The sequence below is a fragment of the Pseudomonas serboccidentalis genome, from assembly GCF_028830055.1.
Lineage (GTDB): Bacteria > Pseudomonadota > Gammaproteobacteria > Pseudomonadales > Pseudomonadaceae > Aquipseudomonas > Aquipseudomonas serboccidentalis.
Map to the genome: position 1 here is coordinate 4328440 of NZ_CP101655.1, position 56159 is coordinate 4384598.

53 protein-coding genes and 1 pseudogene (2 of these 54 only partly in view) are annotated in these 56159 nt (G+C 61.5%); 22 read left to right on the plus strand and 32 right to left on the minus strand.

The window, feature by feature from the left end; genetic code table 11:
- From NN484_RS19755 to NN484_RS19765, 3 genes are all read left to right on the plus strand, one after another.
- Positions 1–1274, plus strand: partial view of a transglutaminase family protein gene (locus NN484_RS19755; RefSeq protein ID WP_215501327.1) — the end only. It extends 2002 nt beyond the left edge of the window; 1274 of the gene's 3276 nt are visible here — the last part of the coding sequence; its start codon lies off the left edge, out of view; it ends in the stop codon at positions 1272–1274.
- Positions 1275–1362: 88 nt separating this feature from the next.
- Positions 1363–3849 (plus strand): circularly permuted type 2 ATP-grasp protein, encoded by a 2487-nt coding sequence (locus tag NN484_RS19760; protein ID WP_215501328.1) that lies wholly within the window; start codon positions 1363–1365, stop codon positions 3847–3849.
- Complete coding sequence (locus NN484_RS19765) at positions 3849–4739, plus strand: transglutaminase family protein (protein WP_127649026.1); 891 nt, start codon at positions 3849–3851, stop codon at positions 4737–4739. Before NN484_RS19760 ends, NN484_RS19765 begins: the two co-directional genes overlap by 1 nt.
- 209 nt (positions 4740–4948) lie before the next feature.
- Here NN484_RS19765 and NN484_RS19770 read toward each other — a convergent pair whose 3' ends face one another.
- Positions 4949–5131 carry a hypothetical protein gene (locus NN484_RS19770; protein WP_215501329.1) on the minus strand — a complete coding sequence of 61 codons (183 nt, stop codon included), beginning with the start codon at positions 5129–5131 and terminating at the stop codon, positions 4949–4951.
- A 68-nt stretch (positions 5132–5199) separates the two neighbouring features.
- Complete coding sequence (locus NN484_RS19775) at positions 5200–5787, minus strand: cytokinin riboside 5'-monophosphate phosphoribohydrolase (RefSeq protein WP_025111838.1); 588 nt, start codon at positions 5785–5787, stop codon at positions 5200–5202.
- A gap of 346 nt (positions 5788–6133) precedes the next feature.
- Between NN484_RS19775 and azu the strand changes: the two genes are divergently transcribed.
- Positions 6134–6580 (plus strand): azurin, encoded by a 447-nt coding sequence (gene azu / locus NN484_RS19780; protein WP_127649028.1) that lies wholly within the window; start codon positions 6134–6136, stop codon positions 6578–6580.
- Positions 6581–6734: 154 nt separating this feature from the next.
- On the opposite strand, the gene nadE is transcribed toward azu, so the two are convergent.
- The 3 genes from nadE to NN484_RS19795 form a co-directional block, all read right to left on the minus strand.
- Complete coding sequence (nadE, locus tag NN484_RS19785; protein WP_127649029.1) at positions 6735–7562, minus strand: ammonia-dependent NAD(+) synthetase; 828 nt, start codon at positions 7560–7562, stop codon at positions 6735–6737.
- A gap of 4 nt (positions 7563–7566) precedes the next feature.
- Positions 7567–8790, minus strand: coding sequence for a nicotinate phosphoribosyltransferase (gene pncB, locus NN484_RS19790; RefSeq protein WP_127649030.1), 1224 nt, complete (start codon positions 8788–8790; stop codon positions 7567–7569).
- Between the two features lie 200 nt (positions 8791–8990).
- The gene (locus NN484_RS19795; protein ID WP_127649031.1) at positions 8991–9896 is read right to left on the minus strand and encodes a LysR family transcriptional regulator; all 906 of its coding nucleotides are present in this window, start codon (positions 9894–9896) and stop codon (positions 8991–8993) included.
- Positions 9897–10059: 163 nt separating this feature from the next.
- On the opposite strand from NN484_RS19795, the gene amaB reads away from it, so the two are divergent.
- The 9 genes from amaB (at position 10060) to NN484_RS19840 (ending at position 21254) form a co-directional block, all read left to right on the plus strand.
- Positions 10060–11550, plus strand: a complete 1491-nt coding sequence (gene amaB, locus NN484_RS19800) for an L-piperidine-6-carboxylate dehydrogenase (protein ID WP_274657699.1) — start codon at positions 10060–10062, stop codon at positions 11548–11550.
- Between the two features lie 147 nt (positions 11551–11697).
- On the plus strand, positions 11698–12981 hold the full coding sequence (amaA, locus tag NN484_RS19805; RefSeq protein WP_215501331.1) for an L-pipecolate oxidase: 1284 nt from the start codon (positions 11698–11700) through the stop codon (positions 12979–12981).
- Between the two features lie 368 nt (positions 12982–13349).
- Entirely contained in the window at positions 13350–14483 is a 1134-nt protein-coding gene (locus tag NN484_RS19810) for an ABC transporter substrate-binding protein (protein ID WP_127649034.1), read from the plus strand.
- A 241-nt stretch (positions 14484–14724) separates the two neighbouring features.
- Entirely contained in the window at positions 14725–15639 is a 915-nt protein-coding gene (locus NN484_RS19815; RefSeq protein ID WP_102354330.1) for an ABC transporter permease subunit, read from the plus strand.
- 3 nt (positions 15640–15642) lie between these two features.
- Complete coding sequence (gene livM, locus NN484_RS19820) at positions 15643–16944, plus strand: high-affinity branched-chain amino acid ABC transporter permease LivM (RefSeq protein WP_127649035.1); 1302 nt, start codon at positions 15643–15645, stop codon at positions 16942–16944.
- Complete coding sequence (locus NN484_RS19825; protein WP_103485078.1) at positions 16941–17813, plus strand: ABC transporter ATP-binding protein; 873 nt, start codon at positions 16941–16943, stop codon at positions 17811–17813. Before livM ends, NN484_RS19825 begins: the two co-directional genes overlap by 4 nt.
- Positions 17810–18526: an ABC transporter ATP-binding protein gene (locus tag NN484_RS19830; RefSeq protein WP_127649036.1), complete on the plus strand. Its 717-nt coding sequence runs from the start codon at positions 17810–17812 to the stop codon at positions 18524–18526. Before NN484_RS19825 ends, NN484_RS19830 begins: the two co-directional genes overlap by 4 nt.
- An 849-nt stretch (positions 18527–19375) precedes the next feature.
- The gene (locus tag NN484_RS19835) at positions 19376–20140 is read left to right on the plus strand and encodes an SDR family oxidoreductase (RefSeq protein ID WP_041065617.1); all 765 of its coding nucleotides are present in this window, start codon (positions 19376–19378) and stop codon (positions 20138–20140) included.
- Positions 20141–20348: 208 nt separating this feature from the next.
- The gene (locus NN484_RS19840) at positions 20349–21254 is read left to right on the plus strand and encodes a cation diffusion facilitator family transporter (protein WP_127649037.1); all 906 of its coding nucleotides are present in this window, start codon (positions 20349–20351) and stop codon (positions 21252–21254) included.
- A 94-nt stretch (positions 21255–21348) separates the two neighbouring features.
- Here NN484_RS19840 and NN484_RS19845 read toward each other — a convergent pair whose 3' ends face one another.
- From NN484_RS19845 to NN484_RS19875, 7 genes are all read right to left on the minus strand, one after another.
- The gene (locus tag NN484_RS19845) at positions 21349–22482 is read right to left on the minus strand and encodes an AGE family epimerase/isomerase (protein WP_274657700.1); all 1134 of its coding nucleotides are present in this window, start codon (positions 22480–22482) and stop codon (positions 21349–21351) included.
- Positions 22483–22740: 258 nt separating this feature from the next.
- Complete coding sequence (locus NN484_RS19850) at positions 22741–23313, minus strand: HupE/UreJ family protein (RefSeq protein ID WP_274657701.1); 573 nt, start codon at positions 23311–23313, stop codon at positions 22741–22743.
- A gap of 27 nt (positions 23314–23340) precedes the next feature.
- Positions 23341–23955 (minus strand): urease accessory protein UreG, encoded by a 615-nt coding sequence (ureG, locus tag NN484_RS19855; protein ID WP_127649040.1) that lies wholly within the window; start codon positions 23953–23955, stop codon positions 23341–23343.
- A 23-nt stretch (positions 23956–23978) separates the two neighbouring features.
- A complete protein-coding gene (locus tag NN484_RS19860; RefSeq protein WP_274657702.1) occupies positions 23979–24653 on the minus strand; it encodes an urease accessory protein UreF in 675 nt (224 codons plus the stop codon).
- Complete coding sequence (gene ureE, locus NN484_RS19865) at positions 24650–25150, minus strand: urease accessory protein UreE (RefSeq protein ID WP_003221180.1); 501 nt, start codon at positions 25148–25150, stop codon at positions 24650–24652. Before ureE ends, NN484_RS19860 begins: the two co-directional genes overlap by 4 nt.
- A gap of 244 nt (positions 25151–25394) precedes the next feature.
- Entirely contained in the window at positions 25395–26027 is a 633-nt protein-coding gene (locus tag NN484_RS19870) for a TetR family transcriptional regulator (protein ID WP_127649042.1), read from the minus strand.
- Between the two features lie 175 nt (positions 26028–26202).
- Complete coding sequence (locus tag NN484_RS19875) at positions 26203–26667, minus strand: hypothetical protein (RefSeq protein WP_127649043.1); 465 nt, start codon at positions 26665–26667, stop codon at positions 26203–26205.
- A 385-nt stretch (positions 26668–27052) separates the two neighbouring features.
- Between NN484_RS19875 and NN484_RS19880 the strand changes: the two genes are divergently transcribed.
- Entirely contained in the window at positions 27053–29128 is a 2076-nt protein-coding gene (locus NN484_RS19880; RefSeq protein ID WP_127649044.1) for an AsmA family protein, read from the plus strand.
- A 114-nt stretch (positions 29129–29242) separates the two neighbouring features.
- Here the strand turns inward: NN484_RS19880 and NN484_RS19885 are convergent, their stop codons facing one another.
- Positions 29243–29776 (minus strand): ferritin-like domain-containing protein, encoded by a 534-nt coding sequence (locus NN484_RS19885; RefSeq protein ID WP_025111814.1) that lies wholly within the window; start codon positions 29774–29776, stop codon positions 29243–29245.
- 100 nt (positions 29777–29876) lie between these two features.
- A pseudogene (locus tag NN484_RS19890) lies at positions 29877–30826 on the minus strand (LysR substrate-binding domain-containing protein).
- 108 nt (positions 30827–30934) lie between these two features.
- Here NN484_RS19890 and NN484_RS19895 point away from each other — a divergent pair.
- The 3 genes from NN484_RS19895 (at position 30935) to NN484_RS19905 (ending at position 32860) form a co-directional block, all read left to right on the plus strand.
- The gene (locus NN484_RS19895; RefSeq protein ID WP_215501337.1) at positions 30935–31573 is read left to right on the plus strand and encodes an FMN-dependent NADH-azoreductase; all 639 of its coding nucleotides are present in this window, start codon (positions 30935–30937) and stop codon (positions 31571–31573) included.
- Complete coding sequence (locus NN484_RS19900) at positions 31574–31879, plus strand: DMT family transporter (protein WP_127649047.1); 306 nt, start codon at positions 31574–31576, stop codon at positions 31877–31879.
- Between the two features lie 90 nt (positions 31880–31969).
- Entirely contained in the window at positions 31970–32860 is an 891-nt protein-coding gene (locus tag NN484_RS19905; RefSeq protein WP_215501338.1) for an esterase/lipase family protein, read from the plus strand.
- 108 nt (positions 32861–32968) lie between these two features.
- Here NN484_RS19905 and NN484_RS19910 read toward each other — a convergent pair whose 3' ends face one another.
- Positions 32969–33856, minus strand: a complete 888-nt coding sequence (locus tag NN484_RS19910; RefSeq protein WP_274657703.1) for a DMT family transporter — start codon at positions 33854–33856, stop codon at positions 32969–32971.
- Between the two features lie 96 nt (positions 33857–33952).
- Between NN484_RS19910 and NN484_RS19915 the strand changes: the two genes are divergently transcribed.
- The 3 genes from NN484_RS19915 (at position 33953) to NN484_RS19925 (ending at position 36300) form a co-directional block, all read left to right on the plus strand.
- The gene (locus tag NN484_RS19915) at positions 33953–34747 is read left to right on the plus strand and encodes an AraC family transcriptional regulator (RefSeq protein ID WP_274657704.1); all 795 of its coding nucleotides are present in this window, start codon (positions 33953–33955) and stop codon (positions 34745–34747) included.
- A gap of 63 nt (positions 34748–34810) precedes the next feature.
- Complete coding sequence (locus NN484_RS19920; RefSeq protein WP_025111807.1) at positions 34811–35116, plus strand: PsiF family protein; 306 nt, start codon at positions 34811–34813, stop codon at positions 35114–35116.
- A gap of 170 nt (positions 35117–35286) precedes the next feature.
- The gene (locus NN484_RS19925; protein WP_115985434.1) at positions 35287–36300 is read left to right on the plus strand and encodes an AI-2E family transporter; all 1014 of its coding nucleotides are present in this window, start codon (positions 35287–35289) and stop codon (positions 36298–36300) included.
- A gap of 99 nt (positions 36301–36399) precedes the next feature.
- On the opposite strand, the gene NN484_RS19930 is transcribed toward NN484_RS19925, so the two are convergent.
- A complete protein-coding gene (locus NN484_RS19930) occupies positions 36400–37668 on the minus strand; it encodes an Hsp70 family protein (protein WP_215501342.1) in 1269 nt (422 codons plus the stop codon).
- Positions 37669–37959: 291 nt separating this feature from the next.
- Here NN484_RS19930 and NN484_RS19935 point away from each other — a divergent pair, with 291 nt between their 5' ends.
- Both NN484_RS19935 and NN484_RS19940 read left to right on the plus strand, forming a co-directional pair.
- Positions 37960–38910 (plus strand): DnaJ C-terminal domain-containing protein, encoded by a 951-nt coding sequence (locus NN484_RS19935; RefSeq protein WP_127649052.1) that lies wholly within the window; start codon positions 37960–37962, stop codon positions 38908–38910.
- A gap of 23 nt (positions 38911–38933) precedes the next feature.
- Positions 38934–39239, plus strand: coding sequence for a chaperone modulator CbpM (locus NN484_RS19940; protein WP_127649053.1), 306 nt, complete (start codon positions 38934–38936; stop codon positions 39237–39239).
- A gap of 125 nt (positions 39240–39364) precedes the next feature.
- On the opposite strand, the gene NN484_RS19945 is transcribed toward NN484_RS19940, so the two are convergent.
- The 16 genes from NN484_RS19945 to NN484_RS20020 all read right to left on the minus strand — a co-directional run.
- Positions 39365–40492, minus strand: coding sequence for a sensor histidine kinase (locus tag NN484_RS19945; protein WP_274657705.1), 1128 nt, complete (start codon positions 40490–40492; stop codon positions 39365–39367).
- Positions 40493–40649: 157 nt separating this feature from the next.
- Entirely contained in the window at positions 40650–42350 is a 1701-nt protein-coding gene (ureC, locus tag NN484_RS19950) for an urease subunit alpha (protein ID WP_215501344.1), read from the minus strand.
- A 160-nt stretch (positions 42351–42510) separates the two neighbouring features.
- Complete coding sequence (locus NN484_RS19955; protein ID WP_127649058.1) at positions 42511–42819, minus strand: urease subunit beta; 309 nt, start codon at positions 42817–42819, stop codon at positions 42511–42513.
- Positions 42816–43352 carry a GNAT family N-acetyltransferase gene (locus tag NN484_RS19960; protein WP_127649060.1) on the minus strand — a complete coding sequence of 179 codons (537 nt, stop codon included), beginning with the start codon at positions 43350–43352 and terminating at the stop codon, positions 42816–42818. Before NN484_RS19960 ends, NN484_RS19955 begins: the two co-directional genes overlap by 4 nt.
- A gap of 6 nt (positions 43353–43358) precedes the next feature.
- Positions 43359–43892 (minus strand): GNAT family N-acetyltransferase, encoded by a 534-nt coding sequence (locus NN484_RS19965; RefSeq protein ID WP_215501345.1) that lies wholly within the window; start codon positions 43890–43892, stop codon positions 43359–43361.
- Between the two features lie 9 nt (positions 43893–43901).
- Entirely contained in the window at positions 43902–44204 is a 303-nt protein-coding gene (gene ureA, locus NN484_RS19970) for an urease subunit gamma (protein ID WP_007915951.1), read from the minus strand.
- A 151-nt stretch (positions 44205–44355) separates the two neighbouring features.
- Positions 44356–45195 carry an urease accessory protein UreD gene (locus NN484_RS19975; RefSeq protein ID WP_215501346.1) on the minus strand — a complete coding sequence of 280 codons (840 nt, stop codon included), beginning with the start codon at positions 45193–45195 and terminating at the stop codon, positions 44356–44358.
- 30 nt (positions 45196–45225) lie between these two features.
- Complete coding sequence (gene urtE / locus NN484_RS19980; RefSeq protein WP_127649064.1) at positions 45226–45924, minus strand: urea ABC transporter ATP-binding subunit UrtE; 699 nt, start codon at positions 45922–45924, stop codon at positions 45226–45228.
- A gap of 120 nt (positions 45925–46044) precedes the next feature.
- The gene (gene urtD / locus NN484_RS19985) at positions 46045–46914 is read right to left on the minus strand and encodes an urea ABC transporter ATP-binding protein UrtD (RefSeq protein WP_127649065.1); all 870 of its coding nucleotides are present in this window, start codon (positions 46912–46914) and stop codon (positions 46045–46047) included.
- Positions 46911–47990: an urea ABC transporter permease subunit UrtC gene (urtC, locus tag NN484_RS19990; RefSeq protein ID WP_127649067.1), complete on the minus strand. Its 1080-nt coding sequence runs from the start codon at positions 47988–47990 to the stop codon at positions 46911–46913. The genes urtD and urtC overlap by 4 nt, the downstream gene beginning before the upstream one ends.
- Positions 47990–49492 (minus strand): urea ABC transporter permease subunit UrtB, encoded by a 1503-nt coding sequence (urtB, locus tag NN484_RS19995; protein ID WP_127649069.1) that lies wholly within the window; start codon positions 49490–49492, stop codon positions 47990–47992. The genes urtC and urtB overlap by 1 nt, the downstream gene beginning before the upstream one ends.
- Before the next feature lie 237 nt (positions 49493–49729).
- Positions 49730–50995: an urea ABC transporter substrate-binding protein gene (gene urtA / locus NN484_RS20000; protein WP_274657706.1), complete on the minus strand. Its 1266-nt coding sequence runs from the start codon at positions 50993–50995 to the stop codon at positions 49730–49732.
- 316 nt (positions 50996–51311) lie between these two features.
- A complete protein-coding gene (locus tag NN484_RS20005) occupies positions 51312–52322 on the minus strand; it encodes a FecCD family ABC transporter permease (RefSeq protein WP_274657707.1) in 1011 nt (336 codons plus the stop codon).
- Positions 52319–53266 (minus strand): ABC transporter substrate-binding protein, encoded by a 948-nt coding sequence (locus NN484_RS20010; RefSeq protein WP_215501349.1) that lies wholly within the window; start codon positions 53264–53266, stop codon positions 52319–52321. The genes NN484_RS20005 and NN484_RS20010 overlap by 4 nt, the downstream gene beginning before the upstream one ends.
- The gene (locus NN484_RS20015) at positions 53263–54051 is read right to left on the minus strand and encodes an ABC transporter ATP-binding protein (protein ID WP_127649074.1); all 789 of its coding nucleotides are present in this window, start codon (positions 54049–54051) and stop codon (positions 53263–53265) included. Before NN484_RS20015 ends, NN484_RS20010 begins: the two co-directional genes overlap by 4 nt.
- 110 nt (positions 54052–54161) lie before the next feature.
- Positions 54162–56159 carry the 3' portion of a TonB-dependent receptor gene (locus NN484_RS20020; protein WP_274657708.1) on the minus strand. Its footprint extends 126 nt past the window's final position, so the window shows 1998 of its 2124 coding nt (coding positions 127–2124); the start codon falls outside the window, past its right edge — the gene reads right to left on this strand; the stop codon is at positions 54162–54164.

A 56159-nucleotide genomic window follows, 5' to 3' on the forward strand; every position in this document is an offset into this window, starting at 1 on the left:
CGACGTGGGACGAACTGGTCGAGCGCACCGAGTTTCTCTATGAAGAGGCACGGCAAACCCGCCTGACCACCGAAAAGTTCATGATCGACGGGCGCCACACCGGCACCGGTGGTGGCAACCATTTTGTCCTCGGTGGTGCGACCCCGGCGGATTCGCCATTCCTGCGCCGCCCGGATCTGCTGCGCAGCCTGATCAGCTATTGGCACAACCACCCGTCGTTGTCTTACTTGTTTTCCGGTTTGTTCATCGGCCCGACCTCGCAGGCGCCACGGGTCGACGAGGCGCGCAACGACGCCTTGTACGAGCTGGAAATCGCTTTCGCGCAAATGCCGGAAGTGGGCGAAGAATGCCCGCCGTGGTTGGTGGATCGACTGCTGCGCAATCTGCTGATCGACGTCACTGGCAACACGCATCGCGCCGAATTCTGCATCGACAAACTGTATTCGCCGGACGGTGCCACCGGGCGCCTCGGTCTGCTGGAGCTACGCGCCTTTGAAATGCCGCCGCATGCGCGCATGAGTCTGGCCCAGCAATTGTTGCTGCGGGCACTGGTTGCACGGTTCTGGCGCGAGCCGTATGCGCCGCCGAAACTGGCACGCTGGGGCACCGAGCTGCACGACCGCTTCATGCTGCCGCACTTCATCGAGCAGGATTTCGCCGACGTCATCGTCGAACTCAACAACGCCGGTTATCCGTTGCGTGCCGAGTGGTTCGCCGCGCACCTGGAGTTCCGTTTCCCCAAGGTCGGCGATTACGCGGTCAATGGCATCGAACTGGAATTGCGCCAGGCGCTGGAGCCTTGGCATGTGTTGGGTGAGGAGGGCACGGCGGGCGGCACGGTGCGTTATGTCGATTCGTCGCTGGAGCGTTTGCAGATCAAACTCAGTGGGCTGCCGCCGCAGCGTTACCTGCTGACCTGCAACGGCATCCCGGTGCCGCTGCAACCGACCGGACGCATCGGCGAGTTCGTTGCCGGCGTGCGCTTTCGGGCCTGGCAACCGGCCAACTGCCTGCAACCGACCATCCCGGTGCACGCGCCGCTGGTGTTCGACCTGCTCGACACCTGGATGCAGCGCTCGCTGGGTGGTTGTCAGTACCACGTGGCGCACCCGGGCGGGCGCAACTACGAGACATTACCGGTCAATGCCAACGAAGCGGAGAGTCGGCGCATGGCGCGGTTTTTCCGCATCGGACATACGCCGGGGAAACTTCCGATACCGAACCTGACAATCTCCGACGAGCTGCCGATGACTCTCGATTTGCGACGTTTCTAGTTCGTACGCGCCATGCGGATTTTTCGTATATCCGCGTGTCATGTGCCTGCGTTAGTCTGACCGTTCCTTGCTGTCTGCCGAGCTTTCCATGCCTGACCTGCTAGACCGCTACCCGCGCACCGCGGGCACTTATCACGAACTGCTGGATAACAGCGGCGAAGTGCGCGCGCACTGGCGGCGGCTGTTCGATCAGCTACAGCGCAGCAGCCCGGCGCAACTGGTGCAGCGTCAGGCGTTGCTGGCCCGGCAGATTCAGGAAAACGGCGTCACCTATAACGTCTATGCCGACCCCAAGGGTGCTGACCGGCCGTGGGAGCTGGACTTGCTGCCGCACGTGATCGCCGCCGATGAGTGGCAGCAGTTGTCAGCCGGGATCGCCCAGCGGGCGCGCCTGCTCAATGCGGTGCTGGCGGATCTGTACGGCCCGCAGCGGTTGATCAGTGAAGGACTGTTGCCGGCGGAACTGGTCTTCGGCCACAACAATTTTCTCTGGCCGTGCCAGGGCATTGCGCCGCCGGAAGAGGCCTTTCTGCATTTGTACGCCGTGGACCTGGCGCGCACGCCGGACGGGCGCTGGTGGGTCACCGCGGATCGCACCCAGGCGCCGTCGGGGGCCGGTTATGCGCTGGAAAACCGCACCATCGTGTCCCGCGCCTTTCCCGAGTTGTACCGCGACTTGAAGGTGCAGCACCTGGCCGGATTTTTCCGCACCCTGCAGGAAACCCTCGCGCGTCAGGCGCCCTGTGATGATGACGCGCCGCTGGTGGTGCTGCTGACGCCCGGGCGTTTCAACGAAAGCTATTTCGAACATCTTTATCTGGCGCGTCAGCTCGGTTATCCACTGGTGGAGGGCGGCGACCTGACGGTGCGCGATGCCACCGTGTACCTGAAAACGCTCAGCGGCCTGCGCCGGGTGCACGCGATCATGCGCCGGCTCGACGATGACTTCTGCGATCCTCTGGAGCTGCGTACCGACTCGGCACTCGGTGTGCCCGGCTTGCTGGAGGCGGTGCGGCAGGGGCGGGTGCTGGTGGCCAACGCCCTGGGCAGCGGCGTGCTGGAGTCTCCGGGATTGCTCGGGTTCCTGCCGAAGATCAATCAATACCTGTTCGGCGAAGAGCTGATCCTGCCGTCCATCGCCACCTGGTGGTGCGGCGAGGCGCCAGTGCTGGCGCAGGCGCTGGAAAAACTGCCGGAGCTGCTGATCAAACCGGCGTTCCCCTCACAAAGTTTTGCCCCGGTCTTCGGTCGGGATCTGAATGAACAACAGCGCCAGGCGCTCGCCGAGCGCATGCAGGCCCGGCCCTATGCTTACGTGGCACAAGAACTGGCGCAGTTGTCCCAGGCGCCGATCTGGCAAGCCGAGGACGGCCAACTGCAACCGCGGGCCATCGGCATGCGCATGTACGCGGTGGCCAGTCGTGACGGCTACCGCGTGCTGCCTGGTGGCCTGACCCGGGTCGCCGCCGAGGCTGATGCCGAAGTGGTGTCGATGCAACGCGGTGGCGCGAGTAAGGACACCTGGGTGCTGGGCGAGCGCCCGCCAAGTGGCGAGCAGTGGAAGACACAGCGCAACGTCGGTGTGCACGACCTGGTACGACGTGACCCCTACCTGCCGTCGCGGGTGGTGGAGAACCTGTTCTGGTTTGGCCGTTACTGCGAGCGCTGCGATGACAGTGCGCGATTGCTGCGGATCATGCTGGCGCGCTATGTCGATGGCGACGATCCGCAAGCGTTGCAGGCGGCGGTCGAGCTGGGCGAGCGCCTGATGTTGCTGCCGGAGGAGGGCGAGCTGCCGGAGCGCCTGCTGGCGGCGCTGCTCGGCGAGGACTGGTCGTTCAGCCTGCGTTCCAACCTGCAGCGCTTGCAGTGGGCGGCCTCGCAGGTGCGCGGCAAGCTCTCCCGGGAAAACTGGCAGGCCTTGGTAGAGTTGCAGCGTGAAGCCATGGAGCTGGACACCGACGCGCCGGACTTTGGCGAACTGCTGGATTTTCTCAACCGTCTGGTGATGTCGCTGGCGGCATTGTCCGGTTTTGCGCTGGACGACATGACCCGCGACGAAGGCTGGCGCTTCCTGATGATTGGCCGGCGCATCGAGCGTCTGCAGTTTCTCAGCAGCAGCCTCGCCGCGTTCCTGCGCGGTAGCGCCGCATTCGATCAGGCGGGGCTGGAGTGGCTGCTGGAGCTGGGCAACAGCAGCATCACTTACCGGTCGCGTTATCTGGCGGTGGCGCAGTTGATCCCAGTACTCGATTTGTTGCTGCTCGACGAACAGAACCCGCATGCGGTGTTGTTCCAACTGAAACTGGTGACCCGCACGCTGAAGCGCCTGAACGATGATTTCGGCGTGCCCCGCGAGGCCGGACTGCCGCAATTGGTCGAGCGTCTGGCACGTTTTGATCTGGGCTGTCTGGAAAACTCGCTGTTCGGCGAGTCCAGCGTGCGTGCGGCACTCGATGGTCTGGCGGATCTGCTGCAAGAGATTGCCGAGGCCAGCGGGCAAGTCTCGGATCGCCTGGCGCTGCGCCACTTTGCCCATGTCGATGATGTCAGCCAGCGTACGGTGTCCGTCTGATGAGCGCGCATTACCAGATCTTCCACGATACCTGTTATCACTACGACAGCCCGGTGTCGCTGGCGCAGCAATTGGCGCACCTGTGGCCCCGTGAGTGCACATGGCAGCGCTGCACCGAGCAGCAATTGCTGATCAGTCCGGAGCCGACCACCCGGCGTGATGAACTCGATGTCTTCGGCAATCCGCTGACCCGTCTGGCTTTCGAGCGACCGCACGACGAGTTGCAGGTCAACGCACGGCTCACCGTAGAGGTGCTGGCGCGACCGCTGGCGGACTTCAATCTGTCCCCAGCGTGGGAGCAGACACGCGATGCGCTGACCTACAGCAGCCAGCCGTTGTCCGCCGAGCTGCTGCAGGCTTGTCGATATCGCTTTCAGTCACCCTACGTGCATCTGAAGCGCAGCTTCGTCGAGTTCTCCGAAAGCTGCTTCCCGCCGGGTCGGCCGTTAATGCTCGGCGTGCAGGCCTTGATGCAGAAGATTTTCAGCGAATTCACCTTCGACGCCGAGGCCACTCAAGTGGCAACGCCGCTGGTGGAAGTGCTGGAGCGCCGACGCGGTGTATGTCAGGACTTCGCCCACCTGATGCTCGCCTGCGTGCGCTCGCGAGGGCTGGCGGCGCGTTACATCAGCGGCTATCTACTGACCCAGCCGCCGCCAGGGCAACCACGGCTGATCGGCGCCGACGCGTCGCATGCCTGGGTCTCGGTGTTCTGTCCGGTATTGGGCTGGGTGGATTTCGATCCAACCAACAATGTGCAGCCGGCGCTGGAGCACATCACGCTGGCATGGGGCCGGGACTTTTCCGATGTGTCGCCGTTGCGCGGGGTGATTCTGGGGGGCGGTAGCCATGACCCGGAGGTTCGCGTCACCGTGATGCCACTGGAGTAGCACAGATCAAACTGGAGGAGTGAGCCTGCTCGCGATAGTGGTATGTCAGGCGGTAAAGGGTTTGTCTGACACACCGCCATCGCGAGCAGGCTCACGCCTACAGGGGATTTGGGGGCGATTCGAAAAGGGGGCTGTGAGGGCCAGCGGCTGAACCGCCAGCCCCGTCACAAATCCGCAGGGTCTGATTCGATCATCAAACCCGGTGGGGCTCAGGCGTCGGGTGCCTGATCTTTCGGTGCATCAACATCGTCGTCGTCAGTCGCCACTTCACCCTCAGGGTTCAGTGCCGCTTCTTCAGCCATTTGTTTCTTGCGCTGAAGCTTTTCCTCTTTCTTCTGCTCCTTTGCCAGGTCTCGTTGACGTTTGGCGAAGGAGTAATTGGGTTTGGCCATGGGCGATCCTCTGGGGTCGAAGGTGAGGTTGAGCGGCGCGTATTCTGCCCTGTATCGGTGTCCGGCGGTTAGCCGGGTTTTTGGTCGACCCACTTGGGCGTGACGGTCGGCTTCCACTGATCGAGGGCGTCGAGCAGGGTTTGTGGCGATTCGCTCACTTGCAGCATGTCACGGTGTGGCGCGCGAACGAAGCCTTCGCCGACGATATGGTCGAGAAAAGCGGTGAGTTTGCTGTAGAAACCGTTCACTTCCAGCAGGCCCAGCGGCTTGCCGTGGTAGCCGAGCTGGCCCCAGGTCCAGACTTCGAACAGTTCTTCCAGCGTGCCGAGGCCGCCAGGCAAAGCGATGAACGCATCGCTCAGTTCGGCCATGCGCGCCTTGCGGGCGTGCATGCCGTCGACCACTTCGAGGCGGGTCAGGCTTTTGTGGCCGATTTCCTTGTCCATCAGACTTTGCGGAATGATCCCGATCACTTCACCGCCGGCGGCCAGTGCGGCATCGGCGACCAGCCCCATCAACCCCACGGCGCCACCGCCGTAGACCAGGGTCAACTGGCGCTCGGCCAGCGCGCGGCCAAGGGCTTTGGCGGCTTCGGTGTAAGCCGGATCGGTGCCGGCGTTGGCGCCGCAAAATACACAAACGGATTTGAGAGACATGCCTTCCTCCTGGGTCAATCCGTCACAGGGTAATGGCTGGCACGCCTTGATCCAAGGGCTAGACTTCGCGTTGCGGCGTTTCGCAGGTGCCACTGGCACCACAGGCGTAGGCGGCGAGCAAGCTGCACAACAGGCCGTTAAAGATCATGACAGGCACTCCGTTTCAGTTCAGTGAGATGGCCTGATCATAGGGCTGGCCAGGGAATCTGGCCGTTAGATTGTTTCGATGAGTGTCATAGCCTGAAAGTTGTATACAATTTTTGACTCAAGTCATAGGAACTTGCGAAGATTTCAGGCAGTCTTTCCACCATTCGTGTTTTTGTTAACCCTGCCTTGGAGATTCACCATGTTTTCCAAAGTTGTTGCGGTATCCCTGCTGGCGCTGGCCAGCAGCCAATTGATGGCTGCCGAGTGCAAAACCACCGTTGATTCCACCGACCAGATGTCCTTCAACACCAAGGAGATCGTGATCGACAAGAGCTGCAAGACCTTCACCGTCGAACTGACCCACTCCGGCAGCCTGCCGAAGAACGTCATGGGCCATAACCTGGTTGTCAGCAAAACCGCCGACATGCAGCCGATCGCCACTGACGGCCTGGCCGCCGGCATCGACAAGAACTACCTGAAAGACGGCGACGAGCGCATCATCGCTCACACCAAGATCATCGGTGCCGGTGAGAAAGACACGCTGACCATCGACGTATCGAAGCTGGCCGCTGGCACTGACTACGGCTTCTTCTGCTCGTTCCCGGGCCACATCTCGATGATGAAAGGCACCATTGCTGTCAAGTAATTGATTCAGGCACAAAAAAAGCGTCCTTCCGGACGCTTTTTTCGTTTCTGTAGGAGCTGCCGGAGGCTGCGATCTTTTGATCTTGATCTTCAAAGCCAGATCAAAAGATCGCAGCCTCGTTTCACTCGACAGCTCCTACAGGTTCCAAGACATCTTACGGCGCGAACGGCATGACGCGCTTGTGATGGGTCTTGTTGTAAGTTGCGACGATGATGTCGAACGCTTCCTGGCGTACCGGCTCACCGTGCAGGAAGGCGTCGATCTCGGCGTAGGTCACGCCGTGGGACGCTTCGTCAGGTTTGCCCGGCGACAGGTCTTCCAGGTCCGCGGTCGGCACTTTCTCCACCAGCGACTCCGGCGCGCCGAAGCTGCGGGCAATCGCCCGGACCTGGTTTTTCACCAGACCGCTGAGCGGGGCCAGGTCGCAGGCGCCGTCACCGAACTTGGTGAAGAAGCCCATCACCGCTTCCGCCGCGTGGTCGGTGCCGATCACCAGACCGTGCGCCGCGCCGGCGATGGTGTACTGGGCGACCATGCGCATCCGCGCCTTGGTGTTGCCGAGCACGAAGTCCACCGAGACCGCGTGCTTGCCTTCGAACGCCGCGACTTCACCGGCCAGCGACTTCACCGCCGGGCCGATGTTGACGGTGTGGCGCTCGTCCGGGGCGATGAAGTCCACCGACGCTTGGGCGTCGTGTTCATCGAACTGGGTTTCGTACGGCAGACGCACGGCGATGAACTTGTAGTCGTTGTCGCCGGTGCGCTCACGCAGTTCACGCATGGCGCGCTGGGCCAACAGGCCAGCGGTCAGCGAGTCGACACCGCCGCTGATGCCCAGCACCAGCGTCTTGAGGCCGGAATTGACCAGGCAATCCTGGATGAAGGTAATGCGCCGGGCGACTTCGGCTTGCAGGGCCTTGTAGTCAGCGAACGGCGGCTGCACCTTGAGCTGTTCAGCAATCTCACGCTGTACGGCTTGCATGAATTCACTCCTTGCTAGATAGGCTGGAAACGGCAGGAACCTGGAAAACGTGTCGCAAATAGGCGACGAAATTCGGGTCTTTACAGTGAGTCTTGCCTGGCTCGTCGGAGATCTTCGCCACCGGCTGGCCGTTGCAGGCGGTCATTTTAAGCACGATGCTCATCGGTTCGACACCCGGAATGTCACAGGTCAGGTTGGTGCCGATGCCAAAGCTCACGTTGATCCGATCGTGCAGCGCACGGAAGATCTCCAGCGATTTGGGCAGGGTCAGGCTGTCGGAGAACACCAAAGTCTTGCTCATCGGGTCGATGCCAAGCTTGTGGTAGTGGGCGATGCATTTTTCGCCCCACTGCACCGGATCCCCGGAATCGTGGCGCAGACCATCGAAGAGCTTGGCGAAGAACAGGTCGAAGTCGCCGAGGAAGGCGTCGGTGGTGATGCAGTCGGTGAGGGCGATCCCCAGCAAGCCACGGTATTCACGCACCCAGCAGTCGAGGGCGGCGATCTGACTGTCGATCAGCCGTGGGCCGAGTTGCTGATGAGCCATGATCCATTCATGGGCCATGGTGCCCAGCGGTTTCATGTCCAGCTCGCGGGACAGGTGCACGTTGCTGGTGCCGACGAAACGTCCGGGGAAATCGTGCTTGAGTACGTTCACCACTTCTTCCTGTACGCGGTACGAAAAGCGCCGGCGGGTACCGAAGTCGGCGACCTGCAATTGCGCCAGTTCGTCGGCCGAGGCATTGGCGCTCAACCAATCGAACTTGCGATACAGCTGTTCACGCGCCTGTACCAGCTCGACTTCCCGGTAGCGATAGCGGTTGCGCACTTCGCTGACGATCGCCAGCAGCGGCACTTCATACAGAATCACATGCAACCACGGGCCGCGCAGACGGATGAACAGCTCGCCGTTCTCGATCCCGGTGTGCAGATAGCGCAGGTTGAAGCGGAACAGTCCGAGAAAACGCAGGAAATCCGGTTTGAGGAAGCTGATGCGCTCCAGAAAACTCAACTGGTCGGCGCTCAGGCTCAGTTCGGCCAGACGCTCGATCTGATAGCGAATCTCGGCCAGATACGGGCGCAGATCCTCGCTGTTACGGCAACGGAACTCCCATTCGACTTCGACGTTGGGGTAGTTGTGCAGCACCGCCTGCATCATCGTCAGTTTGTAGAAGTCGGTGTCGAGCAGGTTCTGCACGATGCGATCGGCAAACACACTCTCGCTCATAAACGGGGTCTCCAGGTGCGCCGCGCCTGTGCGCGGTCTCAATCAATGGCGCTAGTGGCGCATATCAGCGGTGGGGATTGCCAGCAATTTTTGGCCCGAACCGGATTTTGCTTGATGTAGGAGCTGCCGAAGGCTGCGATCTCTTGATCTTAAAAAACAAGGTCAAAAGATCGCAGCCTTCGGCAGCTCCCACAGGGAAATCAGTCGTCGTCTGGACTATCAATCTGCTCCAGCATCCACTTCACAAAATCCCGCACCTTGGGCACTTCCGCCGCATGCTCCGGGTAGGCCAGGTAATAGGCGTCGGAACTGGGCATTGCATGCTGCCAGGGAATGACCAGTTTGCCGTCGGCCAACTCCTCTTCCACCAGAAACCGCGGCAGCAGCGCCACACCACAGCCGACCTGGGCGGCGCGGATGCACATATAAAAGGTTTCGAAACGCGGCCCGTGGTAGCTGTGTTCGGTGTGGTAGCCCTGACTGTCGAACCAGTCGTGCCAGGCCTGCGGGCGTGAGGCGTTTTGCAGCAGCACCAAGTCGGTCAGTTGCGTCGGATCAGTGAATGGCTGATCCGGCAGGCTGCCCGGCGCGCAGACCGGCACCAGCTCTTCGCCGAACAGCTTCAGGCATTCGGTGCCGGGGCGTGAACCCTGGCCGAAATAGAACGCCAGATCGCTGCGCCCCTGCAGCAAATCGTCGGCTTCCTGCTCGTTGCACAGGTCCAGATGGATCGACGGATGGCGCAGACGCCAGCCTTTCAGGCGCGGTACCAGCCAGCGGGCGCCGAAGGTCGAGGGCGTGGAGACGCGCAGGACTTCGGTTTCGCCGCCGTAGGAACGCAGGTAATGCGTCGACATTTCCACTTGGGTGAGGATTTTTCGGACTTCCACCAGGTACAAATCCCCGGCCGGGGTCATCTGCAAGCGACGCCGCACCCGGCGGAACAACAAGTGCTGTAACAATTCCTCAAGCTGCGCCACTTGCTTGCTGACAGCGCTCTGGGTCAGGTTCAGTTCCTCGGCGGCGCGGGTAAAACTCAAGTGTCGGGTCACAGCTTCGAAGCACTGCAATGCGGTAATCGATGGCAGGTGGCGTTTATTCAGCATGAGTGGTCCTTTTCTTGTCTTTCTATGCGCAGCATGAATAAACGGAATGATATCTCGCGTAAAGGTCGTTTGTTGCCTCGCCATACTGACGCTACAACTAAAGGCCTGCCCGGTCGTGAACATTCGTCCGCACACATTCAGTTTTTCGCTTGAGGAGTGACCCATGGTTGCCGCATTGCTTGATCGTCTTGGTGTGAACCCGGCCCTGTATCAGAACGGCAAAGTGCCGGTGCATTCGCCCATCGACGGCAGCCGCATCGCCGCCGTGAACTGGGAAGGCCCGGCCGAAGTCGAGCAGCACATCAGTCGCGCAGATCATGCGTTCGAACAATGGCGCAAGGTGCCGGCCCCGCGTCGCGGCGAGCTGGTGCGTCAGTTCGGCGAAGTGTTGCGCGAGTACAAGGCTGACCTCGGCGAGCTGGTGTCGTGGGAAGCAGGCAAGATCACCCAGGAAGGTTTGGGTGAAGTGCAGGAGATGATCGACATCTGCGACTTCGCCGTCGGCCTGTCACGTCAGTTGTACGGTTTGACCATCGCCTCCGAGCGCCCGGGCCACCATATGCGTGAAACCTGGCATTCGCTGGGCGTGGTCGGCGTGATCAGTGCGTTCAACTTCCCGGTCGCGGTGTGGGCGTGGAACACCACGCTGGCGCTGGTCTGCGGCAACCCGGTGGTGTGGAAACCGTCGGAGAAGACCCCGCTGACCGCGCTGGCCTGCCAGGCGCTGTTCGATCGCGTGGTGAAGAATTTCACCGATGCTCCGGCGCACCTGTGTCAGGTGATCATCGGTGGTCGCGATGCCGGCGAAGCGCTGGTGGATGACCCGCGTGTCGCGCTGATCAGCGCCACAGGCAGCACCCGCATGGGCCGCGAAGTGGCGCCGAAAGTCGCCGCGCGTTTTGCCCGCAGCATCCTCGAACTGGGCGGCAACAACGCGATGATCCTCGGCCCGAGCGCCGATCTGGACATGGCCGTGCGCGCCATTCTGTTCAGCGCGGTCGGCACTGCCGGGCAGCGTTGCACCACCCTGCGGCGCTTGATTGCCCATGAATCGGTGAAGGAAGAAATCGTCACCCGCCTCAAAGCCGCGTACGCGAAAGTGCGCATCGGCCATCCGCTGGAAGGCAACCTGGTCGGCCCGCTGATCGACAAGCACAGCTTTGAAAACATGCAGGATGCGTTGGAGCAGGCGCTGAGCGAGGGTGGTCGGGTGTTTGGCGGCCAGCGTCAGCTCGAAGAGCAATTTCCCAATGCCTACTACGTGTCGCCGGCGATTGTTGAAATGCCGGAGCAAAGCGATGTGGTCTGCAGCGAAACCTTCGCGCCGATCCTCTACGTGGTCGGTTACAGCGACTTCCAGGAAGCGCTGCGCCTGAACAACGCTGTACCGCAAGGCTTGTCGTCGTGCATCTTCACCACCGACGTGCGCGAGGCCGAGCAGTTCATGTCGGCGGTCGGCAGCGACTGCGGCATCGCCAACGTCAACATCGGCCCGAGCGGTGCGGAAATCGGCGGCGCGTTTGGTGGCGAGAAGGAAACCGGTGGTGGTCGCGAGTCGGGCTCCGACGCCTGGCGCGCGTACATGCGCCGTCAGACCAATACCGTGAACTACTCGCTGGAGTTGCCGCTGGCGCAGGGCATCACGTTCGACTGAGGATCGAGGGAAAACGGAAAAGATCGCAGCCTTCGGCAGCTCCTACACAGATGCCGCCAGGCTGCGGTTTTGTAGGAGCTGCCGAAGTCTGCGATCTTTTGGTGGCCCCACAAGCGCATTTGGTTAGGTTTCTGTTGGAGTCTGGCAATGCCGTTACGCGAAGAATGTCTGTGGGAAAAGCTCACGCCGCAAAGGCCGGATAACACCGCGCTGCGGGGCGAGGTCAAAGTCGATGTCTGCGTGATCGGCGCCGGGTTTACCGGGTTGTCGGCGGCGCTGCATCTGTTGGAAAAAGGCAAAAGCGTCTGCGTGCTGGAAGCGCATCGTGCCGGGCACGGCGGGTCCGGGCGCAACGTCGGGCTGGTCAATGCCGGGATGTGGATTGCGCCGGACGAGATCGAGGCCGGGTTCGGCGAGGCGGTCGGCAGTCAGCTCAACCGCATGCTCGGAGCAGCGCCGGCGCTGGTGTTCAGCCTTGTGGATAAATACAACATCGATTGCCAGTTGCGCCGCGAAGGCACGCTGCACATGGCGCACAACGCCAAAGGCGAGGCGGACTTACGCAGTCGCGAGCAACAATGGAAACGCCGTGGCGCGCCGGTCGAACTGCTGACCGGCAAGGCCTGCGAGCAAGCCACCGGCACGCAAAAGATTGCTGCGGCGTTGCTCGACCGCCGCGCCGGCACCCTCAACCCGATGGCCTATGTCACCGGGCTGGCCAATGCGGTGAAGCGCTTAGGCGGGCAGATGTTCGATCACTCGCCGGTCACCCGCCTCGAACGCCAGGGCCAGCAATGGTCGGTGCAGACCGAACAGGGTTCGGTGCTCGCCGAGCAAGTGGTGATTGCCTCCAACGCCTACACCGAAGGCGACTGGACCGAACTCAAGCGCAACTTCTTCCCCGGTTACTACTATCAGGTCGCTTCGGTGCCGCTGACCGAAGACGCTGCCCATGAAATCCTTCCGGGCGGGCAGGGCTCCTGGGACACGCGGCAGGTGCTGAGCAGTATTCGCCGCGACAAGGACGGTCGGCTGTTGCTCGGCAGCCTGGGCAATGGCAATCAGAAACCCACCTGGTTCCTCAAGGCCTGGGCCGACCGGGTGCAGCAACACTACTTCCCCAACCTCAAACCAGTGGAATGGGAATGCACCTGGACCGGGCGCATCGCCTTCACCCCCGATCATCTGATGCGCCTGTTCGAACCGGCACCCGGACTGGTGGCCGTCACCGGTTACAACGGTCGCGGCGTGACCACCGGCACCGTGGTCGGCAAGGCCTTCGCCGACTACCTGTGTCACGGCAATCCTCAAGCGTTGCCGATCCCCTTCGCACCGATGCAGCCCCTGGCGGGTGTCGGCCTGCGCAGTTGCCTGTACGAGGCCGGTTTCTCGCTGTATCACGCGGGCCAGTGCCTGCGCATCGTCATCTGAGTGTTGAAATATGTTGCCGGAAGCGGCGCTTTTTCACGTAGCGACTAGCCTGTAATGGTGCGGGTTGTAGCAGTCCCGCACCAGCAGTGTGCAGTTCGGTGACGCGAGCGGTTACAGGCTGGTTGCACGTCGTTTGGTGCCGCGGTTGCAATGATGGCGCAAGCGGGTTGCGCCTTAGATTTAAAAAGGTTTCACCTTCCGCGGTTTAGACGGTTGCACGCCCAATGAAAATGGGAACGAAACAGTCGAAATAACAAGAAAGCAGCGACTTTTTGAAGAATAAAAAACCGATGGCACGGCGCTTGCTCAGAGCATTCAGTGAAGTGAAGTCGCAGTGCCAACTAAAAAAAACCTTGGAGCACCACCTCATGTCCCAGACGTTTTACAAGAAAGGCTTTCTGGCCCTCGCAGTCGCAACTGCGCTGGGTGTTTCTGCGTTTGCTCAAGCTGATGTGAAAATCGGTGTAGCGGGTCCAATGACGGGCGCCAACGCGGCATTTGGCGAGCAGTACATGAAGGGTGCACAGGCGGCGGCTGACGCAGTCAACGCAGCAGGCGGCGTCAACGGGGAGAAAATCGTTCTGGTCAAGGGCGATGACGCTTGCGAGCCGAAGCAGGCGGTGACAGTCGCCAAGGACCTCACCAACCAGAAAGTCGCCGGCGTGGTCGGTCACTTCTGCTCTTCTTCGACCATTCCCGCGTCGGAAATCTACGACGAAGCCGGGATCATCGCGATCACGCCGGGGTCGACCAACCCGCAAGTCACCGAGCGTGGCCTCAGCGCCATGTTCCGTATGTGCGGGCGTGACGACCAGCAAGGCATCGTGGCCGGCGACTACATCGTCGACGTGCTCAAGGGCAAGAAGGTTGCCGTGCTGCACGACAAGGACACCTACGGTCAGGGCCTGGCGGATGCCACCAAGGCACAGCTGGAAAAACGTGGCGTGAAACCGGTGCTGTATGAAGGCCTGACCCGTGGCGAGAAAGACTTCAGCGCCGTGGTCACCAAGATCCGTGCGGCTGGCGCCGACGTGGTCTACTTCGGCGGCCTGCACCCGGAAGCCGGCCCACTGGTCAAGCAACTGCGCACCGAAGGCCTGAAAGACGTGAAGTTCATGTCTGACGACGGCATCGTCACCGACGAACTGGTGACCACCGCTGGCGGCCCGCAATACGTCGACGGCGTGCTGATGACCTTCGGCGCCGACCCACGCCTGCTGCCAGACAGCAAGACTGTAGTGGATGCTTTCCGCAAGGCCGGCACCGAGCCTGAGGGCTACACCCTGTACGCCTACGCGTCGGTTCAGACCCTGGCCGCCGCCTTCAACGGCGCCAAGTCCAACAGTGGCGAAAAGGCCGCCGAGTGGCTCAAGGCCAACACGGTGAAAACCGTCATGGGCGAGAAGGCCTGGGACAAGAAGGGCGACCTGAAAGTCTCCGACTACGTGGTTTACCAGTGGGACAAGGACGGCAAATACCATCAGCTGGAAAAACAGAAGTAAGGGCTGACGCGATCAGTTGATCCCCACCGATCTCCTGTGGGAGTAAGCCTGCTCGTAATGACGGACTGACAGCCAACAGATTTGTTGAATGTTGAACCGCTATCGCGAGCAGGCTCACTCCTACAGGGGGCGATGGTGATCAGGTGGATAGTGTCTGCATTGCTCCGACGTAAATCTGTATTTTTCCTAGAAGAACCGCCCGCTCACCGGTGGGCAGGTTCTCATTGCGTGAGATTGCGTTATGGATGGTATTTTCCTGCAGCAACTGGTCAACGGCCTGACCCTCGGGTCGGTCTATGGCCTGATCGCCATCGGCTACACAATGGTCTACGGCATCATCGGCATGATCAACTTCGCCCACGGCGAGGTTTACATGATTTCCGCTTACCTGGCGGCAATCAGTCTGGCTCTGCTGGCTTACTTCGGTATTGAATCCTTCCCGCTGTTGATGCTCGGCACGCTGGTCTTCACCATCGTCGTCACTGGCGTCTATGGCTGGGTAATCGAACGCGTCGCCTACAAACCTCTGCGCAACTCCACCCGACTGGCACCGCTGATCAGCGCCATCGGCATCTCCCTGATCCTGCAAAACTACGCCCAGATCAGCCAGGGCGCCCGCCAACAGGGTGTTCCGACGCTGCTCACCGGTGCCTGGCGTGTCGACGTCGGCAGCGGTTTCGTCCAGCTGACCTACACCAAGATCTTCATTCTGGTGGCCGCGTTCGTCGGCATGGGCCTGCTGACCTACGTGATCAAGTACACCAAGCTCGGCCGCATGTGCCGCGCCACCCAGCAAGACCGCAAGATGGCTTCGATCCTCGGGATCAACACCGACCGGGTGATTTCCTACGTGTTCATCATTGGTGCGGCGATGGCGGCTCTGGCCGGCGTGCTGATCACCATGAACTACGGCACGTTCGACTTCTACGCAGGCTTCGTCATCGGCATCAAGGCGTTCACGGCCGCGGTGCTTGGCGGGATCGGCTCACTGCCCGGCGCGATGCTTGGCGGGATCATTCTCGGGATCTCCGAGTCGCTGTTCTCGGGCCTGGTCAACTCCGACTACAAAGACGTGTTCAGCTTCTCGCTGCTCGTACTTGTTCTGGTCTTCCGGCCTCAGGGTCTGTTGGGCCGTCCTCTTGTGTCGAAGGTGTAAGCGATGTCTTCAACCACTCAAAAAAACATCGATATCAAAAAAAGCCTGGTTGAGGCGATTCTGGCCGGCCTCATTGCGTTGATCGTGTTCGGTCCGATTGTCGGCGTCGTGCTCGACGGCTACAGCTTCAACCTCGAACCGACCCGCGTGGCGTGGATCATTGGCATCGTCATGCTCGGCCGCTTTGCCCTCAGCCTGTTTCTGCAGACGCCCAAGGGCCTGAAGATTCTCGACGGATTCGAGAGCACCGGTTCCGGTGTGCATGTGCTGCCTGCCGATCACAAATCACGCCTGCGCTGGATCATCCCGCTGCTGATTGTGCTCGCGGTCATCGTGCCGTTTGTCTCCAACTCGTATCTGCTGGGCGTGGTCATCCTCGGGTTGATCTACGTGCTGCTGGGGCTTGGGCTGAACATCGTGGTCGGCCTCGCGGGTCTGCTCGATCTCGGTTACGTGGCGTTCTACGCCATCGGCGCCTATGGTCTGGCGCTGGGTTATCAATACCTCGGGCTGGGCTTCTGGACCGTGCTGCCACTGGCGGCGATTACCGCTGGTCTTGCTGGTTGCATCCTTGGTTTTCCGGTGTTGCGTCTGCACGGTGACTACCTGGCGATCGTGACCCTGGGCTTTGGTGAAATCATTCGGCTGATCCTCAACAACTGGCTGTCGCTGACTGGCGGCCCGAACGGTATGCCGGCGCCACTGCCGACGTTCTTCGGCCTGGAGTTCGGCAAGCGGGCGAAGGATGGCGGGGTGCCGTTTCACGAGTTCTTCGGCATCGCCTACAACCCCGACGTGAAGTATTACTTCATCTACGCGGTGTTGTTCCTGGTGGTACTGGCCGTGCTGTACATCAAGCATCGTCTGGTGAAGATGCCGGTGGGCCGCGCCTGGGAAGCCTTGCGTGAAGACGAAATCGCCTGTCGCTCGATGGGCCTGAACCACGTACTGGTCAAACTCTCGGCGTTCACCATCGGTGCGTCGACGGCGGGTCTGGCCGGGGTGTTCTTCGCCACCTATCAAGGCTTCGTCAACCCGACCTCGTTCACCTTCTTCGAGTCGGCGTTGATCCTCGCCATCGTCGTGCTCGGCGGCATGGGCTCGACCATCGGCGTGGTGATCGCGGCGTTCGTACTCACGGTGGCCCCGGAACTGCTGCGCGGCTTCGCCGAATACCGCGTGCTGCTGTTCGGCATCCTGATGGTGTTGATGATGATCTGGCGACCACGAGGGCTGATCCGCATCAGCCGTACCGGGGTCACTCCACGCAAAGGTGCCATTCACTATGAGAGGACTGCGCCATGAGTGAAGTCGTACTCTCTGTGGAAAAACTGATGATGCACTTCGGTGGCATCAAGGCCCTGAGCGATGTCAGCCTCAAGGTCAAACGCAACTCGATCTTCGCCCTGATCGGCCCCAACGGTGCCGGCAAGACCACGGTGTTCAACTGTCTGACCGGGTTCTACAAGGCCTCCGGTGGCAAGATCGAACTCAACGTGCGCGGCAAGCAGACCAACGTCATCCAGTTGCTCGGCGAGTCGTTCAAGCCGACCGATTTCGTTTCGCCGAAGTCATTCCTCAGTCGTCTGTACTACAAGATGTTCGGCGGTACGCACCTGGTGAACCGCGCGGGCCTGGCCCGGACGTTCCAGAACATTCGCCTGTTCAAGGAAATGTCGGTGTTGGAAAACCTGCTGGTGGCCCAGCACATGTGGGTCAACCGCAACATGCTGGCCGGTATTCTCAACACCAAGGGCTATCGCAAGGCCGAAAGCGATGCGCTGGATTGCGCGTTCTACTGGCTGGAAGTGGTCGATCTGGTGGACTGCGCCAACCGTCTGGCCGGTGAACTGTCCTACGGCCAGCAACGCCGTCTGGAGATCGCCCGGGCCATGTGCACGCGGCCGCAGATCATCTGCCTCGACGAACCGGCCGCCGGCCTCAACCCTCAGGAAACCGAAGCGCTGAGCGCGATGATCCGGCTGCTGCGTGACGAGCACGATCTGACCGTGGTGCTGATCGAACACGACATGGGCATGGTAATGAGCATTTCCGACCACATCGTGGTGCTGGACCACGGCGTCGTCATCGCCGAGGGCGGCCCCGACGCTATCCGTCACGATCCGAAAGTGATTGCCGCCTATCTGGGCGCCGATGAAGAGGAATTGGTATGACCCGACCGATCCTCGAACTCAAAGACCTCGACGTGTTCTACGGTCCGATCCAGGCCCTAAAAGGCGTGTCGCTTGAAATCAACGAAGGCGAGACCGTCAGCCTGATCGGCTCCAACGGCGCGGGCAAGTCGACGCTGCTGATGTCGATCTTCGGCCAGCCAAGGGCGGCGGGCGGGCAGATCCTCTATCAAGGCGTCGACATTACCCACAAGTCCTCGCACTACATCGCCTCCAACGGTATTGCGCAGTCGCCGGAAGGGCGGCGGGTATTCCCCGACATGACCGTCGAGGAAAACCTGCTGATGGGCACCATCCCGATTGGCGACAAGTACGCCAAGGAGGACATGCAGCGCATGTTCGAGCTGTTCCCGCGGCTCGAAGAACGCCGCACCCAGCGGGCGATGACCATGTCCGGCGGTGAGCAGCAAATGCTCGCCATCGCCCGGGCCCTGATGAGTCGGCCGAAGCTGTTGCTGCTCGATGAACCGAGCCTGGGCCTGGCACCGATCGTGGTGAAACAGATCTTCGCCACGCTGCGCGAACTGGCGAAAACCGGCATGACCATTTTCCTGGTCGAGCAGAACGCCAACCATGCGCTGAAGCTGTCGGACCGGGCGTATGTGATGGTCAACGGCGAGATTCGCCTGACCGGTACCGGTAAAGAGCTGCTGGTGAACGAGGAGGTGCGTAACGCCTATTTGGGCGGGCACTGATTCTTCTTGAGTTGTCCACAAGCCCCGCGACGAAAGTTTCGGGGCTTTTTACATTTCAAGTCCATACAGATCCCCTGTAGGAGCTGCCGAAGGCTGCGATCTTTTGATGATGTTTTTGAAGGTCAAAAGATCGCAGCCTTCGGCAGCTCCTACATGGAATCAAGCCATGACATCAAGAACATTCTGAAATTGTGGAAAACAAATTCCCATAGCTGCCAACGCGCGACATATAGACGCTGCAAATGGCTGTTTTTCCACAGTTTTGACTTGTCCCCGTTTGCTGTGGAGCTGGCTGTGAATAACGTGGGAGTAGCTGGCTGCAGCCCTTATGGAACGTGGTCTACAGGGCGATGGGTGTTTTTTGATCAGGCGTTTTTGCTGGAGCCGAAGCCGTCGTTGTCAACCTTTTTATGCGCGTCGCAACACAGGCGATTCCATGTGAACAATCCTGTGGATAAGTCTGTGACTAAACTCTGGAAAGACCGCGCTGAGGGCCGTAGTTACTGGCCTCGCGCAATCACTGTGCTGACCGGTCGGTCGTGCAAAATGCCATGTTCGGCACAACTGCCGCTTCAGGGTCAAGCAAAAAACTTTCTATTTCACTCGCAAAGCCTTGTGTGGCGCGGCTTTGCGCGATTCCACTTGCCCCCGGAAACTGTGGAAGGGACTGTGGATAACGTGCGTGCACATGGCTACAGGCCACGCCGCATATGGCGTAGCGACGATTGATCAATTTTTGATCTGAAACACGTTTTGGGTTGATGTTGCTCGTCTGTGTCGGGCCGGGCATGCTGGCTGCTGATTTTCTATTCCCATGGCTGCGCTGGCGGCCGACGCAAGGAGAACACGATGTCCAACACCCTGTTTATCACCGGCGCGACGTCCGGTTTTGGTGAAGCCTGTGCCCGTCGTTTCGCCGAGGCTGGCTGGAAACTGGTGTTGACCGGTCGTCGTGCAGAACGTCTGAATGCGCTGTGCGCCGAACTGTCGAAGCAGACCGAAGTGCACGGCCTGGTGCTTGATGTTCGTGATCGCAAGGCGATGGAAGAGGCGATCGCCAATCTGCCGCCGTCCTTCGCCAAGCTGCGCGGCCTGATCAACAACGCCGGGCTGGCGCTGGGCGTCGATCCGGCACCGAAATGCGACCTCGACGACTGGGACACCATGGTCGACACCAACGTCAAAGGCCTGATGTACAGCACCCGCCTGCTGCTGCCGCGTCTGATCGCCCATGGTCGCGGTGCCGGTATCGTCAACCTCGGCTCGATTGCCGGTAACTACCCGTACCCGGGCAGCCATGTGTATGGCGCGACCAAGGCGTTCGTCAAGCAGTTCTCGCTGAACCTGCGTTGCGACCTGCAGGGTACTGGCGTGCGCGTCAGCAACATCGAACCAGGCCTGTGCGAAAGCGAGTTCTCGCTGGTGCGCTTTGCCGGCGATCAGGAGCGTTACAACGCCACTTACGCCGGGGCCGAGCCGATCCAGCCGCAGGACATCGCCGAGACCATCTTCTGGGTCCTCAATGCCCCGGCGCACATCAACATCAACAGCCTGGAGCTGATGCCGGTGAGCCAGACCTGGGCCGGGTTCGCCATTGAGCGTAACAAGGCGTAAGACCGCATGACCTGTGGCGAGGGGGCTTGCCCCCGTCGGGGTGCGAAGCGCCCCCTGCTTTTCAGCTCAAAAGAAGCATGGGCCTGCTGCGCAGTCCAACGGGGGCAAGCCCCCTCGCCACAAAATGTTCCAACCCGGCAATAAGGTAAACTCCTCTCCGACAAACCCCGCCGCATCCCGCGGTTCAAAGGTTTTTAGAGGAGGCTACGTGAGTAACCGAGGTGAGCAGTCGCTGCTCAAACAATCGACCATCCTGATGTTCGCGGTGTCGATCGCCGGGATCGTCACCGGTTTTATTTCTGGGTCCCAATCCATCCTTTTCGATGGTTTTTTCTCGCTGATCGCCACCTTCATCAAAGTGCTGATGCTGATCACCGCCCGGCTGATCGCCAAAGAGAGCAATCACCGCTTCCAGTTCGGCTTCTGGCATCTGGAGCCGATGGTGTTGCTGATCGAAGGCAGTTTCCTGCTGCTGATTGCCATCTACGCATTTCTCAACGGTGTGTTCGGCATCATCAACGGTGGCCGTGAGATCGAGCTGGGGCTGGTGATCATTTATGCGGCGGTGTTCACCGTCGTTGAATTCGCCTATTTCTTCTACGTGCGCCGACGCAATCGCAAGCTCAAGTCGAGCCTGATCCAGTTCGACAACATCAGCTGGCTGGTGGACGCGATGCTGTCGGTCGGCCTGTTGATCAGTTTTCTGGTGGCGCTGCTGCTCCAGGCCCAGGGTTTTGGCGAATGGGCGAAGTTTGTCGACCCGCTGATCCTGATCGTACTGGCGCTGACCATGTTGCCGCCGGCGTTCAAGATCCTTGGCCCGGCGTTGCGCGATGTGCTGGGGATTGCCCCGGACACGCTGGACGACCAGGTGCGGCAGGTGATGGAGGCGGCGAAGGTCGAGCATGGTTTCGACGATTACGTGACCTACGTGCAGAAGCACGGGCGGGCGCGGTTTATCGAGATTCATGTGGTGTTGCCGGCGGATTATGCGCTGAGCAGTGTGGGGCAGCTGGACGCGCTGCGTGAGGAGATTTCGGCGAAGCTGGGCGAGCCGGATGCGGCGCGCTGGTTGACCATCAGTTTTACCGGTGACAAAAAGTGGATTGCCTAAAGTTTGTGTAACGGCCATCGCGAGCAGGCTCACTCCTACAGTTGGAATGTATTTCCCTGTAGGAGTGAGCCTGCTCGCGATGGCGATTTATCTGTTAGCGCAGATATTCGGCTAAACCGCTGTAGCAAGTTGCCAAGTGATAAGGCGTGGTCGACGGCATGTCCTTGCGGCTGACTTCACCTTGCTCATCCCGGCACTCATGCCACCCGCCCGCATGCAGAAAACGCTGCTGCAGCGCCTGCAGCTGGCGCTGCACTGCGGCTTCGCTGTCCGGACGCAAGGTCAGCGCCCGCAGGTATTCCGCCTGAGCCCAGATGCGCTGAGTCGAATCCTTCGGCCGTCCATCCAGCTGCAGATCAAGCATCGCCCGCACCGCGCCGGACGACTCGACGACGCCAAACTGTTCGGTGAAGGCAAATGCCCGGTCCAGCGCTGCGTGCAGCTTCGAACCGCGCAGCAATGGCGACGACTCCAGCAGGAAATACCATTCGAACTGATGCCCCGGTTCGTACCAGTTATCCACAGCGCCCAGCGGTTTCTCCATCAGCACACCGTGCTGCGGATCGACGAAGTGCTTGCGCATGGCTGTGCATAACTCCACCAGCGCCTGCTGCGTTGGCGCGTCTTCGCGCACGGCGAGGGTGGCGAGGAACGCTTCGGCCAGGTGCATCAGCGGGTTTTGCAGCGGACCGGTTTGCAGGGTGATCCAGTCGCGATCCAGGCACGCTTCGTACAAGCCATCGCCGGTGGCGAAGCGGCGGGCGATGACCTCCAATGCGGCGTTGAGCGTGGATTCCACCAGCGGCTCGCGGGACTTGGCCCAGTAATGGGCGCAGGCGAACAGAATGAAGGCGTGGGTGTAGAGGTCTTTGCGCTGATCCAGCGGTTTGCCTTGGGCATCGATGCTGTAGAACCAGCCGCCATGCTCGGCATCGTGGAAGTGCCGTTGCAGCGAGCGGAACAGCGCGGCGGCGCGCACCTCGGCGTTATCCACAAGCCCGATCAGGCTGGAAAACAGGTACAGCTGCCGCGCGCAGGCCATCGCCCGATAGCGTTGTGGCGGCAGCGGCTGGTGGGCGGCGTCCAGTGCTTCGTAGGGCAACGCCATGTCGGCGTTCCAGCCCGGGCCTTGCCAGAGCGGCACGATCACGTTCAGAAAGTGCTGTTGCACGTCGCTGAACAGGGCGGTCAATTCGGGCAGGGAGGTGGAGCGGCAAGCATGGGGCATTGGCGGACGTCGTCACGGCTGGGGCGATTGCGCGACATGGTAGCAGAGAGACCGGCCAGAGAGAGGCTGTGTCCGTCAGTCCGCCTTCGCGAGCAATTGAATCGGATCCGCTGCATGACTCTGTAGGAGCTGCCGCACGCTGCGATCTTTTAACAGCCAAAGTCAAAAGATCGCAGCCTGCGGCAGCTCTTACAGGAGAATGCATTCCAATTGTGGGAGCGAGCGTGCTCGCGAAGAGGCCAGTTCAGGCGATAGAGATCAACCGGCCAGCAACCAGGCACCCGTCACCGCAGAAGCAGCACCCGCCACTCGCACCAGCGGCGCGGCAGCCTTAGGCAGAAACCGGACCAGCGCATACCCCGCAGCATGCAGAGCAGCAGTTGCAGCCACGAAACCGGCGGCGTACGCCCACGGGCTGCTCATGTCCGGCAACTCCAGGCCGTGTGCCACGCCATGGAACAACGCAAACAACGCTGTCGCCACCACCGCCATCACCAATGGCGGACGCACCGCCAGCGCCACCGCCAGACCCAGCGCCAGTACCGAAGCGGCAATCCCGCTTTCCAGTGCCGGCAGCTCCAGCCCCTCAAAGCCGAGCAGACCGCCGACCAGCAGGGTGCCGACAAACGTGCACGGCAGCGCCCAGCGCGCGGCGCCTTGCTGTTGCGCCGCCCACAGGCCGACCGCAACCATCGCCAGCAAGTGGTCGAGGCCGCCGATCGGGTGGCTGATCCCGGCGACCAGACCGCTGTCGCCGTGGCCTGGGTGAGCGAAGGCCAGTGCCGGGGTCAGCAGCAGCGCCACGGCGCCGGAAATGCGTTTGAGTGTCATGGATAAGCTTCCTTGTTGGTCAATGAATCAGGCGGCGTTCAGCAGGCCCTGGCGTTCGATGAAGGCGATGATCTCTTCCAGGCCCTGGCCGGTCTTCTGATTGCTGAAGACAAACGGCTTGCCGTTGCGCATGCGTTTCGTGTCGCTATCCATCATTTCCAGCGACGCACCGACCAGTGGCGCGAGGTCGATCTTGTTGATCACCAGCAGGTCGGACTTGCAGATCCCCGGCCCGCCCTTGCGTGGCAGCTTGTCGCCGGCCGAGACGTCGATCACGTAGAGGGTCAGGTCCGACAGTTCCGGGCTGAACGTCGCCGAAAGATTGTCGCCACCGGACTCCACCAGAATCAGGTCCAGCCCCGGAAAGCGCCGGTTCAGTTGATCGACCGCTTCGAGGTTGATCGAGGCGTCTTCGCGGATCGCCGTGTGCGGGCAGCCACCGGTTTCCACGCCGATGATGCGCTCCGGTGCCAGCGCTTCGTTACGCACCAGAAAATCGGCGTCTTCGCGGGTGTAGATGTCGTTGGTGACGACGGCCAGGTTGTAGCGTTCGCGCAGTGCCAGGCACAGGGCCAGGGTCAATGCGGTCTTGCCGGAACCGACCGGGCCGCCGATGCCGACGCGCAGGGGTTGTGTGTTCATGTGCTTCTCCAAGATGACAGGCCCTAGGAACGGAACAGACGGCTGTACTGACGCTCATGCGCCATGCACGCCAGGGACAGGCCGAACGCGGCACTGCCGATGTGTTCGGGATTGATGTGGGTGGCGTACTGCTGCGCCTGTTGCAGCAGCGGCAGCAATTCGCTGGTCAGGCGCTGGGCGGCTTGCTGGCCCAGCGGCAGGGTTTTCATCAAGACCGCGAGCTGGTTTTCCAGCCAGCTCCACAGCCATGCGGCGAGGGCGTCCTGCGGGCTGATGCCCCAGGCGCGGGCGGCCAGTGCCCAGCCGAGGGCCAGATGCGGTTCGGCGCATTGCTCGAGAAAGCTGCGGGCCGGCGTGTCGAGTTCCGGCAGACCATTGAGCAACTGCTGCAGCGAGTAACCCATCTGCCGGCTCTCCAGATGCAGCTCGCGGGTCTCGCGGCTGGCGCGGTGGGTTTCGCAGATAAGCCGCAGCGCCTCCCAGTTTTCGTCGGCGGCCGCCTGACAATGGGCGAGTAACAGCGGTGCTTCGAAACGCGCGAGGTTGAGCAGCAACTGATCGCTGATCCAGCGGCGGGCGCTGTCCGGGTTGTTCACGCGGCCGTTATCCACCGCCATTTCCAGGCCTTGCGAATAGCTGTAGCCGCCAATCGGCAATTGCGGACTGGCCAGGCGCAGCAGCGCCCAGGCCGGATTCACAGGCGTACGCCGAACTGATGGAGTTTGGGCGCGTAGTTGAAGTCTTCGTCGCCATGCCGCGAATGGTGATGGCCGCCGCCGTAGGCACCGTGTTCCGGCTGGAACGGCGCTTCAATCGCTTCGACCTGCGCGCCAAGCTGTTCAAGCATGGCCTTGAGCACATAGTCGTCGAGCAGGCGCAGCCAGCCATCGCCGACTTGCAGGGCAACGTGGCGGTTGCCCAAGTGATAGGCGGCGCGGGTCAGTTCGAAGGCATTGGCGCAGGTGACGTGCAGCAGTTGCTCGGGACGGGCGCAGACGCGGACGATCCGGCCGTCTTCGGCCTGCAGGCATTCGCCGTCATACAGCGGCGCCTGGCCGCGCTCCAGAAACAACCCGACGTCTTCGCCATCGGCACTGAAACAGCGCAGACGGCTCTTGCTGCGCGCTTCGAAGGTCAGGTGCAACTCGGCGGACCAGACAGGTTGAGGGTCGATTCTGCGGTGAATCACCAGCATCGGAAAGCTTCCAGCAGTGGACTGTAGAGAGGGCTAGAGCAAGGGGCTTGCCAACCGCACGAGATGTAGGAAATCCCTGTCGGAGCGTAGAGGGTGTTTCAAGATGTTGCAGGATTTTGGATGGTTTTGGTGCGTGAAGATTTTTACATGCACCAATTTGTGGCTCATAAAAAAGATCGCAGCCTTCGGCAGCTCCTACAGGTGATTGGTGTAGGAGCTGCCGAAGGCTGCGATCTTTTGATTTTTACTCGGTACTGCCCAGCCCCTGCCAGTGCTTGAGACCGATAAAGATGAAGCGCAGCTGTTGGGTGATCTTCGCTTGCGGCGTCAGATGTTCCGGCAGGGCTTCGGCGGGCGGGTCGATGATGTCCGGCAGGGTGGCGAACACCGATTTGACGATCAGGTCGGCCATCACGCTCAGGCCGGCAGCGTCCAGATGTTGCAGCTTGGGCATCAGCGTCAGGTCGGCTGCGAGGTCGGCGCTGATGTTTTCCCGCAGGCGGCCAATTGCCTGGCGCACCGGCAGCGAGCCGCCGTACTGCTCGCGAGCCAGAAACAGGAATTGCGAACGGTTGGCGCTGACCACGTCGAGGAAGATCCGCACCGAGGCATCGATGATGCCGCCCATGACGAATTCGTTGTGGCGTACCAGGCGGATGGTTTCGCGGAAGGTCTGGCCGACTTCACTGACCAGCACCAGACCCAGTTCGTCCATGTCGGCAAAATGCCGGTAGAAACCGGTCGGCACGATGCCGGCAGTCTTGCTCACTTCGCGCAGGCTCAGGCTGCCGAATCCTCGGCCGCTTTCCATCAAGTGGCGGGCAGCGTCCATCAGGGCGTTGCGGGTCTGTTGTTTCTGTTCGGCGCGGGGCAGCATCGCAAGGGCGTTTTCTTAGGCGGGACAAGCGCCGCACTCTAGCAAATCGGCTTTGCTGGCGTCGAACGGCAGGGGAAAGTCAGCGGAGGGAGAATCCAGTCTTGCAGTGGGTCGGGGCTGAAAAAGTCAAAAGCCCAATCGGGTGATTGGGCTTTTTTTCCAGGCCGCCACGGGCTTAGCTCAAAGCGCTGTTGCGTTCGATCACACGGTCACCACCGCCTTCGGCCAGGGTTTGACCTTGTGGGGTTTTATCGTAGCCATCGGAAGCCAGGGTTTGGCCTTGTGGGGTTTTGTCGTAGCCGTCAGAAGCCAGAGTCTGACCTTGTGGAGTCTTGTCATAGCCGTCTTGAACCAGGCCTTTCTCTTCCAGGCGATCACGACCACCTTCTGCTACCGCTTGACCTTGTGGCGTCTTGTCGTAGCCATCTTGTACCAGGCCTTTTTCTTCCAGACGGTTACGGCCGTTTTCAGCCAGGGTCTGGCCTTGTGGAGTGCGGTCGCTGCCGTCAGCAGCCACAGTCTGGCTGAATACCGAGTGGCTCGATTTCACTTGTGGGGTAGCCTGTTCGGCAGCGGGCAGGGCGAAAGCAGTGCTGGCTAGCATCGACAGGGTAAGGCTGAGCAGTAATTGGCGTTTCATGATGGGTTGCTCCTTGGGAGGGCGATAAAGTGGGTACGAAGCCAATGCTACTCTCGATAAGTCGATATAAAAGTTCATAAACGCAATGGTAATAATCAACAGAATTGATTGTTCTGCCGAGGCGCTCTAGCTCGGGCGTTTGCGGGCGGTGGTTTTGCACCGCGGTGGGTATTTTCGACTCACTCACGCCTCGCAAATGTGCGGGTGGCGGTAACGCTGTTCGACCAATCGGTCAGCATTCGGGCGATTTTTTGCCGTGGAATCTATATTCCGATTAAACCTGCGCACTGTTTGCCAGTCGTAGAATTCATGAGGGCCGCTTTGGCCCGCCGTTTCAGCTGTGCGTCGTGAAGTCGGCGTGCGGTCGTCATCAGGAGTCTTGTGCATGACGCGCACCGGAAAAATCTTCAGTTGGACCTTCGCCCTCCTCGTACTGCTGCTGGCGGTGCTGGTTCTGATCATCGTGTTCTTCGACTGGAACCGGATCAAACCGCCGCTCAATGCCAAAGTCTCGGAAGAACTGCATCGACCGTTCGCCATTAACGGCAACCTCGCGGTGATCTGGCAGCGCGAGCCGGACGAGGGTGGTTGGCGGGCCTGGGTGCCGTGGCCGCATGTGGTGGCTGAAGACCTGACGCTGGGCAATCCGGACTGGTCGAAGCAGCCGCAGATGGTCACCCTCAAGCGTGTGGAACTGCGCATCTCGCCGCTGGCGCTGCTGGCGCAACGGGTGACGATCCCGCGCATCGACCTGACTGAACCCAATGCGCAACTGCAACGCCTGGGCGATGGCCGCGCCAACTGGACCTTCAAGTTCGATCCGAAGGACCCGAACGCCGAACCGTCCAATTGGGTGGTGGACATCGGGGCGATTGGCTTCGACAAGGGCCACGTCACGCTGGACGACCAGACGCTCAAGACCAATCTGGACGTTCTGATCGATCCGCTGGGCAAGCCGATTCCGTTCAGCGAGATCGTCGGTGACAAAGCCGCGAAGACCGCCCAGGACAAAGGCGCTGCGCCGCAGGACTACGCATTCGCGCTGAAGGTCAAGGGCCAGTACCACGGTCAGAATCTTACCGGCCAGGGCAAGATCGGCGGGCTGCTGGCGTTGCAGGACGCGAACAAACCGTTCCCGCTGCAGGCCCAGGCGAAGATCGGTGCCACCAGCATCGAACTGGCCGGCACCTTGACCGACCCGCTCAACCTCGGCGCCCTCGATCTGCGTCTGAAACTGGCCGGCGCCAGCCTCGGCAACCTCTATCCGCTGACCGGCGTGACCCTGCCGGATACGCCGCCGTACGCCACCGACGGTCACTTGATTGCCAAGCTGCATGACGCTGGCGGTGCGAAATTCACCTATGAACAGTTCAACGGCAAGATCGGCAGCAGTGACATTCACGGTGATCTGACCTACGTCGCCAGCCAGCCACGGCCAAAACTCAGTGGCGCGCTGCTGTCCAATCAACTGCTGTTCGCCGACCTCGCGCCGCTGATCGGCGCCGACTCCAATGACAAGCAAAAGGCCCGCGGTGGCGAGAGCAAACAGCCGACGGACAAGGTGCTGCCGGTCGAAGAGTTCAAGACTGACCGCTGGCGCGCGATGGATGCCGACGTCGAGTTCACCGGCAAACGCATCGTGCACAGCGAAAAACTGCCGTTCACCGACCTCTATACCCACCTGAAACTCAACGACGGCGAACTCAGCCTCGAGCCACTGCGCTTCGGCGTGGCCGGCGGCAATCTCGATGCACAGATCCGCCTCGACGGCCGCACCGAACCGCTGGAAGGCCGGGCCAAACTGACCGCCCGAGGCTTCAAGCTCAAGCAGTTGTTCCCGACGTTCGAGCCGATGAAAACCAGCTTCGGTGAACTCAATGGCGATGCCGACATCAGCGGTCGTGGCAACTCGGTGGCCAAACTGCTCGGCGGGGCCAATGGCAATCTGAAGATGCTGATCAACGACGGTGCGATCAGCCGTGAGCTGATGGAACTGGCGGGGCTCAACGTCGGCAACTACGTGGTCGGCAAGATCTTTGGCGACAAGGAAGTGAAGATCAATTGCGCGGCGGCGGATTTCGACATCAAGACCGGTCTGGCGACCACGCGCCTGTTTGTCTTCGATACCGAGAACGCGATCATCTATATCGACGGCACGGCGAACATGGCCACCGAGCAACTGGATCTGACCGTGACCCCGGAGTCCAAGGGCTGGCGTCTGATCTCGCTGCGTTCGCCGTTGTACGTGCGCGGCAAATTCATCAAGCCGGACGCGGGCGTGAAGGCCGTGCCGCTGCTGCTGCGCGGGGCGGGAATGGTCGCGTTGGGCGTGATTGCTGCGCCGGCGGCAGGGCTGCTGGCGCTGGTGGCACCGAGTGGCGGTGAGCCGAATCAGTGTGCGCCGTTGTTGCAACAGATGAAGGCGGGCAAGGCGCCAGTGACCGTCAAACCAACCAAGTAAAGGCAAGAGCAAAAGATCGCAGCCTGCGGCAGCTCCTACAGAGGAATGCATTTTCCTGTAGGAGCTGCCGCAGGCTGCGATCTTTTTGCTTATGCGAAGACGGTCTTCGGTGGTTTACAGGTCTTTCAGAATGTCGGCCATATCATCGGCATGCTCTTCTTCCTGCGCCAGGATGTCTTCGAAGATGCGCCGGGTGGTCGGGTCTTTTTCGCCGATGTACTGAATGATCTCGCGGTAGCTGTCGATGGCGATCCGCTCTGCGACCAGGTCTTCGTAGACCATTTCCTTCAAGGTGTTCCCGGCCACGTATTGGGCGTGGGACATTTTCGACAGCAGGTCCGGGTTGAACTCCGGCTCGCCGCCCAGTTGCACGATGCGCTCGGCCAGACGGTCGGCGTGTTGCGCTTCCTGGGTCGCGTGTTCGAGGAATTCGTCGGCGGCGACATTGGCCTTCAGGCCGTTGGCCATGAAGTAGTGACGCTTGTAGCGCAGGACGCAGACCAGCTCGGTGGCCAACGATTCATTGAGCAAGCGCAGCACTTCCTCACGGTTGGCGCTGTAGCTCTCGGTTACCGCGCCGTTCTCGACGTGTTGCCGTGCGCGTGCGCGCAGGGTTTGTACATCAGACAAATGCAGGTCATCGCTCATTTCGATCTCCAGGAGGCTAATCCAATGGGCGCCACGCTCTACAGGCGTGATCGCGTACCCAAGTTGTGAGTCGTGCGCGATGCAAAAAGTTTTATCGGTTTTACGCGGGACCCGCTGTAGGCGCTGCCGAGGGCTGCGACCTTGGCGTGAGCCCGGACAACACGGCTTCCTCCTGCAACCAGGCAAAAAACGCCCGCACCGGCGGATGCCGCTCGCGCCCCGGCACACACAGCGCGCTGTAACCCGCGCCATCGACCTGCACCTGACCTTTGTAAGGCACCAGCAAGCCGCTGGCGACGCTTGCCGACACCAGAATATTGCTCGCCAGCACCAGGCCTTGGCCGGCAATCGCTGCCTGCAGGGCGTAATGCTCCTCGTCGTATTCGCGGATCGCCGGGTGCTGGTTCAGCCAGTGCTCGCCGGACCGGGCGCACCACGCTGCCCAGCCAGGGCGTAGAGCTTTGAGTTATGCCAGCGCACGCTGATCAGCGCCGGTGTGCGCCGGGCGGCCAGCGCCACCTGCTCCGGCGAGCCGTACACGCCGAACGATTCATCGAACAGGCACAAACCATAGAGATTGGGGTAGTCGTCGAGGCTGTAGCGCAACACCAGATCGACGCTGGCGTCCTGATGCAGGTCGATGACTTCGCAATGGGTGTCGAGCCGCACATTGATGTTCGGGTGTTGCGCATAAAACCGCCCGAGGCGCGGCACCAGCCACAGCGCGGCGAACGCGGCGGTGGTCGACAGCGTCAGGCTGCTGCCACTGCGTTGCGGACGCAGGGTGTCGACGCTTTGCGCCACCTCCAGCAGCGCGCCGTGCAGACTGCGAAACAGCCGCTCGCCACCCTCGGTCAGGCGCACCTGACGCGGCAAGCGCTCGAACAGGGCGACACCGAGCCAGTCTTCCAGCGCGCGAATCTGATGAGAGATCGCCGTGGGTGTGACCGACAGCTCTTCGGCGGCGGCCTTGAAACTCAGCAGGCGCGAGGCGGATTCGAAGGCGCGCAGGGCGGTCAGCGGCAGCGAGGCGAACATTGAGAACTCCATGGATGAAATAGATTCATCCCGACTGATTTTTGCTCATTTGAGGTGATGGCGCTCTGGCGGCAATGTGGCGCCACACACCCACTCAAGTCTAGTCTCAAGGAGTTTCAGATGAGCAAGATTCTTGCGATTCACGCCAGCCCACGCGGTGACCGTTCGCACTCACGACGTCTGGCGGAAAGTTTTCTCAGCGCCTGGCAAGTGCGTCACCCGCAGTCTCAAGTCACCCGCCGTGAAGTCGGACGGGCGCTGATTCCAGCGGTCAACGAGGCGTTCGTGGCGGCGGCGTTTTATCCGGAGCCCGAGGCCCGGCCGTTGTCGATGCAGGCCGATCTGGCGCTCAGCGATCAACTGGTCGGCGAGTTGTTCGATCACGACCTGCTGCTGATTTCCACGCCGATGTACAACTTCAGTGTGCCCAGCGGCCTCAAGGCCTGGGTCGATCAGATCGTGCGTCTGGGCCTGACGTTCGACCACACCCTGGACAACGGCGTGGCCCAGTACACGCCGCTGCTGCAAGGCAAGAAAGCACTGATCGTCACCAGCCGTGGCGGTTTCGGCTTCGGCCCCGGCGGTGAGCTGGAAGCACTGAACCACGCCGATCCGTGGCTGCGCACCGCGCTGGGGTTTGTCGGCATCAACGACGTCACCGTGGTCGCGGCCGAAGGTGAAGAATCGGCTGAACGCACATTCGCGGTGTCGGTGGCCGAGGCCGAGCAGCGTTTGCTCGACCTTGCCCGGGCGTTCTAGATGGCCTGGCTGTTCCTGTTGATCGCCGCCGGGTTCGAAGTGACGTTCGCCATGGGCATGAAATACGCCGAAGGTTTCACCCGCGTGTGGCCGTCGTTGATCACGGTGGTGGCGGCGATTGGCGGGATCTACTTCCTGACCCTGGCGATGCGCGAGTTGCCGGTAAGCATCGCCTATCCGATCTGGACCGCAATCGGCTCGCTGGGCACGGTATTTCTCGGCTTTGCCCTGCTCGGCGAGAGCCTGACCCTGATCAAACTGCTGTCGGTGGGACTGATTGTGGTGGGGGTGGTGGGCCTGAAGTAGGCTGGTCGTGGAGTTGTCATCATCGAGGAGGATGCTTGGCGGGCGTTTTGCACGTCTGGCATCCACTCGCGACCACAAGGATGTTTGCCCATGTCACAAGGTACGGCGACACGTTATCCACTGGTGCTGGTGCCGGGCATGCTCGGGTTTATCCGGCTGCTGCTGTACCCGTACTGGTACGGGATCATCAAGGCGTTGCGCCGCGGTGGTGCAACGGTGATCGCGGTGCAGGTCTCGCCGCTCAATTCCACCGAGGTGCGCGGCGAGCAGTTGCTGGCGCGCATCGACGAAATATTGCGTGAAACCGGCGCCGCCAGGGTCAATCTGTTTGGCCACAGCCAGGGTTCGTTGACCGCCCGTTATGCCGCCGCCAAAAGGCCGGATCTGGTCGCGTCGGTGACCTCGGTGGCCGGCCCCAATCACGGTTCGGAACTGGCCGACTATCTGCAAAAACACTACCCGGCGAACAGCGCGAAGGGCCGCCTGCTCAAGGCGCTGCTGCGTTTTGTCGGCTGGCTGATGGCGCTGCTGGAAACCGGTTACCACGGGCCGAAACTGCCGGTGGATATCCACGCCTCGCATCAATCGCTGACCAGTGAAGGCGTGGCGCTGTTCAATCAGCGATATCCACAAGGTCTGCCCGAAACCTGGGGCGGACACGGACCGAAAGAGGTCAACGGCGTGCGGTATTACTCGTGGTCGGGCACGTTGCAACCGGGCAAGACCGATCGTGGCGGCAATCTGTTTGACGGCACCAATCGCAGCTGCCGGTTGTTCGCGAAAACCTTCGTGCGCGAGCCGGGGCAGTGCGACGGAATGGTCGGGCGGTACAGCTCGCACCTGGGCACGGTGATTGGCGACGACTATCCGCTGGATCACTTCGACATCGTCAACCAGTCGCTGGGGCTGGTGGGCAAGGGCGCGGATCCGGTGCGGTTGTTTGTCGAGCATGCGGCGCGGCTCAAGGCTGCCGGCTTGTAAAAGCAAAGACAAGATCAAAAGATCGCAGCCTGCGGCAGCTCCTACATGGTTTCAGCGCTCATCCACGCGATCACCTGTAGGAGCTGCCGAAGGCTGCGATCCTTTCCATCAGGCAGCGCTGATTCTGCGGCCCAACACAGTGGTCCAGCGCTCGGAAAGAATCACCCCGCCCAACGTCAACACCCCGCCGACCAGGTGATACATCGCCAACTCTTCCTTCAACACCACCGCCGCAATCAAAGCGGTAATCAGCGGCAACAAGTTGAAGAACAGCGTCGTGCGGCTCGGCCCCAGACGCTGCACGGCCTGCATCCACGCCAGCGGCGCGAGCATCGATGCCAGCAGGCACGCATACAGCACCAGCGGAATGTTCTGCACGGTCAGGCCGGTTTTCGGCGAAGCGGCATACAGCGGAAACAGCACCACAATCGCCACCAGCACCTGCAGGTACAGCAACACCAGCGGCGGCAGGCGCAGCTGCCATTTTTTCAGCAAGGTGCTGTAGATCGCGTAGGCCAGGGTGGCGATCAGCATCATCGCGTCACCCAGGTTCACCCCGTGTTGCAGCAAGGCGCCGAGGCTGCCGGACGACACCACCACCAGCACGCCGGCGAACGACAACACCGCGCCGAACAGCGCACCGGCGGTCAGGCGCTGGCCGAGGCTGATGATTGCCATGGCCAGCGACATCAGTGGCATCAGCGACAGAATGATGCCCATGTTGGTCGCGGTGGTCAGGGTCGCGGCGAAGTAGGCCAGGCTTTGATAGACCGCCATGCCGAGCACGCCGAGGACGAAAATCTTGCCCAGATTCGGGCGGATCTGCGGCCAGTGCGCAATCACCGCTTTGAGCATGAACGGCGTGAACAGCAGGCCGGCCAGCAGCCAGCGGTAGAAACCGATCTCGGCGGGGAAGATCGCCCCGACCGCCAGTTTGTTGATCACGGTGTTGCCGGCCCAGATGAAAATCGCCAGCAGGGGAAACGCGTATTGCATGGGTTAAAACCAGAACGTTGATGAACGCTGATTATCCCCTGTCTGGATGCAGCCCTATACTGCGAATCGGACAACCTGCCTCTGCAACCGGACAGCATGAACAGTAAACACATCGATCTGCTGGATTTCAGCGAACTGCCGTCAGCGGTGTATTTCCGCTACGCCGACTTCAACGCCCATGAATACGCCGCGCCGCACCGGCATCCATGGGGCACGCTGGAGTACGCGGCCCGCGGCGTGCTGCACATGGACGTCGACGGCAGCCGCTTCATGTCGCCGCCGCAATACGCGGTGTGGGTGCCGCCGCAGGTCGAGCACAGTTTCTACAGCCACCAGCCGGTCAACTATCGCGCGGTGTGCCTCGATCCCAAGGTCTGCGCCGATCTGCCGGCGCGCGCCTGCACGCTGGCGATCAGCGACATCCTCAAGGCGATTCTCAAGGACTTCGCTGCCCGTGATGTGAAAATCCCCGAGCTCGACGCCGATCAGCGTCTTGCCCGGGTGCTGGTCGATCAACTGCAACAGGCGCCGGTGCATGAATGCTATCTGCCGTACGCGCGCCATCCCGGTTTGCTGGCAATCCTCGACGCGCTGCAGGCCGATCCGGGGAGCAACCAGCCGCTGGCGCACTGGGCGGCGCAGGTGCATGTCAGCGAGCGCACGCTGGCCCGGCAGTTCGTGCGCGAACTGGGGATGAGTTTCGGCGAATGGCGTCAGCGCTTACGCTATCTGGCAGCGATCGAGGCGCTGGAAAGTACCCGGAGTGTGCAGGAAATCGCCTTCGATCTGGGTTACAGCAGCGGCTCGGCGTTCATCGCCATGTTTGCCCGGCAGGCCGGATGTACACCGGAACAGTATCGGCGTAGCCACCTGGAAGGCAGGAAGGTGTAACAAGATTTGGCTACACTTCAGCACAGGCCGCACCCATCGGTGCGGCGACAAGGAGAAAACTCCATGAAGATGTTGCGTGTCCCTTTGTTGATGATCGGTCTGCTGCTGTGTTCCCAGGGTTTCGCCGCCACGGCGCAACAGAACAAAATGACGACCTGTAATGCCGACGCTACCGCCAAGAGCCTCAAAGGCGATGAGCGCAAGACTTTCATGAGCACCTGCCTCAAGGCAGCGCCGGCGGCCAACGACGCCAAGACCCTGACCCCGCAGCAGGAAAAAATGAAAACCTGCAACGCCGACGCGAAAACCAAAGCCCTGACCGGCGATGCGCGCAAGACGTTCATGAGTGATTGCCTGAAGAAAAAATAAGATCAAAAGATCGCAGCCTGCGGCAGCTCCTACAGGGGGATTTCGATACTGTAGGAGCTGCCGCAGGCTGCGATCTTTTCGGCGCGACGGGGATGCTGGGCATCTGCTCGCTTCGGCGCCGGATCGCTGGCAGACTGCCAATCCTTTTACGCCGTTCGTTTTGAGGCTGTATGCCAACGTTTTCTGAGCGTCATGTTGTGTTCTGGGTCAGTTGCATCATCATTTTCGGCGGTTTGTTGCTGGTGTTGCCGCTGCGTTTGTTGCCCAGTCTGCTGGCCGGTTTGCTGGTGTTCGAGTTGGTCAATATGCTCACCCCGCAACTGCAACGGCTGATCGAAGGCCGGCGTGCGCGCTGGCTGGCGGTGGCGCTGCTGGGCACGCTGGTGGTCAGTGCGCTGGCGCTGATCTTTGCCGGCGCCATCAGTTTCCTGCTGCACGAAGCGGAAAACCCGGGCGCCTCTCTCGACAAATTCATGGGCGTGGTCGATCGCGCGCGCGGGCAACTGCCGCCGTTTCTCGATGCCTACCTGCCTGCCAGCGCCGCCGAGTTCCGTGTTGCCATCGGTCAGTGGGCAAGCAAGCACCTGTCCGAACTGCAACTGGTGGGCAAGGACGCGGCGCACATGTTTGTCACCCTGCTGATCGGCATGGTCCTCGGCGCAATCATCGCCCTGCAGCGGATACCGGACGTGACCAAGCGCAAGCCGCTGGCCGCCGCACTGTTCGATCGCCTGCACCTGCTGGTCCAGGCCTTTCGTAACATCGTCTTCGCACAGATCAAGATTTCCCTGCTCAACACGATCTTCACCGGGATCTTCCTCGCGGTGATCCTGCCGATGTTCGGCATCAAGCTGCCGTTGACCAAGACCCTGATCGTCCTGACCTTCCTGCTCGGCCTGCTGCCGGTGATCGGCAACCTGATGTCGAACACGCTGATCACCATCGTCGGCCTGTCGCTGTCGATCTGGGTGGCCGTCGCGGCGCTGGGTTATCTGATTTTCATCCACAAGCTCGAATACTTCCTCAACGCGCGCATTGTCGGCGGGCAGATCAGTGCCAAGTCGTGGGAGTTGCTGCTGGCGATGCTGGTGTTCGAAGCCGCGTTCGGCCTGCCGGGGGTGGTGGCAGGGCCGATTTATTACGCGTATCTGAAGAGTGAGTTGAAGCTCGGAGGAATGGTTTAACAGCAGCTTCGAGTTGCAAGCTTCAAGCTACAAGTAAAAGCAGAAGCGAGAGCCGCAGTGGCTTTTGCTTTTGCTCTTACTTGCCGCTTGCAGCTGCCGTTAAACGCCATAGCGTTTACGGGCTTCAATCGCCAGGCCGCTGCCAATGCTGCCAAAGATGTTGCCTTCGACATGTCGCGCGTTCGGCAGCATTGCCGAGACGCTATTGCGCAGCGCCGGGATGCCGCTTGAGCCGCCGGTGAAGAACACGGTATCGACCTGACCCACCGACACGTTGGCATCGTTCAACAGCTGTGTGACGCTGCCGCGCACACGCTCAAGCAAAGCGTCGATGGACGATTCGAACAGGGCGCGGCTCAGTTCCACGCTCAGGCCTGGTTCGATCCGGTCCAGCGGCACGTGGCGGTTGTCGGTGTGGGTCAACTGGATCTTGGTTTCTTCCACTTCCATCGCCAGCCAGTGCCCGGCGCGCTGTTCGATCAGCTTGAACAGGCGGTCGATGCCGCCAGTGTCCTCGATGTCGTAGCGCATGCTGCCCAGCGCCAGGGTCGACTTCTGCGAGTACACCGAGTTGATGGTGTGCCAGGTCGCCAGGTTCATGTGGTGGCTGGTCGGCATATAGGCGCCGCTCTTCATGCGGCTGCCGTAGCCGAACAGCGGCATCAGGCCTTGCAGGCTCAGCTGTTTGTCGAAATCGGTACCGCCGATGTGCACGCCGCCGGTGGCGAGGATGTCGTCGTGGCGGTTGTCCATGCCGCGACGCTCAGGCGACAGGCGTACCAGCGAGAAGTCGGACGTACCACCGCCGATGTCGACGATCAGTACCAGCTCTTCCTTTTCAATGGTCGACTCGTAGTCGAACGCTGCAGCAATCGGTTCGTACTGGAACGACACGTCCTTGAAGCCGAGCTTGCGCGCCACTTCCACCAGGGTGTCTTCGGCTTCCTGGTCGGCCAGTGGATCGTCATCGACGAAGAACACCGGACGGCCCAGTACCACTTGCTCGAATTCCCGACCGGCGGCCGTTTCGGCGCGGCTCTTCAGTTGGCCGATGAACAGCCCCAGCAAGTCCTTGAACGGCATCGCGGTGCCGAGGACGCTGGTGTCGTGCTTGATCAGCTTGGAACCGAGCAGGCTCTTGAGCGAGCGCATCAGCCGGCCTTCGTAGCCCTCCAGGTACTCGTGCAGCGCCAGGCGACCGTAAACCGGGCGGCGCTCCTCGATGTTGAAGAAGACCACCGACGGCAGGGTGATCTTGTCGTCTTCCAGCGCGATCATCGTTTCCATGCCGGGGCGCAGCCAGCCGACGGTGGAGTTGGAGGTGCCGAAGTCGATACCGCAGGCACGGGCTGGAGAGGCGTTGTTCATGTCTTTCGGGTTCCGGTCAAAAAACGGCCGCGCAGTGTATGTCAGTGCGCGACAGATTCGAAGGCCGGTCATCTGCTATTTCACGACTAAGCTTCTTGAAAGTCGCAGCTTCGCCCCAAACTTGCTGGCATGGGCCGGCAGACATACCGGCGGTCGCAAGAACCGTCGCCCACTGCCGATAAACTTCTGTTGCGCCACCCGGTCACAAACTTGAGATCGGTCAACCCGGCACGCGCGAATGAGCGCATGCTGGGCTCGGCGCGAAATCGATAACGGATGGTGATTCCTTCGATGGACTTCAAAGACTATTACAAGATACTCGGCGTGGAGCCGACAGCGGACGACAAGGCGATCAAGGCGGCCTATCGCAAGCTGGCGCGCAAATACCACCCCGATGTCAGCAAGGAAAAAGACGCCGAGGCCAAGTTCAAGGACGCCTCGGAAGCCTATGAAGCGCTGAAAAGCGCCGACAAGCGCGCCGAATACGACGAACTGCGCCGCTACGGTCAGCACGGTCAGCCGTTCCAGGGCCCACCGGGCTGGCAGAGCCGTGGCGGTTTTGGCGGCGGCGGTGGCGACACCGGCGACTTCTCGGACTTCTTCAGTTCGATCTTCGGCAATCGCGGCCCCGGATTCGGTGGCGGCGAAGGTCGGCAACAACGCAGTGCAGGGCGCCGAGGGCAAGACGTGGAAATGGAACTGCCGATCTTCCTTGAGGAGACGCTGTCGGACGAGTCGAAAAAAGTCAGCTTCCAGGTGCCGCAATACAACGCCAACGGCCAGCACGTCAGCAACACCAGCAAGAGCCTGAACGTGAAGATCCCGGCGGGCGTGACCGACGGCGAACGCATCCGCCTCAAAGGGCAGGGCGCGCCGGGCATCGGCGGTGGGGCCAATGGCGATCTGTACCTGACCATTCGCTTTGCGCCGCACCCGAAATTCGATGTTGAAGGCGAAAACCTGATCATCACCCTGCCGCTGGCGCCGTGGGAACTGGCGCTGGGTGCCGAGGTGGCTGTGCCGACCCTGACCGGCAAGATCAACCTCAAGGTGCCCGCAGGCAGCCAGAACGGCCAGCGCATGCGTGCCAAGGGCCATGGTCTGAAAAACAAGGCTGGTGAGCGGGGTTATCTGTTTGTGCAGCTCAAGGCCGTGATGCCGAAAACCTCGGACGACGAGGTCAAGGCGCTGTGGCAGGAACTGGCGAAGAAAGCCGCCTTCAATCCGCGAGAGAACTTCTGAACCCGACGACGGAGTAGCCCATCATGAGCAGCCCCCTGATCGTTCATCTGGACATGGCAGAATTCTGTGAGGCGGCCGATCTGTCGGACGTCTACGTGATCGAAATCGTCGAGCACGGCATCCTCGAACCTCAGGGCGCGCAGCCCCGGGAATGGCGTTTCACCGACTACGAGCTGAGTCTGGCCAAGCGCGCCGCCAAGTTGCGGCGCGACCTTGAGCTTGAGTGGGAGGGCGTCGCGCTGGCGCTGAATCTGCTGGAGGAAGTGCAGGAGCTGCGGGCCGAGAACCGCATGCTGCGCCAGCGCTTGGGGCGGTTGGTGGTCGAGTAGTCTGTCTGATGTTTCTCGGTTGATTGGTCGGGCCTCTTCGCGAGCAGGCTCGCTCCCACAGTTGATCGCGGTCTTCTGTGGGAGCGAGCTTGCTCGCGAAGAACGATTACGCGGTAAGAGCCTGCTTAAACCTTTCTCGGCAACACCACGCTGAACAGCGTCCCGTCAGCCTCGTTCGAGCTGACTTCGATGGTGCCGCCATGGGCACTCACCACTTCCTTGACGATAAACAACCCCAACCCGAGGCTGGTCGATGGCTGCCCGAGCTCCTCGTCGGCGCTGCGCACCAACGGGTCGAAGATCGTTCCGAGCGCCTCTTCGGGAATCGGTGTGCCGTGGTTGTGCACCGACAGGCAGACGTTTTCGCCCTGAGCACTGATATTGAGGGTGACATCGCGCTTGTTGGCTCCGTGCTGCAAGGCATTACCGATCAGGTTCTGCAGTAACTGGTCGATTCGACCGGCATCCCAGGTACCGCGCGTGTCGCCGTTCACATTGAGCTTCGGATCGCACTCCGGATTACCGGCGCACGCCTCGGCAATCGCCGCCCATGCGGCATCGGCCATGTCCATTGGCACCGGCTCGATCGGCAAGGATCGACCTAGACGACCGCGCACCAGCTCCAGCAAGTCGCTGACCATCGCCGCCATGTGCCGAGCGCCACGCTTGATGTGCAGGGCACAGGTCAGGGCATCGCCCTCCAGGCTGGATTTGCGCAACAGCAGTTCAGTGGACATGCTCACTGCCTGCAAGGGCGCGCGCAGGTCATGACCGAGGATGGCGAGGAAGATGTCCCGCGAGTGATTGACCTGTTCGGCGTAGGCGGCGGTCGATTCGGCCAGCGCTTCGTCGATGGCTTCGTTGAAGCGGATCATGTCCTGAAAATAGGCCATGTCCGGGGCTTTGAGGCTGTCGACCCACAGGCGGATCACACAAGCGCGCAGATGGCGGAACTCGGAGGTCATCTGCACCAGATCAAAACCCACGGTGTGGCGCAGCTCGCCATGACTGGCGCCGGCCTCGTCCAGGCTCGGGGTCTTTTCCGGGCCTTCGCCCTTGGCTTTGGCGGCCTGTTCGGCAGGGCTCTGCGGCTTGCTCATGTCGCGGGCCGCGGCCCGCAGGATGGCGCTGGCGTGATCGCGCAGGGCCGTGGAATCCAGGTAGTCGGCGGCCGGCGTGATGGTCGCGGCGAACTGTTCCCACTCATCGACGATAGGCTCGATATTGGCCAGGATGAACTCGGATAGACGCATGGGCAGTTCCTGAAAAGAGGTGGAGCGAATCGAATAGTAGTCCCTTTGGCGAGAAATACACGACCGTTTGCGCGGTGGTTTCACACCCGCACGAAAAAGGCCCCGAGACTGTGCGCAAGGCACGGCCCCGGGGCCTTTCTACCGCGTGTCGGCTGCGTCAGAACAGGAAATAACGCTGGGCCATTGGCAGGGTTTCCGCCGGCTCACACCACAGCAGCACGCCGTCGGCCTTGACCTGATAGGTCTGCGGGTCGACGTCGATGTTCGGCAGATAGTCGTTGTGGATCAGGTCGGTTTTCTGCACCTCGCGGCAGCCTTTGACCACAGCGATTTTCTTCTTCAGACCCAGGGCTTCGGGCAGTCCGGCCTCTTGGGCCGCCTGGCTGATGAAGGTCAGACTGGTGGCGTGCAGCGAGCCGCCGTAGCTGGCGAACATCGGGCGGTAGTGCACCGGTTGCGGGGTTGGAATCGACGCGTTGGCGTCGCCCATCAGGCTGGCAGCGATCGCACCGCCCTTGAGGATCAGCGTCGGTTTCACGCCGAAAAACGCCGGACGCCACAGCACCAGATCCGCCCATTTGCCGACTTCCACCGATCCCACTTCATGGCTGATGCCATGGGTGATCGCCGGGTTGATCGTGTACTTGGCGATGTAGCGTTTGGCGCGGAAGTTGTCGTTGCCTTCGCCGTCCTGAGGCAGCGGGCCGCGCTGTTTTTTCATTTTGTCGGCAGTCTGCCAGGTGCGTGTGATGACTTCGCCGACACGGCCCATGGCCTGGCTGTCGGAGCTGATCATCGAGAACGCGCCGAGGTCGTGAAGGATGTCTTCGGCAGCAATCGTCTCGCGGCGGATGCGGCTCTCGGCGAACGCCACGTCTTCGGCGATGCTCGGGTCGAGGTGGTGGCAGACCATCAGCATGTCGAGGTGTTCGTCGATGGTGTTGCGGGTGAACGGCCGGGTCGGGTTGGTCGAACTCGGCAGCACGTTGGCGAAACCGCAGGCCTTGATGATGTCCGGCGCGTGGCCGCCACCGGCACCCTCGGTGTGGTAGGTGTGGATGGTGCGGCCCTTGAAGGCGCCAAGGGTGGTTTCGACGAAACCCGATTCGTTGAGGGTGTCGGTGTGGATCGCCACCTGCACATCGTACTGGTCGGCGACGCTCAGGCAGTTGTCGATGCTTGCCGGGGTGGTGCCCCAGTCTTCGTGCAACTTGAGGCCGATGGCGCCGGCCTTGACCTGCTCGATCAACGGCTCCGGCAGGCTGGCGTTGCCCTTGCCGGTGAGGCCGATGTTCATCGGGAACGCATCGGCGGCCTGGAGCATGCGCGCCAGGTGCCACGGCCCGGAGGTGCAGGTGGTGGCGTTGGTGCCGGTGGCAGGTCCGGTGCCACCGCCGATCATGGTGGTGACGCCGCTCATCAGCGCTTCTTCGATCTGCTGCGGGCAGATGAAGTGGATGTGGGTGTCGATGCCGCCAGCGGTGAGGATCATGCCTTCACCGGCGATCACTTCGGTGCTGGCGCCGATGGCGATGGTAATGTTGGGCTGCACGTCCGGGTTGCCGGCCTTGCCGATCGCGGCGATGCGCCCGTCCTTGAGGCCGACGTCCGCTTTGACGATGCCCCAGTGGTCGATGATCAGCGCGTTGGTGATCAAGGTGTCGACCACTTCGGCCGCGAGCAACTGACTCTGGCCCTGGCCGTCGCGGATCACTTTGCCGCCACCGAACTTCACTTCTTCGCCGTAGGTGGTGAAGTCTTTTTCGACTTCGATCCACAGTTCGGTGTCCGCCAGGCGCACCTTGTCGCCGACGGTGGGGCCGAACATGTCGGCGTAGGCGTTTCTGGAAATCTTCATGTGCTTGCCTTGGGATTCAATTGGATTTGAGACCGCTCGCATAGCTCGCTTTCGCAGCCTCGCTGCGCTCGACAGCTCCTACAGTCAGTGCTCGGCTCGAGACCGCAGAGCATTTGTAGGAGCTGCCGAAGGCTGCGATCTTTTTGGGTTCGCACCGATCTCAGTCGAGATCACCCATCACCCGCCCGGCAAAACCGAACACCCGGCGAAGCCCGGCGTACTCCACCAGTTCGACCTCGCGGCTTTGCCCCGGCTCGAAGCGCACGGCGGTCCCGGCCGGGATGTTCAGGCGCATGCCTCGGCTGGCGGCGCGATCAAAGGTCAGCGCATCGTTGGTTTCGAAAAAGTGATAGTGCGAGCCGACCTGGATCGGCCGGTCACCGCTGTTGGCGACTTTCAGGCTGACGGTGCGGCGGCCGACATTCAGTTCGATGTCGCCGGGCTGGATCAGGTACTGGCCGGGAATCATGGCCGGGCTCCTTGCAGAATCTTGTAATAGAGGGCGGTCGGTCGATAGGTGCCGTGCGGGTCGCAGGCGTAGTCGGGGATTTCGCCGGCTCGGGTGTAACCCAAGGCTTTGTAGAAATCTTCGGCGGGGGAGCCGGCTTCGGTGTCGAGGTAGAGCATGCCGCGCTTGTGCTGACGGGCTTCGAGTTCCAGCGCATTCATCAATTGCTGACCGAGGCCGCGCCGGCGCGCCTGCTCACGCACCAGCAGTTTCTGCACTTCGGCGCGATTGAGGCCGTTGGCCTTCTGACACAGGCCCAACTGCACACTGGCCTGCACCTCTTCGTCCTTGACCACCACCCAGAGCAACACGCTGCCCTTGTTCACTTGTTGCTGCACATCATCGAAATAGGCGCGGGCCTGTGCGGCATCGAGGTCGGCCATGAAGCCGACACTGGCGCCATAGCCCACGGCGTCGAGCAGCAGATCAATCAGGCCCTGACGATAGTGCGCAAAACTTTCCGCATTGACGCGTCGCAGTTGAGCGGGGTTCATCGCGTGTCACTCCTTGTTGGCCACCGGCGGCTGTGCGCCAGGATTGAGGGTCAGTTGCATGAACGTCAGGTCGAGCCAGCGGCCGAACTTGGTGCCGACTTGCGGCATCTGCCCGGTGATGCTGAAACCGACGCGTTCGTGCAGACGAATGGAAGCGGCGTTGCCACTTTCAATGGCGGCGACCATCACGTGTTTGTCACAGGCTTTCGCCCGTTCGATCAGCGAGCTCATCAATTGCGGGCCGAGACCGTTGCCGCGCTGGTCGCTGCGCACGTAGACAGAATGCTCGACGGTGTGGCGGAAACCGTCGAACGGCCGCCAGTCACCGAATGAAGCGTAGCCGAGCACCGCATTGTCGCCGTCGACAATCACCAGAATCGGGTAAGCCTGGGCCTGGCGCGCACTGAACCAGGCCTGGCGGTTACCGAGGTCGACCGCCGACTCGTTCCAGATCGCTGTGGTGTTGAGCACCGCGTCGTTGTAGATGTCGCGGATCGCCGGCAGGTCGGCGTGCAGGGCATCGCGAATGGTGTAAGTCATGGCGCGGCCTCAGACGATCGGTTGGTGGACGGTGACCAGTTTGGTGCCGTCGGGGAACGTCGCTTCGACCTGGATCTCCGGGATCATTTCCGGGATGCCTTCCATCACTTGCTCGCGGCTCAGCAGGGTGGTGCCGAAGTGCATCAGCTCGGCCACGGTCTGGCCATCCCGGGCACCTTCAAGCAGCGCGGCGGAAATGTAGGCCATGGCTTCCGGGTAATTGAGCTTCACACCGCGCGCCAGGCGCCGCTCGGCGACGAGGCCGGCGGTGAAGATCAGTAACTTGTCTTTTTCGCGTGGGGTCAGGTCCATTTGTTTTTCAAATCTCGGCAGAAGAAAGTTAAGTCGTACACCCTGTAGGAGCTGCCGCAGGCTGCGATCTTTTGATGTTGATATCCAGAAGCAAGATCAAAAGATCGCAGCCTGCGGCAGCTCCTACAGGGGATTACAGGGAGATTGCATTTCAGGTGCTCCAGATTCTTGGCGGCTGGGCCTCGCGGCCGAGCAGCGCCGGGCGCAACAGGCGCCACAGGTCGATCAGCCAGGCGCGGGCCAGCAGTGCCTCGCTCGCCAGGCAGCGGGCAACCAGCAACCCCGGCAACTGCGTCAGATCCCCACGCACTTCATGGCTCAGCGAGCGACAACGTTCCAGCAGCTCGGCATCGATTTCACCGGTGACCAACAGCGTCGCAAACACCGGGTTGCCATCCAGGCCGATGGGCGAATCGAGCAACCCGTCATTGCCGCCGATGCGCTGGCGCTCGTGCCAGAGCAAGTGGCCGTCGCGGCGAATATCCAGATGCGCCTGGAAATGCCCAAGGTCGAAGCGTTCGCCACTGGCCGGACGCCCCAGCGCCACCACGTCCCAGTAGAACAGTCGCGCGTCACCCTCAAGCTCGATCGAGGTCGTGAGTTCCGCCTGGGCGGCGCTGTAGACGATGGTTTCCTGTGGCAGCCATTCCAGCGTCGCGCCGGCGGCTACTTTCAGGTCGAGTTGCTGATACGCCGGCCCCGTCGCGCGATACCACTTGGCCGCGCCGGGGCTGGTGATCTGCGCCCAGGCGTGCGCTTCGACGCGGGCGCTGATGTTCAGCCGGTCACCGCCGGCGATCCCGCCCGGTGGGTGGACGATGATGTGCTGGCAGACCTCGGGGCCTTCGGCGTACAGGTGCTTTTGCACCCGCAGCGGGCCGAGGTGCCGGCGTTGAACCGGGCGCGTGCAGTCGCCGAAGCGGGCGTAGGCCAGCTCCAGCTCGGCGTGCCAGCTCGGGGTAAACAGGGCAGTGGGAAGCGCTAGATTCATGGTGTGTAATTATCGTTAGGAAGCTACAGATTAAATCGTTACCAGACCTCGTACACCTTCGGCCTCCATATTTTCCCCGCGACCCTGCTGCACGATCTCGCCCCGGGACATCACCAGGTACTGATCGGCCAGCTCCGCAGCGAAATCGTAGAACTGCTCCACCAGCAAAATCGCCATGTCGCCACGGGCCGCGAGTGTCTTGATCACCGCGCCGATCTCCTTGATCACCGACGGTTGAATGCCTTCGGTGGGTTCGTCGAGGATCAGCAAACGCGGGCGGCTGGCCAGTGCGCGACCGATCGCCAGTTGCTGTTGCTGGCCGCCGGAGAGGTCGCCACCGCGGCGCTGCTTCATTTGTAGCAGCACCGGGAACAGTTCGTAGATGAAACCTGGGACTTCTTTCGCTTCGCTGCCGGGAAACCGTGACAAACCCATCAGCAGATTTTCTTCCACGGTCAGCCGGCCGAAGATTTCCCGGCCCTGTGGCACATAGGCGATACCGGCGTGTACGCGCTGGTGCGGCTTGAGCGTGGTGATCGCTTTGCCCTCCCAGTTCACCGCGCCTTCCTTGGCCGGCAACAGGCCCATCAGGCATTTGAGCAGGGTGGTCTTGCCCACACCGTTGCGCCCGAGCAGGCAGGTGACTTCGCCGACCTTCACGTCAAAGCTCAGGCCACGCAGGATGTGGCTACCGCCGTAGTACTGGTGCAGCTTGTCGACTTGCAGCATTTCCAAAATCTCCTCAAATCCCCTGTAGGAGCTGCCGAAGGCTGCGATCTTTTGATGTTGTTTTTGAAGAGCAAGATCAAAAGATCGCAGCCTGCGGCAGCTCCTACAGGGGATGGATCATCAGCGGCCGAGGTAGACCTCGATCACCCGCTCGTTTTCCTGCACCTGCTCCAGTGAGCCTTCCGCCAGCACGCTACCCTGATGCAACACGGTGACGTGGTCGGCAATCGAGCCGACGAAGCCCATGTCGTGCTCCACCACCATCAGCGAATGCTTGCCGGCCAGCGACTTGAACAGCTCGGCGGTGAATTCGGTTTCGGCGTCGGTCATGCCCGCCACCGGTTCGTCGAGCAGCAACAGTTGCGGGTCCTGCATCAGCAGCATGCCGATCTCCAGAAACTGCTTCTGGCCGTGGGACAGCAAGCCCGCCGCGCGATTGACCGAGGTGGTCAGGCGAATGGTCTCCAGCACTTCGCTGATGCGATCGCGCTGCTCGCCGCTCAAACGCGCACGCAGACTGGCCCACACCGACTTGTCGGTCTTCTGCGCCAGCTCAAGGTTTTCAAACACGCTCAACGCTTCGAACACCGTCGGCTTCTGGAACTTGCGCCCGATCCCGGCCTGGGCAATCTGCACTTCGCTCATCTGCGTCAGGTCCAGGGTTTCGCCGAACCACGCCTTGCCGTGGCTGGGGCGGGTCTTGCCGGTGATCACGTCCATCAGCGTGGTCTTGCCCGCGCCGTTGGGGCCGATGATGCAGCGCAATTCGCCGACGCCGATGTACAGGTTCAGATTGTTCAGCGCGCGGAAGCCGTCGAAGCTGACGCTGATGTCTTCCAGAGTCAGGATCGTGCCGTGGCGGGTGTCGAGGCCCGGACCGACCCGCTGGCCGAGGCCTATCGAGTCGCGGCTGGTGCCTTCATCCTTGTTCGGTTCGACGGGAAAGAACGCCGGTTCCAGCATGAATTCGGCAGTCGCTGTCACTCTCATTGCTCACCTCGTTTTTTCAGCAGACCGATCACACCCTTGGGCAGGTACAACGTCACGACGATGAACAGCGCGCCGAGGAAGAACAGCCAGTATTCGGGGAAGGCCACGGTGAACCAGCTCTTCATGCCGTTGACCACACCGGCGCCGAGCAACGGGCCGATCAACGTCCCGCGTCCGCCGAGGGCGACCCAGACCGCCGCTTCGATGGAGTTGGTCGGCGACATTTCGCTGGGGTTGATGATCCCCACTTGCGGCACGTACAAGGCACCGGCCAGGCCGCACAACACGGCGCTCAGCACCCAGACGAACAGCTTGAAACCGCGCGGGTCGTAGCCGCAGAACATCAGCCGGTTTTCCGCATCGCGCAACGCGGTCAGCACCCGGCCGAACTTGCTCTGCGCCAGGCGCCAGCCGATGAACAGGCTGGCCACCAGCAGCAACACGGTGGCCAGAAACAGCACCGCGCGGGTGCCCGGCTCGGTGATGCCGAAACCGAGAATCGTGCGGAAATTGGTGAAGCCGTTGTTACCGCCGAACCCGGTCTCGTTGCGGAAAAACAGGAGCATGCCGGCGAAAGTCAGGGCCTGGGTCATGATCGAGAAATACACGCCCTTGATCCGCGAGCGGAAGGCGAAGAAGCCGAACACCAGCGCCAGCAGACCCGGTGCCAATACCACCAGACACATCGACCAGATAAAGCTGCTGGTGCCGCTCCAGTACCACGGCAATTCGGTCCACGACAGAAAGGTCATGAACGCTGGCAAGCCATCGCCGGCCGCCTGCCGCATCAAGTACATGCCCATCGCGTAACCGCCGAGGGCGAAGAACAGACCATGGCCCAGCGACAGCAGCCCGGCGTATCCCCAGACCAGATCCAGCGCCAGCGCGACGATGGCGTAGCAGAGGATTTTGCCGACCAGCGTCAGGGTGTAGGCCGAAACGTGCAACGCGCTGTCCGGTGACAACAGCGACAGCAGCGGCAGGGCGATCAGCAGCGCGAGAATGACCGCACCGACCGCCAGCGTGGCTTTCGGCCCGGCCTTTTGTGTGGCTGTGACTAACAGAGGCTGGTTCATCAGTCGATCACCCGTCCTTTCAGTGCGAAGAGGCCTTGCGGACGTTTCTGGATAAACAGAATGATCAACGCGAGGATCAGGATCTTGCCGAGCACCGCACCGATCTGCGGCTCGAGAATCTTGTTGGCGATGCCCAGGCCGAACGCCGCCAGTACGCTGCCCGCCAGTTGCCCAACGCCGCCGAGCACCACCACCAGGAACGAATCGATGATGTAGCTCTGGCCCAGGTCCGGGCCGACGTTGCCGATCTGGCTCAGCGCCACACCACCGAGGCCGGCGATGCCCGAACCGAGGCCGAAGGCGAGCATGTCGACGCGCCCGGTCGGCACGCCACAGCAGGCGGCCATGTTGCGGTTCTGGGTGACCGCGCGCACGTTGAGGCCCAGTCGGGTCTTGTTCAGCAGCAGCCAGGTCAGCACCACCACGAACAAGGCGAAGGCGATGATCACGATGCGGTTGTACGGCAGCACCAGATTCGGCAGCACTTGAATGCCGCCGGACAGCCACGCCGGATTCGCCACTTCAACGTTCTGCGCGCCGAACAGCAGGCGCACCAGCTGAATCAGCATCAGACTGATGCCCCAGGTGGCGAGCAGGGTTTCCAGCGGTCGGCCATAGAGATGACGAATCACCGTGCGTTCCAGTGCCATGCCGATTGCCGCCGTGACAAAGAACGCCACCGGCAGCGCGATCAGCGGATAAAACTCGATGGCTTGCGGGGCGTAGCGCTGGAACATCAACTGCACCACGTAGGTCGAGTAGGCGCCGAGCATCAGCATCTCGCCGTGGGCCATGTTGATCACCCCGAGCAGGCCGAAGGTGATCGCCAGACCGAGTGCCGCGAGCAGCAGGATCGAACCGAGGGACATGCCGCTGAACGCCTGACCGAGCACTTCGCCGATCAGCAGTTTGCGTTTGACTTGAGCGAGGCTGGTTTCGGCGGCCGTGCGCACACCCGCATCGGTTTCGACACCCGGTTCGAGCAAGCCTTCGAGGCGGGTGCGGGCCAGTGGGTCGCCGGTTTCACCGAGCAGGCGCACGGCGGCCAGACGCACCGCCGGGTCGGCGTCCACCAGTTGCAGATTGGCCAGGGCCAGGCTCAGGGCGTCGTGAACGCCGGGATCTTTTTCGCCAGCCAGTTGCTGGTCGAGGAATTTCAGCTGCGCGGGTTTCGCGCTTTTCTGCAATTGCTGCGCGGCGGCCAGACGGGTTTTGGCGTCGGCGGCGAGCAATTGGTGGCTGGCCAGCGCGGTGTCGATCAGACCCCGCAGGCGGTTGTTCAGGCGCAGGGTTTTGGCTTGGCCATCGATGGTCAATTCGCCTTGCTGCAGCGCATTGATCAACTCGACACGCGCCGGATCGGGCTGCGCGGCCCAGGCTTCCAGCAGTTTGGCTTGTTGCACGGGGTTGGCGGCGACGAAGTCTTCGGCGTCGCTGGCAAAGGCCATCATTGGCAACAGCAGTGCGATGGCACAGATAAAGCGGTAGAAAGCAGTGGGCATAGTCAGTCGCCTTGACGCGGACATTGTGGGAGCGAGCCTTGTGGCGAGGGGGCTTGCCCCCGTTCGGCTGCGAAGCAGCCGTAAAACCGGAGCACGCGGTGAACTTGAAACACCGCAAATACCGGTCTTGGGGCCGCTCCGCGACCCAACGGGGGCAAGCCCCCTCACCACAAATGTTCATCCCGCAGGGAATCGGATGTCGGGTCGCAAAATCTCATCCGCCCGACACCCAATAGCTCAGTTGCTCTTCACCGCGTAATCCGGCTTCTTGTCGTTGCCATCGATAAACGGACTCCATGGCTGCGCGCGGATCGGCCCTTCGGTCTGCCACACCACGTTGAACTGACCGTCGCTCTGGATCTCGCCGATCATCACCGGCTTGTGCAGGTGGTGGTTGGTCTTGTCCATGGTCAGGGTGTAGCCCGACGGCGCGGCGAAGGTCTGGCCGGCCAGCGCTTCACGCACTTTGTCGACGTCGGTGGACTTGGCTTTCTCGACCGCCTGCGCCCACATGTGGATACCAACGTAGGTGGCTTCCATCGGGTCGTTGGTCACCGCTTTATCGGCGCCCGGCAGGTTGTGTTTCTTGGCGTAGGCCTTCCAGTCCGCGACGAACTTCTTGTTCACCGGGTTCTCCACCGACTCGAAGTAGTTCCACGCCGCGAGGTTGCCCACCAGCGGCTTGGTGTCGATGCCGCGCAGTTCTTCTTCACCCACCGAGAACGCCACCACCGGTACATCGGTGGCCTTCAGGCCTTGGTTGGCCAGTTCTTTGTAGAACGGCACGTTGGAGTCGCCGTTGACGGTGGAGATGACGGCGGTCTTGCCGCCGGCGGAGAATTTCTTGATGTTGGCGACGATGGTTTGATAGTCGCTGTGACCGAACGGGGTGTAGACCTCTTCGATGTCCTTGTCGGCCACGCCTTTGGAGTGCAGGAACGAGCGCAGGATCTTGTTGGTGGTGCGCGGGTAGACGTAGTCGGTGCCGAGCAGGAAGAAGCGCTTGGCGCCGCCGCCTTCTTCGCTCATCAAATATTCAACCGCCGGGATCGCTTGTTGGTTGGGTGCGGCGCCGGTGTAGAACACGTTCGGCGACATTTCTTCGCCTTCGTATTGCACCGGGTAGAACAGCAGGCCGTTGAGCTCTTCGAACACCGGCAACACCGATTTACGCGACACCGAGGTCCAGCAACCGAACACCACCGCGACCTTGTCCTGGGTCAGCAACTGCCGGCCCTTTTCGGCGAACAGCGGCCAGTTCGACGCCGGGTCGACCACCACCGGTTCGAGCATCTTGCCGTTTACCCCACCCTTGGCGTTGATCTCGTCGATGGTCATCAGCGCCATGTCTTTGAGCGACGTTTCGGAGATCGCCATGGTTCCGGACAACGAATGCAGAATCCCGACCTTGATGGTCTCTGCCGCCTGGACAGTCCAGGTCATGCCCATCGCGGCAATGCTTGCCGTGAGTGTGAAAGCCTTGATCAAACTGCGACGCTTCATTGTGCGATCTCCATGAACGTTAAAATTTTTTATGGTTGGCAGATGCGGACGACTGAAGGTGTGTTTTGCAAGGGCTGTGCCCGGTCGGGATTAGGCAGGGAAATGTCGGGTTAGAGCGGCTGTGCGTTGGTGGGGTGCACCATGAAGGGACGAGTCGCGTGTGACGGTGCGCTCGAATGCGCCAGATTAGGGCGCACTCTGATCCTGTAGGAGCTGCCGAAGGCTGCGATCCTTTGATCTTGCTTTTGATCATGAAAAATCAAAGTCAAAAGATCGCAGCCAGCGGCAGCTCCTACAGTTTTTGGTCTGTGTTGTGTCAGCGGCGGCGCATCAGGCCGATGAAGAACAGGCCGCCAATGGCCGCGGTGGCGACCCCTATGGGCAGGTCCTCGGGGGCAATCATCGTGCGCGCGGCAACATCGACCCACACCAGAAACAGGCTGCCGAGCAGCACGCAGGCCGGTAGCAGGCGGCGATGTTCGGCGCCGACCAGGCGCCGGGCAATGTGCGGCACCATCAGCCCGACAAAACCGATCGAGCCGCTGATCGACACCAGCACGCCGGTCATCAAGGACGCGATCACAAACACCCGCAAACGCACTGCCCGGGCGTTCAAGCCGAGGGTCACGGCGGTCTGCTCGCCGGCCATCAGCGCGTTCAGCGGTCGGGCCATGCCCAGCAGCAAGCCGAGGCCAAGCAGTACGCTCAGGGCCGGCACCGCCAGCAGTTCCCAGCGCGCCAGGCCGAGGCCGCCGAGCATCCAGAACATCACCGCCGAACTGGCTCGGTGGTCGCCCATGAACAGCAGCAGGTTGGCGATCGCCATCATCACGAACGACACCGCCACGCCGCACAGCAGCAAGCGGTCGCTGTCGAGCCGGCCTTGGCGATTGGCGATGCCCAGCACCAGAAACATGCTCAGCAGCGCACCGATGAACGCGGCAATCGGCAAGGTCAGCAGGCCGACGATTTCACCGATGTGCAGCACCACGATGACCGCGCCCAAGGTCGCGCCGGAGGTGACGCCCAGCAGGTGTGGATCGGCCAGTGGATTGCGCGTCACCGCTTGCAGCACCGCGCCGATCAACGCCAGGCCGGCGCCGACCAATGCGCCGAGCAACATGCGCGGCACGCGGATCAGCCAGACGATGTGTTCCTGCCCGGCGCTCCAACTTACATCGCCGAAGCCGAAGGCCTTGTGCAGCAGAATCCGCCATACGACATCCACCGGCACTCGCGCCGGACCAAAGCCGAGCGACACCACGCATGACATCAGCAACAGGGCGCCGAGGGCGGTCAGCAACAGGGCACAGCGACGGTCGATCATTCGCCGTGGAATCCCTTGGCCAGGGTTTCCACCGCCAGCACGTTATCGATCCCCGGCGTGGCCTGCACGTACGGGATAACGATGAAACGCTGGTTCTTGATCGCGTCGACTGACTGCAGCGCCGGGTTCTTCAGCAGGAATTCGATCTTCTGCTCGGCGGTGATTTCGCTGTAGTCGACGATCACGATTACCTGCGGATTGCGTTCGACCACGGTCTCCCAGTTGACCCGGGTCCAGCTCGCTTCGACGTCATCGAGAATGTTGCGCCCGCCGGCGGCATCGATCAGCGCCTGCGGCATGCCGAGGCGGCCGGAAGTCATCGCGCGGTCTTCGCCGCTGTCGTAGAGGAACACGCGCGGTTTGTCGGCGGGCAGGTCTTTGCGGATTTCGGCGACCTGCTGCTGCATGTCGGCGATCAGCGCGTTGGCGCGATCCTGCACGTCGAAGATTTTGCCGAGGTTGCGCAGGTCGTTGTAGGTGTCCTCCAGCGTCGCCGCCGGGCGCTTCATCACGAAGGCGCAGGATTCGGTCAGCTCATACACGTTGATGCCCAGCGGTTGCAGGGTCTGTGGGGTGAGATCACCGCCCACGCGCATGCCGTAATCCCAGCCGGCGAAGAAGAAATCGACGTTGGCGTTGAGCAGGGTTTCCACCGATGGATATTTCGCGGCCAGCTCCGGCAAGCCGTCGAGCAGCGACTGCATCTGGGGCGTCACCGACTTCCAGCCACTGACACCGCTGTACCCGGCCATACGCGATTTGAGGCCGAGGGCGAGCATCATTTGGGTCATGTTGATGTCGTGGCTGACCGCGTGTTTCGGCGCCTCGCTGAAGCTCACCTCGCGGTTGCAGCTGTGGATGGTCAGCGGGTATTTCGTGGCTTCGGCCAGGGCTTGAGCACTGCACAACAAAAGAGCGACGCAAAGCAGGGAACGCACAGTCATGGTCGGGTTATCCAGGTGATTCGCGGGTAGCCGTGGAGGGGGTGGGAGTCGATCAGCGCCTCGACGCCGAACACGTCGCGCAGCAGCTCGCGGGTGAGCACCTGTTGCGGCGTGCCGCTGGCGACGATGCGGCCGTGGTTGATCACGTACAGACGGTCACAGAAGGCGGCGGCCAGATTCAGATCGTGGATGCTGGCGAGGGTGCCGATCTGCAGGCGCTTGACCAGTTGCAGCAGTTCGAGCTGATAACGCGGGTCGAGGTGGTTGGTCGGCTCGTCGAGGATCAGCAATTGCGGTTGCTGAGTCAGGGCGCGGGCGAGGATCACCCGTTGTTTTTCCCCGCCGGAAAGGGTGGCGAACGCGTGGTCTTCGAAGCCGTCGAGGCCGACTGATTTGAGCGCTTGCGTCGCAAGGTTTCGATCTTCCAGCGTGTCGCCATCGAACAGGCCTTTGTGCGGTGTGCGGCCCATCGCGACAACCTCTTCGACGGTCAGGCCGAAGGCATCGGGGAATTCCTGCAAGACAACGGCGATGCGTTTTGCGCACCAGCGTGAGGATTGTTTCCACACGTTGTGATGATCGAGTCTGACCTCACCGTTTTCCGGTTGGCTGAAGCGATAGGCGCAGCGCAGCAGGCTGGTCTTGCCGCTGCCGTTGGGGCCGATCAAACCGACAAACTCACCGGCGGCCACCTGCAACGAGGCGTCACGCAGCTGGAACTGGTGATGGCAGTGGCCGTGGCCCAGGGGTGTCCAGGCGAGGTTGGTGAGGGTCAGTGAGGTCATCAAATTCTCATGAAGCGATGCTTGCCCCTGTAGGAGCTGCCGCAGGCTGCGATCTCTTTAAAAGCAACAGCAAAAGATCGCAGCCTGCGGCAGCTCCTACAGGGGTTGGGTCAAAAGGTGTAATCCGCCGTGACGAAGAACGATCTCGGCTCGCCGAGGATCCATTGCCGGCCCTCATTGTATTGGCTTTGCGCGTACTGGCGGTCAAACAGATTGTTCAGCTGCAGGCCCAGCGTGGTGTTGCGCAAGGCTTGCCAGGACAGTGTCGCATCGACCACGGTGTAACTCGGCAGTTCATTGCGGTTGGCCATGTCGGCGTAGCGCGCATCGACATAACGCACGCCGGCACCAGCCTTCAGATCATCGCTGAGGTGTTTGTTCAGCCAAAGATTGGCGGTGCGCCGTGGCACGTCCACCGGGCGGTTGCCGTTGTACGACAGGGTTTGCCCGTTGACCACCTCAGAAAAATCATCGTACTTGGCCTTCACAATCGCGGCGTTGGCCTGCAACTGCCAGGCGTGCGGCAATTGCAGATCGAGGCTCGCTTCCAGACCGTTGGACGATTGCTGGCCGACTTGCTGCTTGAGCGTCGGGTTGCCTGGATCGTCCGTCAGCAGCTTCTTCTTGACGATGCGATAGGCCGCCAGGGTGAACTCGCCGCGCTGATCCCAGAACAACTGTTTCATACCGACCTCGGTCTGGCGTGCGGTCGACAGGTCGTATTGTTGCTGGCTCGGGCTCAGGGAAATCAGCCCGCCGATGCCGTCGGTGCTGGTCGCGACCTGCCCGTAAAACGAAGTCTCGGGCGTCAGGGCAAACACCAGTCCGGCCTTCCAGTTGTTGCCGGTCAGGGTCTTGTCGCTCTGACTGTCGTCGATCAGATTGTTGCGATCCACCTGTACGTAGTCGCGGCGCACGCCGGTCACCAGCGACCAGCGCTCGCTCAACTGCGTGCGGTTTTCGGCGAACAGCGACATCTGTTTCGTGGTGCTGTCGAACTGATCGCGGTACGGATTGGCGCTTTCGAAATAGCCCGGTTGCGGGTGATACAGGTCCAGCGCCTGGCCGTTCGGCAACACGTCGTTGAATGGCGAGTTGCTGTTGAGCTGGAAGCGGATGCGGTTGTAATCGACGCCGGTCACGGTCTGGCTGTCGAGACCGAACAGCGAGTGCTTGAAGGTGAAGGTCTGGCGGTCGCCGAACTGCTCCTGCTGGTGGCCGATGCCGAAGTAGCCGCTGCGGCTGAGTTGTTGGGTTGCGGTGTCGAAGTTGTAGTTCTCGGCGTTCTGCCAGCGGCGACGGGCCTTGAGGTAGTACAGCTCGTTGCTGGCGCTGACGGCATCGTTGATCTGCCAATCCGTGGTCAGGCGCGTCCACTGATCGTTGTAGTGTTGCTGGTCGTCGCGCACGTTGTAGTTTTTGTTGCGCAGGCTGTCCTGCAACCGGCCGTTGATCAGCGGCGTGCCGAAATAGTTCTGTGGACGCTGGTCGCCAAAATCGTGAGCGAGGGTGAAGGCCAGGTCGTCGGTGGCCTGCCAGCGCAGGGCGACACTGATGAAATCGCTGGACGCGTCGCCGCGATCGATCCAGCCGTTGCTGCGCAGGCGATTGAGATTGAGGCGATAGCTCAGGGTGTCGCTCAGTGAACCACCACTGTCGAGCGCCTGCTGCTGACGGTCATAAGAGCCATAGCCGACGCGCACATGGTTTTCGATTTCACCGCTGAACGGCTTCTTCGCAATCACGTTGACCACCGCACCGGTCGCGCCTTCTCCATACAGCACCGACGCCGGGCCGCGCAGCACGCTGACGCGGTCCGCCGACCAGGTGTCGACCGGGAAAGTCACGGTACCCATGCCGGTGTACATCCGGTTGCCGTCATACAACTGCATCACCGAACTCTGCCCGGTAAAACCGCGTGCCTGCAACGAGGTGCCGCCATCGCCCGGGGTACCGGTGCGGCTGATGCCGGTGCTACGCGACACGGCGTCCTGCACGCTGCGCTCGCCACGGGCGCGAACCTGTTCGCCGCTGAGGCTTTCGACACTGGCCGGGGTTTGCATGGCGCTGAGGTTCAGGCGCGAACCGGCGCTGGTCGGCGTGGTCAG

What these genes read in the sequence shown, in the direction of transcription:
- urtD (WP_127649065.1), bottom strand. Translation starts at nt 46,914, where the DNA reads ATGAGAGTGACAGCGACTGCCGAATTCATGCTGGAACCGGCGTTCTTT.
- NN484_RS19765 (WP_127649026.1), top strand. Translation starts at nt 3,849, where the DNA reads ATGAGCGCGCATTACCAGATCTTCCACGATACCTGTTATCACTACGAC.
- NN484_RS19910 (WP_274657703.1), bottom strand. Translation starts at nt 33,856, where the DNA reads ATGCAATACGCGTTTCCCCTGCTGGCGATTTTCATCTGGGCCGGCAAC.
- pncB (WP_127649030.1), bottom strand. Translation starts at nt 8,790, where the DNA reads ATGAGCGAGAGTGTGTTTGCCGATCGCATCGTGCAGAACCTGCTCGAC.
- NN484_RS20015 (WP_127649074.1), bottom strand. Translation starts at nt 54,051, where the DNA reads ATGACCTCACTGACCCTCACCAACCTCGCCTGGACACCCCTGGGCCAC.
- NN484_RS19815 (WP_102354330.1), top strand. Translation starts at nt 14,725, where the DNA reads ATGGATGGTATTTTCCTGCAGCAACTGGTCAACGGCCTGACCCTCGGG.
- NN484_RS19845 (WP_274657700.1), bottom strand. Translation starts at nt 22,482, where the DNA reads ATGCCCCATGCTTGCCGCTCCACCTCCCTGCCCGAATTGACCGCCCTG.
- livM (WP_127649035.1), top strand. Translation starts at nt 15,643, where the DNA reads ATGTCTTCAACCACTCAAAAAAACATCGATATCAAAAAAAGCCTGGTT.
- NN484_RS19975 (WP_215501346.1), bottom strand. Translation starts at nt 45,195, where the DNA reads ATGAATCTAGCGCTTCCCACTGCCCTGTTTACCCCGAGCTGGCACGCC.
- NN484_RS19905 (WP_215501338.1), top strand. Translation starts at nt 31,970, where the DNA reads ATGTCACAAGGTACGGCGACACGTTATCCACTGGTGCTGGTGCCGGGC.
- NN484_RS19775 (WP_025111838.1), bottom strand. Translation starts at nt 5,787, where the DNA reads ATGTCTCTCAAATCCGTTTGTGTATTTTGCGGCGCCAACGCCGGCACC.
- NN484_RS19810 (WP_127649034.1), top strand. Translation starts at nt 13,350, where the DNA reads ATGTCCCAGACGTTTTACAAGAAAGGCTTTCTGGCCCTCGCAGTCGCA.
- amaB (WP_274657699.1), top strand. Translation starts at nt 10,060, where the DNA reads ATGGTTGCCGCATTGCTTGATCGTCTTGGTGTGAACCCGGCCCTGTAT.
- ureC (WP_215501344.1), bottom strand. Translation starts at nt 42,350, where the DNA reads ATGAAGATTTCCAGAAACGCCTACGCCGACATGTTCGGCCCCACCGTC.
- NN484_RS19880 (WP_127649044.1), top strand. Translation starts at nt 27,053, where the DNA reads ATGACGCGCACCGGAAAAATCTTCAGTTGGACCTTCGCCCTCCTCGTA.
- amaA (WP_215501331.1), top strand. Translation starts at nt 11,698, where the DNA reads ATGCCGTTACGCGAAGAATGTCTGTGGGAAAAGCTCACGCCGCAAAGG.
- azu (WP_127649028.1), top strand. Translation starts at nt 6,134, where the DNA reads ATGTTTTCCAAAGTTGTTGCGGTATCCCTGCTGGCGCTGGCCAGCAGC.
- urtA (WP_274657706.1), bottom strand. Translation starts at nt 50,995, where the DNA reads ATGAAGCGTCGCAGTTTGATCAAGGCTTTCACACTCACGGCAAGCATT.
- NN484_RS19795 (WP_127649031.1), bottom strand. Translation starts at nt 9,896, where the DNA reads ATGCTGAATAAACGCCACCTGCCATCGATTACCGCATTGCAGTGCTTC.
- urtC (WP_127649067.1), bottom strand. Translation starts at nt 47,990, where the DNA reads ATGAACCAGCCTCTGTTAGTCACAGCCACACAAAAGGCCGGGCCGAAA.
- NN484_RS19770 (WP_215501329.1), bottom strand. Translation starts at nt 5,131, where the DNA reads ATGGCCAAACCCAATTACTCCTTCGCCAAACGTCAACGAGACCTGGCA.
- NN484_RS19885 (WP_025111814.1), bottom strand. Translation starts at nt 29,776, where the DNA reads ATGAGCGATGACCTGCATTTGTCTGATGTACAAACCCTGCGCGCACGC.
- NN484_RS19835 (WP_041065617.1), top strand. Translation starts at nt 19,376, where the DNA reads ATGTCCAACACCCTGTTTATCACCGGCGCGACGTCCGGTTTTGGTGAA.
- NN484_RS19830 (WP_127649036.1), top strand. Translation starts at nt 17,810, where the DNA reads ATGACCCGACCGATCCTCGAACTCAAAGACCTCGACGTGTTCTACGGT.
- NN484_RS19925 (WP_115985434.1), top strand. Translation starts at nt 35,287, where the DNA reads ATGCCAACGTTTTCTGAGCGTCATGTTGTGTTCTGGGTCAGTTGCATC.
- NN484_RS19895 (WP_215501337.1), top strand. Translation starts at nt 30,935, where the DNA reads ATGAGCAAGATTCTTGCGATTCACGCCAGCCCACGCGGTGACCGTTCG.
- NN484_RS19935 (WP_127649052.1), top strand. Translation starts at nt 37,960, where the DNA reads ATGGACTTCAAAGACTATTACAAGATACTCGGCGTGGAGCCGACAGCG.
- NN484_RS19955 (WP_127649058.1), bottom strand. Translation starts at nt 42,819, where the DNA reads ATGATTCCCGGCCAGTACCTGATCCAGCCCGGCGACATCGAACTGAAT.
- ureA (WP_007915951.1), bottom strand. Translation starts at nt 44,204, where the DNA reads ATGGACCTGACCCCACGCGAAAAAGACAAGTTACTGATCTTCACCGCC.
- NN484_RS19960 (WP_127649060.1), bottom strand. Translation starts at nt 43,352, where the DNA reads ATGAACCCCGCTCAACTGCGACGCGTCAATGCGGAAAGTTTTGCGCAC.
- NN484_RS19940 (WP_127649053.1), top strand. Translation starts at nt 38,934, where the DNA reads ATGAGCAGCCCCCTGATCGTTCATCTGGACATGGCAGAATTCTGTGAG.
- NN484_RS19760 (WP_215501328.1), top strand. Translation starts at nt 1,363, where the DNA reads ATGCCTGACCTGCTAGACCGCTACCCGCGCACCGCGGGCACTTATCAC.
- NN484_RS19965 (WP_215501345.1), bottom strand. Translation starts at nt 43,892, where the DNA reads ATGACTTACACCATTCGCGATGCCCTGCACGCCGACCTGCCGGCGATC.
- ureG (WP_127649040.1), bottom strand. Translation starts at nt 23,955, where the DNA reads ATGAACACACAACCCCTGCGCGTCGGCATCGGCGGCCCGGTCGGTTCC.
- NN484_RS19920 (WP_025111807.1), top strand. Translation starts at nt 34,811, where the DNA reads ATGAAGATGTTGCGTGTCCCTTTGTTGATGATCGGTCTGCTGCTGTGT.
- NN484_RS19850 (WP_274657701.1), bottom strand. Translation starts at nt 23,313, where the DNA reads ATGACACTCAAACGCATTTCCGGCGCCGTGGCGCTGCTGCTGACCCCG.
- NN484_RS19915 (WP_274657704.1), top strand. Translation starts at nt 33,953, where the DNA reads ATGAACAGTAAACACATCGATCTGCTGGATTTCAGCGAACTGCCGTCA.
- NN484_RS20010 (WP_215501349.1), bottom strand. Translation starts at nt 53,266, where the DNA reads ATGACTGTGCGTTCCCTGCTTTGCGTCGCTCTTTTGTTGTGCAGTGCT.
- NN484_RS19930 (WP_215501342.1), bottom strand. Translation starts at nt 37,668, where the DNA reads ATGAACAACGCCTCTCCAGCCCGTGCCTGCGGTATCGACTTCGGCACC.
- urtB (WP_127649069.1), bottom strand. Translation starts at nt 49,492, where the DNA reads ATGCCCACTGCTTTCTACCGCTTTATCTGTGCCATCGCACTGCTGTTG.
- NN484_RS19875 (WP_127649043.1), bottom strand. Translation starts at nt 26,667, where the DNA reads ATGAAACGCCAATTACTGCTCAGCCTTACCCTGTCGATGCTAGCCAGC.
- NN484_RS19945 (WP_274657705.1), bottom strand. Translation starts at nt 40,492, where the DNA reads ATGCGTCTATCCGAGTTCATCCTGGCCAATATCGAGCCTATCGTCGAT.
- urtE (WP_127649064.1), bottom strand. Translation starts at nt 45,924, where the DNA reads ATGCTGCAAGTCGACAAGCTGCACCAGTACTACGGCGGTAGCCACATC.
- NN484_RS20005 (WP_274657707.1), bottom strand. Translation starts at nt 52,322, where the DNA reads ATGATCGACCGTCGCTGTGCCCTGTTGCTGACCGCCCTCGGCGCCCTG.
- nadE (WP_127649029.1), bottom strand. Translation starts at nt 7,562, where the DNA reads ATGCAAGCCGTACAGCGTGAGATTGCTGAACAGCTCAAGGTGCAGCCG.
- NN484_RS19900 (WP_127649047.1), top strand. Translation starts at nt 31,574, where the DNA reads ATGGCCTGGCTGTTCCTGTTGATCGCCGCCGGGTTCGAAGTGACGTTC.
- NN484_RS19825 (WP_103485078.1), top strand. Translation starts at nt 16,941, where the DNA reads ATGAGTGAAGTCGTACTCTCTGTGGAAAAACTGATGATGCACTTCGGT.
- NN484_RS19870 (WP_127649042.1), bottom strand. Translation starts at nt 26,027, where the DNA reads ATGCTGCCCCGCGCCGAACAGAAACAACAGACCCGCAACGCCCTGATG.
- ureE (WP_003221180.1), bottom strand. Translation starts at nt 25,150, where the DNA reads ATGCTGGTGATTCACCGCAGAATCGACCCTCAACCTGTCTGGTCCGCC.